Here is a 57,671-nt window from a genome sequence, read left to right on the forward strand (position 1 = left end):
CTGTGGAAGGAGGCACGACGCGCCGGGCACCTGCGTCTGCTCCCTTCCCACCCTTGCACCGTCAGCGAACGAGGAGCCGCATAGCGCGCTCTCCGTTTCATCACTGTGGAAGGAGGCACGACGCGCCGGGCACCTGCGTCTGCTCCCTTCCCACCCTTGCACCGTCAGCGAACGAGGAGCCGCATAGCGCGCTCTCCGTTTCATCGCTGTGGAAGGAGGCACGACGCGCCGGGCACCTGCGTCTGCTCCCTTCCCACCCTTTTCATCGTTAGCGAACGAGGACTGCATGTCACGCTCTCCGTTTCATCGCTGTGGAAGGAGGCACGACGCGCCGGGCACCTGCGTCCTGGCCCGACTGCGCCCGCTCTCTTCCCACCGTGAGCGAACGGGAGCCGCGTGGCGCGCACTGCATACTGCTATTGGATGGACCCGAACGTATCACATTGGCAGTACCTGCCATCATTTGCTATAATACGGCGCGATTGATTATACAGACCGGGCAGTACAAAGCTGCCGGTGTTTCACCTACACTCAACAGGAACGGCTATGGCCCGCAAAATCGGGATTGATCTCGGCACAGCTAACGTGCTGGTCTATGTCAAAGGCAAAGGTATTGTGCTGTCTGAACCATCGGCAGTAGCGCTCAGCACACGCGATGGTCGCGTGCGCGCAGTTGGCGCTGAAGCGATGGCGATGTTGGGGCGTGAACCGGAGAGTATCGAAGTGGTGCGTCCGATGCGCAATGGCGTTATCGCTGACTACGTAGTCACCGAAGAGATGTTACGTCACTTCATCGGTCGCGCTGCCGGACGATTTCGCTTTTCACGACCTGAAGTGATGATCTGCATTCCCGCCGGCGTCACCAGCGTCGAGATGCGAGCGGTACGCTATGCCGCACTCGAGGCAGGCGCCGGGAAGGCATACCTGATCCGCGAGCCGCTTGCTGCCGCGATTGGCGCTAATATCCCGATTGCGCAACCGTCAGGGAACCTGGTCATCGATATTGGTGGCGGCACTACTGAGGTTGCAGTTATCTCGCTGAACGATATTGTAGTCAGTACATCAGTGCGGGTAGGTGGTAATCGGTTTGATGAGGCGATTGCTTCTTACATCAAGCGGAAATATAACCTGGTCATCGGTGAACGCACTGCTGAAGCGGTGAAAATTGAGATCGGCGCGGCGCTACCACTTGATAAGCCGCTCGTAACCCAGGTGCGTGGACGCGATCAGGTGACTGGCCTGCCACGAACTATTCAGGTTGATAGTAACGAGATTACCGAAGCGATTCAAGAGCCGCTCGAAGCAATCATCAATGCGGTGCGAGCAGTGCTGGTTGAGACTCCGCCTGAACTCAGCTCAGATATTATCGACAAAGGTATGGTGATGACGGGCGGAGGTTCGATGCTGCGCCGGATCAACGATCTGCTGACCGAAGTGACAGGGGTGCCTTGTTACATTGCCGATCAGCCTGCTTCGTGCGTGGCAATTGGCACCGGGTTGGCATTGGAAAATCTTGACCTATTGTACGATAGTCTCAGCGGACTGGATTTAACCTGATCGAGACAGTCCGACAAAGACCGGCGGGGCGCAGTGGGCTGTGCCCCGCCAATCCATTCACCACTTACAAACACCGTTTACGGGTGTAAAATCTCTTGAGCAATATCGATTGGATGTTGATCGCCGTACAGCAGATTGTGGCGCATCTGAGCCATCTCGATCAGATGCCCCTGCTCGTGCGTAACCACCCAATTCCCCTGATGCAACAATGGCACCGGGCCATAGATTTCGTGATTACCAATCCGTTGCCATGCTGCTGGCGTCAGGCCACGCAACAAACTCAACGTCTGCTGGCGACTGGTGACATACTGATCGAGCAGCTCGTCAATCGGCACAGTGCGATATTTCACTGCTGAACGCAGAGTAGGCGGGTGAGCGGATGACAGTTTGGGCTGATTCGTTTCCAGAATCATCCAGGCCCGCTCGCGAAAGACAATATCCATATCGGTGAGATGCCCGATCAGGTCTTTGAAGGCTGGAAATCCGTTCACCGGCATCGCCAGTTGCTCTTCGCTAAGACCGGCTACCAGCGCCTGTACCGTTTTTGGCCCCTGTTCGAGTCGGCGAACGATGGCGTGCTGCCCGAGAATACCCATGCCATCGACAATACGAAATTCGAGAAAGCCTTCGCGAACAGTGCCACATTCGGGACAGAAGGGTGGTGGCTCGCCCTCCATCAAGCGACCGCAGGTACTGCACACAAACAGGTCACCCAACTCGGTGTAGGTGAGATCGCGGCCCGCAGCTAGCGCGCGCGCTGCCCGTTCGAGCAATTCGCGCTGAAAGGCGCTGGTACCGGTGACGGGGCCAGAGACAGTGGCTTCTGGTTCAAGTCCGGCCAGCGCCCGATTGATGTTGGTAAACGTCTGTGATACTTCACCCAATCGACGCAAGGCCTGTTCGGCTCTCACTCGTTTGACCGCCGCCGACGCTTCAAACAAACGGGCGATGTTAAAGAAACGTTCGCGGCGCGCTTGCTTGGCCCAAACCGCATACGCAGTCTGACCTACACTCATACTCACCAGCAGGCGGCGATCCTCTGCGTCGTTGGTTGTCATACCTTCTGCTCCGATCCGTATCAGGTTTTAATATTACCACCGGTCGAAATTGTAACGCGCAATTGACCAATCTGCGCTGATTAACAGCGACATATACACACCGACTTTCAGTCCTGTCGGATGATCACGTATGTGGGGTACGATGTTGCACCAGTTCAACCAGCACTCCCTGACCACCGGCTTTGGGGTGGACAAAAGCGACCAGCGTATCGTGAATACCGGGGCGAGGTTCACGATCGATCAAGGGGATGCCACGCTCTTGCAACGTGGCGAGCGCGGCATTAATATCATCAACCCGGTAGGCAATGTGGTGCATGCCCGGCCCTTTTTCCCGCAGAAAACGGGCAAAACTGGCCTGATCACTGGTAGGAGCAATCAGCTCGATAAGCACATCGCCAAACCGGGCAACACCAATGGCTGCGTGGCGCTCTGGCAACTCAATCCGCTCCCATTCGGTCACGTCATACGCTGCGCGATAAAAATCGATTGCCGCCTCAAGATCGGAAACAACTAGCCCGATATGATCAACCGCAGTAAACATCGCTCTCTCCTTGATACATTCACCGGCACACCGATGAATGTAGCATATCATAGCACAGAGGAATAACAAGATAATTGACAGCTACGCGGGGTTGACTACAATGAACGGCAATGATACACGAAGCTGACGACCCCACAACAGACATGCTGAGCATGGTAGCCGCAGCTTCCCGTCTTTTGCACGAGGAACAGCCGCTGGTGCAGCGCATTCATCGGCTCTTTGGCCTGTTACGGCTTGCCACTCGCTACCGCGATGGACGCCTGACCTGCTGGTTGCAATCAGCGCGTCCAGGCGCAACCCGTCAGCAGATCTACTCCCCTGAGTCGTGGGCATATCCCTGGGATGACCGTCTCACTCGATCAGTTGCTCTGGGCGGCAAAACGATAACAAAAACTATTGCATTGGGCAGTCAGCAACCTGCGGAAGGATTACCGATTATCTCGGCGGGGTATCTGGGCGCGCCGATCTTCTGGGGTGGCCGGTTGTGGGGCATTCTGGAATTACGGAGCGACGATCAGGGCCGATTTACGAGTCGGATTATCGAGTTGATCGATTCGCTTAAAGCGCAGCTTGCGGCAGCAATCGCTCAGGAAGGCTCGCGAGGGGCGCAGTTGCCCGCGCCACGCTTCGCCAGCGAAACACCGCCGGGTTTGACACTGTCGCCCTCGTTGCGCCAAAAGATTATTGCCCTGAATGAACAGCTTGATCTCACAATTGACTTACATGAATTGTTAGGGATTATCTTGCGGCGCGCGTTGGAAGGAAGCGGCGCTGAAGCTGGCGCAATCGCGCTGGTCGATCACGAACAACGCGAGCTGGTGTTGCAGTTGTACGAAGGCTACGAAGCCGAACGAGCAAACGCGGCGCTGACCGGCATGCCACGTCAACGCTGGCACTGGGACACCGGCCTGGCCGGACAGGCGGTACGCATGCGCCGTCCACTGCTGGTGCGCGATGCCGGTCGCGAGCCTGGACTACCCAACAGTCTACCGTTTCGAGCTGAACTGGCAGCCCCAATTATCGTTCATGATCGGGCGCTGGCAGTTTTGATCCTCCATAGCCGTCGAGCCAACACCTTTAGCGAACAGGTACTGGCGTTCATCGATGCTCTCCGTGAACGAGTCGCGCGACCGTTAGCCCGCGCGACATCATATCAGTCAGCTTATGAAACCTCATATCATCTGGGTCAGGTGTTTAGTAGCCTGCCAATCGGATTGGCGCTGCTCGATCTGAATGGGCGCGTCATTCGGGCCAACCCAACATGGCATCAGGTATGGCGACTACCGGATCGACTTCAACGACCTTCCTTTTACGTTGGGATTGATCTGGTCGAACATTTGCTGACACGGCTGGCCGATCCGTTTCGTCTCAGCGAGTTTTGCGATCTTGGCCAGCGCACCCCCGATCAGGTCTTTGAAACGAGTCTCCAGCTTCGCCAGCCCTACCAGGAATTACACATTCTCTCAGTGCCGACGCGCGACAGCCAGCAGCAATTGACCGGACGCCTGTGGGTAGTGAGCGATCGCACTCGTGAGCGCGAGTCTGAACGGCTCAAGGATGAGTTTATCGGGATCGTGTCGCACGAATTGCGCACACCACTGACCTCAATTCTTGGCTACACCGAGATTTTGTTAAACCGCCGGGATCTTGATGAAGCAAGCCAAAACGAGTTTTTGACCACGGTCTCAAAAGAAGCCGAACGCCTGGAGAAGCTGGTAAAAGATCTCCTCGACGTGTCGCGATTGGAAGCGGGGGTCGTGAAACTCAATCGCTGGGCTGTTGGGTTATGGCAGATCATCGAAGAGCTGACCATGCAATTGCACACCCAACTCGTGCAGCACAAGTTGCTGATCAACGTGGATCCGGCACTGCCACCCGTTTTTGCCGATCGCGATAAGGTCAAGCAGATTATCTTCAATCTGCTCAGTAATGCGATCAAGTACAGTCCGGAGAAAACCGAGATCCAGTTAACGATCCGTTGCGTCGAAGCGACCGATCTGCCTCCCGGCCATCCGGTAGGCCAGTGGATGCTGATCACCGTGCGCGACCAGGGGATCGGGATTGCGCCGGAAGATCAGGCCAGGCTCTTCGAGCGCTTCCAGCGGGTTGACAACAGTAACACGCGCCAGAAGAGTGGTGTTGGGCTGGGATTGTACATTACCAGGCTGCTGGTGGAATTGCACGGCGGTCGGATTTGGGTGCAGAGCGAAGTTGGGAAAGGAAGCAGTTTTTCGTTTACGTTACCGCTATGGACAGCGCTGCGCAATGAGCTGGGAACTGATGAGAATGCCGATGGCGGGTAGCAAAGCAGACGAAAGCGCAGACAGCGGATGACAAGCGTGTGGGCGGGTGAACGATATGACCCGCCCATATGCCCATCACCACCTGATCGGTTCACCGGCAATTACGCCGACTTCTCGACATACCCCTGCAACAGCTCAACCAGCAAACGAACACCGATACCGGTTGCTCCTCGCGATTGATAGGCGCGAGTCGGCTTATCAACCCAGGCCGTACCGGCAATATCCAGATGTGCCCAGGGGTAATCACCGACAAAAGCGGCCAGGAAACCGGCAGCCGTAATTGCGCCGCCGTAACGCCCGCCGGTATTCTTGAGATCGGCAATGTCGCTCTTCATCGCATCGCGATATTCATCCCAGAGCGGCAGTTGCCAGACTCGTTCAGCGGTTGCTTCGCCGGCAGCAATCAGGCGATTGGCCAGTTCCTGATTGTTTCCCATCAGGCCGATGGCGTGCGGGCCAAGCGCAACCATAATGGCGCCGGTCAACGTTGCCAGATCGACAATCGCCGCCGGTTGGTAGCGCTGAGCATAGAAGAGACCGTCAGCCAGCACGATCCGGCCTTCGGCGTCGGTATTGAGCACCTCAATCGTCTTGCCGCTGAGCGTGCGCACAATATCGCCGGGACGATAAGCTGTACCGCTGGGCATATTCTCGGCAGCGCACACGATCCCAACCACGTGGAGAGGCAATTGCAACTCAGCCACTGCCTGCATTGTGCCCAGCACAGCCGCTGCGCCGCTCATATCCATCTTCATATCGTCCATCCGCTCAGCCGGCTTGATACTGATTCCACCAGTATCGAAGGTAATACCCTTGCCGACCAGACAGATGGTAGGGCCTTGCCCAGCAGTGCCGTATTCCATCACGATAAAGCGCGGCTCATTGGCTGATCCCTGACCGACGGCCAGAATACCGCCAAACCCTTGCTCGATGAGCTGCGGTTTGTCGAGCACCGTCACCTTGAGACCGAGGCGCTCGCCCAATTCGAGCGCGGTTTGGCCGAGAAAAGCCGGTGTAACCTCATTGCCGGGGCCATTAGCCAGATCGCGCGCAAAGGTAGCAGCGCGAGCAATCACCTGACCGCGACGCGCGCTGACAACCGCCGCTTCAGCATCGGAGCCGGCCTGCAAAATTGCGCGTGGCGTCGGCGTCTCTTCCCGATCACTCTTGTAGCGCGTATAACGATAAGCGCCCAGTTCACTCCCCTCGGCAAACGCCTGGCCAAAGACTGCCGGCGTAAGCGGTAGATTGCCGTTGTAGCCAATGTGATATGTTGCTACTTTCAATTCTTGCGCGCGCTGGACAGCCAGGGCCGCCGCCTGACGCACCGTGTCGGCTGTGATGCTCGACCGCTTGCCCATGCCGAGTAACAGCAATCGACGCATCGGCAACACACCGCGCGGGTAGAGCAGCGTTTGCTGTTTGAAGCGACCGGTAGCATCGCCGGCTTCACACAGTTCGACCACTGACGGTGGCAATGCCTCATCTTCGGCGTATAGCATGACAGCCAGATCCGACGCAACGGTCAGGAGTTCACCGCTCTGGACTTCGCATTCCATGGCAACCTCGAATAGATGACTTGTCATTAGTTCCAGGATATTCATTGTACGAGGGTAACGGCAACCCGTCAACTGGCTTCGATATCAAAGGCGGATTCGAGCCTATGGTACAATAAGCGGCGAGAAATGCAGTGCAGGGGGCAAATATGATACCCATCATTCAACTCGGCCTCGGCGGAGTTGGTCGCGCGCTAGCGCGCCAGATTCTGGCAGCCGCGCCTGCGATCCGCCGACGGTACGGGATAGATCTGCGGTATGTAGCGCTGGTTGATAGTCGCGGGGCACTTGCCGGCGATCCGTCGCTAAGCGATGAGCAGGTGCGCCAGGCACTCGCCGTGAAAGAGGCTGGCAGTGGGATCGATAGCATCAACGGGGCAATTACCGAACGACACTGGATTGAACTCCTCCCGGCAGCTATGTCCATTGTGGTCGATGTGACAGCCTCTGGCGGTCATGCAGCGCCGTTGGCCGCCGCCGTTTCGGCTGGTCACCGGGTCGTGTTAGCCAACAAACGACCATTGTGCGAAGGGTATGACCTCTTTGCAGCGCTAACCGAACGTGGCGCAACACGCTACGAGGCGACTGTAGGCGCCGGGTTGCCGGTAATCGGCGTTTTGCAAAGTATGCTCGATAGCGGCGATGAGGCGCTATGCATCGAGGCGGCGTTAAGTGGAACACTTGGTTTTCTGATGAGCGAGCTGGAGGCGGGGCGCAGTTTCGCCGATGCGGTGCGCACTGCGCATCGCCTGGGATATACCGAACCTGACCCCCGCGATGATTTGAGCGGCGTCGATGTGGCGCGCAAGGCGCTGATTCTTGCCCGCACTTGCGGCATTCAGCTACCGGCAGACGCCGTGACTGCCGAGTCACTCTTCCCGGCGCATCTGGAAACGGTGAGCGTTGCCGAATTTCTTGATCGCCTGGATGAAGCAGAAGAGGCGATTATGCAACGCCTGGTTGCGGCGCGCGCCGCCAATCAGAGATTGCGCTATGTCGCCCGCATTACTGCCGAGCGGGTAGAAGTCGGTCTCAATGCAGTGCCCGCCGATCATCCGCTGGCCGGTCTGCGCGGGCCGGATAATCTGATCAGCTTTACCACCCGCCGATACTATGACCGACCGCTTGTCGTGCGCGGGCCAGGAGCGGGAGTCGAAGTGACGGCAGCCGGCGTCTTGAGCGATATTATTGCCACAGCGCGCGAATTATGACACCACCTGCATCTGTATCAACCAGCCAGCCTGCTCGCGATCCGGCGCCGATTGCGCGCGATCTGCCGCCGATCGATCTCCATCGCCACCTCGATGGCAATGTGCGGTTGACCACCATTCTCGAACTGGCCCGCGCTTACGGCATTCGCCTGCCGGCAGATAACGTTGAAGAACTGCGCCCGCATGCGCAGATACAGGATGTTGTCGCTTCGGTGATGGATTTTATCGCTCGCTTTGCGCTGCTCAAGCTCGTCTGCGTAGCCGAAGATGCCGTCGCCCGCATTGCGGAAGAGAACGTTGAAGATACTGCGCGCGAAGGCATTGATTATATTGAGTTGCGCTGCTCACCGGCATGTATGGGTGAACGGTACGGTCTCGATCCTACCAGAGTACTGGCGGCAGTATGTCGTGGTGTGAAAGCCGGAATGGCTCGCTATCCGGTGCAGGTGCAGATTATCGGCATTATGTCACGCCATCTCGGTGAAGAGAGTTACTGGCGTGAACTCGAAGCCGCCATTGCGTTGATGGGGGAAGGCGTCATCGGGATCGATCTGGCCGGTGATGAAGCCAATTTTCCGGGTACGCGCTTTGTCAGGCATTTTGCCCGCGCTCGCGCCGCCGGTCTGCGCATTACCGTCTATGCTGGCGAAGCCGCCGGTGCATGGAGTGTCCGCCAGGCAATTGAAGAGTTGGGAGCCGAACGAATCGGGCACGGCGCGCGCGCCAGCGAAGACCCGGCGGTTATGCGTCTGATCGCCGAACGCGGTATCACTCTCGAGGTCTGCCCGACGAGTAACGTGCAAACGCAGACTGTGCCAGACTATGCCCGGCACCCGCCCCCTCAGTTGCTCCGCGCCGGCCAGCGCGTCACACTCAACAGTGACGACCCTGGCATTAGTGCCATCGATCTGCCGCATGAATACCGTGTGGCTCGCAACCGGCTCGGCCTGACTACCGATGAGCTGCGCACCATTCAGGCTAATGCGCTCGCCGCTGCTTTTATTGACGACGTAACACGGGCTAGATTGCTGGCGATTGCCCAAAAGCGTGCCACTTGAGTTTTATGACGCGGCGTGTTACACTATGACGCACAGCGGCATATTTTTCACCCCCCGCCAGATAAAGGAGTCTTGCAATGAGGCACGAACACTCCCCGGAAGGGTTACCCCATTATGACCTGTACATCGACGGCGACTGGCAACCGGCGAGCAATGGTCAAACTTTTACCGTTTACGATCCGGCCAACGGTCAGCCACTGGCAAGTTGCGCTAGCGCGACTCACGCCGATGTTGATCGGGCGATTGCTGCTGCCCGCGCCGCTTTCGATCACGGGCCGTGGCCGCATACCAACCCGGCGCGGCGGGCTGAGATTTTGCATGCGATTGCCGATGCGCTAGAGGCGCGTAATTTTGAGCTGGCCGAGATCGAAGCGCGAGACGCCGGCGTGCCGTTGCGCAAAACGACGTACAACGATATTACTCTCGGCATTGAAATTCTGCGCGGTTGCGCTGAAATGGCGCGCAAACATCCTTACGAGCCGCTGCCGTGGAACGATCTACCCTCAGTCTCGTGGAACTTTGTCTGGCGCGAACCGATTGGCGTCTGCGCGCAAATTATTCCCTGGAACTACGCCTTCTGTATGGCCGCCTGGAAACTTGGCCCGGCGCTTGCAACCGGGAACACAGTCGTCTTTAAACCATCGTCACTGGCGCCGCTCAGCACGCTGGCCATTTTCCAAACCATTCATGAACTGAATCTGCTGCCCAAAGGCGTCATCAACCTCGTGCTCGGCCCCGGCGGAGAGGTTGGTGAGTATCTGGTGGCGCATCCCGCGGTCGATAAAGTAGCCTTCACCGGTAGCACCGAAGTGGGACGCAAAATCATGGCGCTGGCTGCGCCGCATATCAAGCGGGTAACGCTGGAATTGGGTGGCAAGAACGCGATGCTGGTCTTGCCCGACGCCGATCTCGATCTCGTGGTTGATGGCGTCTTGTGGGGCGCATTTTACCATTCGGGGCAATTGTGCGAAGCCGGTTCGCGTTTGCTCGTGCCGCGCCAGTTGCACGATACGCTGGTCAGCCGCCTGGTCGAACGAGTGCGCGGGATGAAGATCGGCGATCCGATGGATCTCGAAACCGACATCGGCCCGCTCATCAGTGAACGACAACGCGAGAAGGTTGAACGCTACATTGCGATTGGTCGTGAAGAGGGGGCTACCGTGGCCATCGGCGGCGGCAGACCATTGGGTGAAGCTTTTGCCCGTGGTCATTATGTCGAACCAACGATCTTCATCGGTGTGCGACCAGAGATGCAGATTGCCCGCGAAGAGATCTTCGGGCCAGTGCTGGCAGTCATGGCCTACGATGAGGTCGGTGAAGCGATCCGAATTGCCAATGACAGCATCTACGGTCTCGCCGCTTCGGTCTGGTCGCGCGATCTGCAACAGGCGCTTGCGGTAGCCCAACGCATCCGCGCCGGCACCGTCTGGATCAACGAGCATCACGTCCTCAACCCACGCGCGCCGTTTGGCGGTTACCGCCAGAGTGGTTTCGGTCGTGAAATGGGGCGTTACGGTCTTGATGAATATACTGAAGTCAAACATATTCACGTCGATTTGATGCAACGACGCCAGGGTCGGTTGTGGTGGGATACCCTGCTGCCCGAGTAGCGACACGGAGTCGGTATAACGGCGGAGACAACAACCTGACAATGACAACAGAAATTACGCTCAACCTGCAGCGTCATTACCTGACCATCGCTGAGGCCATGCGTACAATTATGTCGTTTGACGGCGAAGGGCGTCTGATTTTGGCCTTTCGCGACGGCACAAACTACACGCGCGGCCTCAGCGGTGAGGTATTGCTCAAATGTGTCGTTGGGCCTGGTCATAAGGAGCGACGACGACTCAGCGATGACGAACGACGCGCGCTGCTCACCGAATTGCTTGCCCATACGCGCCAGATGATCGAGCGGGTAGAAGCGACCGCAACACCGGCGGCGCATGATTGGTTTGAGCGGATCCGCCGCTGGGATGTGGCGCGGCTGGAAGCCGATCGAGAGCGGTTTCGGACTGTCTACAAACCGATCAGCATTTTGCCGCCGGATCAGTATCGAGCGCTCGTCTTGCAGGCCACCGAGGGATGTAGCTGGAACCGCTGCCACTTCTGCACCTTCTACCGCGACCGCCCATTTCGTATCCACTCACCGGCCTCGTTTCGCGAGCACATTCATCGGGTTAAAGCATTTGTCGGCGCTGGCCTCGCCTTGCGCAAGGCGATCTTTCTCGGCGATGCCAATGCACTGATCATTCCCCAACCGCGCCTGCGTGAGCTATTAAGTGTCGTCCATGACGAGTTTGCAATCGGCCCTGAGGCCGATTACAAAGGCATCTACGCCTTTCTCGACATCTTCGGCGCCGAACGCAAAACCCTGGATGAATACCGTGAACTGGCTGCCGCTGGCGTTCGCCGCATCTACCTGGGTCTGGAAAGCGGCGATGAAACGGTCTTCCGCTTGCTGAACAAACCCGGCTCGCCAGCGGAATCCATCGAAGCAGTGCGCGTCATCAAGACGGCGGGGATCGCAGTTGGCGTTATCCTGCTGGTTGGGGCCGGTGGTGATCGCTTCGCCGCCGCGCACGTCCAACACTCGTTAGCAGCCATTGCCGCTATGCATCTTGGCCCGGAAGACATTGTTTACCTCTCTCCCCTCATCATCACACCTGATAGTCCGTATCTTGCCCAGTTACAGGATGCCGGCAGTTCACCACTCTCGGCAACGGCCATCAATGACCAGCTCGATCAACTCAAACGCGGCGCGCGGGCAGTGGTTGGATCCGGCGCAAAAGTGGTCATCTACCATATCGAAGAGTTTGTGTATTAAGCAGTAGCACAGTAGATTGTAGCTACCGGCAGATGTTCATACTCTGTTTACGCTCTAATTCCTTCTTCAGAAGCATTGTTTGCGTCGATAAAACTGCCATAGTTCCGAACTCCCTGGTTAAACGTGTTCGAGCCTGGACAGGTAAAATCAGGGCGTAACTACCCTCTGCCATTCTTTCATCTATCGGCAAAACAATAACCTCGGCCTGGCAGATACTATCTCGTACCTGCTATGGCTTTACCTGTCTGCTATAATGAAGATGCGCGACGAGAAGCCTGTATCAAACCCAGATGATCGGTTAACCGATGTCTAATCACAGCTTGACTCCGCTCGATGCCAATCGCATCGCTCGCTACCTCGGCGCAGACCGGGCCGACGCCCTTATACGCGACCGTCTACGAGCGCATGAGCTGTACGCAGTCTGCGCCAATCTTGCCAGCACTCAGTACACCCTCGCTACCTATCTCCCACGCCGGTTGGTTGCGCGTCGTCTCACCACCACTGATGATCAACCCTGGATTGAATGGGTAGATGGTTCTCTTCTTTTCGCCGACGTAAGCGGGTCAACGGCTCTAGCCGAACGACTGAGCAGTCTTGGTCGGGAAGGCGCCGAGATCGTGACCGAAACGCTCAACACATATTTTGGCGCTCTCCTTCGGCGTATTCAGCAGGCAGGCGGCGACTTGATCAATTTTGGCGGCGATGCCTTGCTGGTTCTTTTCACCGACTCTGATCATGCTGGCACTGCAACGATTGTGGCGCGTGACCTGCTGCAAACACAAGCCGGTTTCGTTCGCAATGTGCCAGGTATTGGCTCGTTCCCGCTGACCATGCATATCGGCGTCGAGAGCGGACGAGTTGGGCTGGTCAGCGCCGGTCGTGAGGGATCGCTGCGCTATAGCGCGTTGGGCACATGCGTCGAGCGGGTGGCGCGAGCTGAAGAACTGGGCAGCGGCGGCGAGATTGTGGTTGGCCCGCATGCCTGGCAAGCGATCGCAGAGCGAGCGCAAGGCGAGGCGCTGGCCGATAGTTACGTAAAATTGATGACGATAACCGGTGATGCCACCATCAGCACACCGTCGCCTGAACTCAATCCACCACCACCAGGCCGGGAAACAGCACTCCACTTGATCTGGGCGCTCGAACGGCTCAGTCCATATCTACCACCGGCCCTGGTTGATCGGATTATCGCTGACCCGCAGCGTTCACAACTGGAAGCCGATCTGCGTCCGGTGTCTATCCTGTTTGCTCAGATCGAAGGACTGGCCACTTTGGCCGAGACATTACCGCCAGATACCACTGCCCTGATCATCGATGCGGTATGGCGCATCTGCTTTACTGCTATCGAGCAATATGGTGGTTATGTCAACAAAGTCGATCTCTCAACGAATGGCAACAAGATTCTGGCCATCTTCGGCGCGCCGATTGCTCAGGAAGACCATAGCGAACGAGCCGCTCGCGCCGCGCTCGAATTACAGCGTGCCTTTGCCACTCTGATTGCAACCAAACCAGCCGGTATCAATCTCGAACAGCTCCGTCTCCGGATCGGCTTGAACAGTGGGACTGTTTTCGCCGGCAATGTGGGCGATACTGAACGCAAAGAGTACACCGTGATGGGCGACGCGGTGAATGTGGCTGCCCGCGTAATGGCCCATAGCGACTGGAATGAAATTCGCTCCACCACGACTTTTGCGATCAGAGTCGGTACAATCATGACCTTTACCGATTCGCGTGTGGTGAGCGCGCGCGGGAAACGCGAACCGCTGGAACTCCTCAAGCTGGCAGGCGAGCGCAACACCCAACCAGCCACGTTCCATCACTCAATCATAGGTCGCCACCACGAACTGACCTGGTTGCAAGAGCGGCTGGCATTAGCGTTAGCCGGTCACGGTCGGGTCGTCAGGGTGAATGGCGAAGCCGGGATCGGCAAAACGCGCCTGGCTGCCGAACTGCTGGTTGCCGGCGTCCCGCGTACTACCCGCATCGTGACTGTGCGTTGCCTGTCGTACCAGCAGAGCACGCCGTATGCTCCCTGGAGTGATGCGATGCAGGCGTTGTGCAGTATTTCAGCCGATTCCGATCAGGCAACCCGCGCCGCTCGCCTGCGTCAGGCGCTGTCCGCTGCCGGCATTGATGATAACTGGACGCCGATTGTGGCCGATCTGGTGAAACTCGATGTTGATGATAATCCCATCACTCGCGCCCTTGATCCACAACAACGGCAAGAACGGCGTTTCGAGATCATTCGCGCCATTGTGCATGCAACCGCTGCCGCAGGCGGTCTCGTGCTTGTTTTCGACAATTTGCAGTGGGCCGATCGGATCTCACTCGACCTTTGGCGCTATCTGGCCGGATCAATTACCAGCGCGCCAATCTTCATGCTCGGCCTGCATCGCGACACATTGCAGTGGGATCAGAATCCGCTGGCCGATGGCGCGGAAATCCTGACCTTGAGCGAATTGCCGGCTGCCGATAGCGCTGCGCTCATTGCCGCCATTCCTGCCGGCGCGCAGCTCGATCCACAGGTGAAAGCGCAGATTATCGCCCGCGCCGCCGGTAATCCGCTTTTTATCGAAGAACTGGTGCGCGCGTTGCAGCAGTCCAACACTACTCCTGACGAGTTGCCCGACAGCTTGAGCGGATTGTTGCTGGCGCGGATTGATCAGCTTGATGAGCGCTCTCGCTCGCTACTGCGCATCGCTGCCGTCATTGGGCAGCGCTTTCCGTTGCCGGTATTGCAAGCGGTCTATGGCGAAGATATTGGGCGGTTGATCGATCAGATCAACCTGCTTGACGCTCAGGAACTCACCTTGCTGGAGCGTGAAATGCCTGAGCGAACGCACACCTTCCGCCATGCCCTCTTGCATGAGGTCACCTATCAGAGCATGCTCTTCGCTCGCCGGCGCGAATTGCACCGTCGTATCGGCGAATACCTCGAACAACGGTATGCCGGTGAACTGGCGCATGTGCAGCGCGTGATGAATGTCTCTCACCAGCATCAGCACATCCAGATTGGCCGTAACGGCCCGTTTATGACGCGCGCTGCCCGGGCCATCGCCGGTCCGATCTTCTTGCTGGCCCACCACTACCGGCTCAGCGATGCTCCCGAACGAGCGATCCAGTATCTCTTGCTGGCCGGACACCTGGCCCGCGACGAGTATGCTAACGAACAGGCGATGACCTATTATCGCTGGGCAATCGAGATTATTAAAGACCGGGCCGATGATCCACGCTTGTGGGAAGCAATGGAAGCGCTTGGCGATACCCAGGCCGCGTTGGGGCAATACGATGAAGCGCAGCAGACCTATCAACGATTACTGTTAGCAGGTGGCGAACAGCTTCCACCGGTTGTGCGGGCTGAAGTGTTGCGTTCGTGGGGCGACGCGCTCGAAAAACAGGGCCGCTATCAAGAAGCGCTTGAGCATTTACGTCACGCTGAGGCGATTGCCAGCGCCGCGATCAATCATACGCCCCCCTTGCTGCTGGCTGCAATTGCCGCCGATCTGGCGCAAACGCTTACCCGTCTCGCCGCCTTTGATGAAGCGCTGGCAATGTGTGAAGCAGGATTGGCCCGCATTCGCAACGATCAGCGCAGCATCGACGATGAACGAATTGCAGCGGAACTGCAACAGCAACTGGGTAAAATCTATGGCATGCGTGGGCGTTATGATCTGGCCCGTTATCATTTTTTGAATGCATTGAGCGCGCAGGAAGCGATTGATGACATTTACGGATGCGCTCGCACCCACAACAATCTTGGCTACCTTGCTCAATTGCAGAGCGATTATGCCGCCGCAGTCGAACACTATACCCAGGCTGAAGAGTTGGCGCGCAAAGTGAGCGCCAAATACATCCTGTCGAGCGCTTTACTGAATGCAGCCTACGCTCATTATCGGTTAGCGCACTATGATCTGGCTGAAACGGCGTGTTACGATGCCCTGAAGCTGTTTGAAGAGATGGGTGATCGGCTCGGCGTTGCGCAGGCCGATGACACATTGGGCATTATCGCGTATGCGCGGGGAGAGTATGATCGCGCGCTCCAGATCTATCAACAAGCGCTGACGATCTACGCTGAACAGCAGAATACCTATCAATATGGAAATACGCTGGCACTGGCAGCGCTGGCAGCGACGGCCAATAATGACCCGATTAAAGCGCTCGACTTCGCCACCGAAGCGCGCCAGATTGGCGAGCGCATTGACGTGCCACAACTGACGGTAGAAGCGCTCTGCGCGGCTGCTGAAGCCCTGCTGGTGCTGGCTCGTCAGACAAACGCAGCCGATCAGCAATTCGATCTGCTGCGTGATGCCGCTGAAAAGGCAGCTCAAGCTGCCGAACTGGCCAGCCAAATTGGCAGTCGGTTTGATCAAGCGGTTGCCTTACGGTTAAGCGGTGAAATTGCCGCCGAGCAAGACAAGCCGTTCAGCGACTACTTCATTAGAGCGTTAGACATCTTCGCCACAATTAATTGCCGCTTTGAACACGCCTGCGCCGCGGCCCGATTCAGTCAGGCGCTGCATCGCCGAAACCTTCCCGAAGCTACTGCGTATCTAGAGTATGCCAGGAAAGAACTGGCTGCTATTGGCGCCAGCGGTGAACTTCACCGATTATCCAACTACTCGCAGGAGGTGTAACATGTCGCAGTCTGCCATTGAACAGATTATTGGTCGGGCCGTGGTAGATGCCGAGTTTCGCGCCCAACTGATCGCCGACGCTCGCGCCGCTTGCGCCGGCTACGATCTGACCGAAGAAGAATTGGAAGCCTTAGAGAAACTGGATGCCGAGAGCTTGCAGGCTTTTGCCGGCACTCTCGATCCACGTCTCTCGAAGAGCGCCGGTCGCGGTTTCATTTAGTATGTTCCACCTGAACGATTGGAGCGAGGCATTCCATGGCAGAGCGGAGCGCCGAACGTCCTGAATTCCATTTCGTGCCGCGAGCGCTCCGCGATATTTTCCTGCCGCGCCGTATGCCGCGCGAAGTGCGCGCTATCGTTGAACAATGGCTCGCTGCTGAACCCTTGACCCAATTGCTGCCAGTTGCGTTTGAGCTTCCCCTGGGGATTGATCTTGACCCGGTGGCACTATTAAGCGATCCGCGTCATCTGGCAATCATCGGACCCATCGGCAGTGGACGCAGCCTGGCGCTTGCCCAAATTGCTCGCCGGTGGCTGGACAGTTCGCCCGGCATTCCTCTGGTACGGCTGGTGCTCAGTGAAATTGACTCACTGAGCCTGACACCGCGCGCTATTACTGCGCGCGCACTGGCGCGGCTCAACCTGGCGCCCAATCCGCTTGAACACAATCTGCCATGCCTGCTCCTGGTCGATGATTGGGAAGCGTTGCCACTTGCGCGCCGCGCCATCTGGCAACGTTTTCTGACCCAATTGACCGAGCGCTGGCCACAAGCGCGTGTCGTATTGACGCTGCCACCGGGTGAGTTATGGCCAGAATTTCGCCATTACGCCCTTGCGCCACTGTCAGCCGAACGATTGGCTGCCTGGATCACGAGCCTGTTTCCGCATAGTAATCCTGGTGATATTCTGGCCTTGTTTGAACGCGATCCGCTGGTGTTGCTGCGCGAACGTCCGGCTGAGATACTGATGCTGGCGCTTACCCAACCGCTGAGTGGATGGCCGGTTTCGCGCGCAGCCCTCTACGAGCGCATGGCTGCTTTTATCTCCCCGATCCTGGCTACGGCCAGTGATCAAGCTCACTGGCGCGTTGGCCACGCCGCGTATTATCAGTATCGCCAGGCAATCCAACTCGCCGGTCAGTCGGATCCCGACCCATCGATCATCCGACGGGCCGATCCACAATGGCGCGCGCTCTGCGTACCACTGGCCTTTGGCGCTGCGCCCGATCCGCGTCCACTGATGATTGGGCTGACTAATGCTCATCTCAGCATGCCGGAACGGTTGTTACTCCTGGCTCGCGCTCTGCGCGAACGGCCTCGTCTCGATCCGGCGCTTAGTCGGCCAATCATCGATGAAATCTGTCAGTACGGTGGCGATCCCTTGACAATGCTGGTGCCGGTCTTGCCGATTATCTTAATCGACATTGGCCGCGCCCAACCGGCTCAGCTCGACGCTTTACTAGAGCGGATTATCGATCGGCTTGCGCCAACTGCCGGAACGATCCTGCTTACCACACTGCTTGATGCCGGTGACGCTCCGCCATCGCTCCGCTGGCAGGCAATTGAGCTGCTCTGTCGTCGTCGGATCTTACCACCACCCTTGCCGGAATATGCCGATCTGATCAGCCAGGCTGGTCGCTGCCTGCTGGCCATCAGTCAGCCTGACACGCTCGATCAGTTAGCCAACCCCGCCCTCCATCTCGGCTTGCGTCTACTACTCAGCGGCGCTGCTGGCGAAGAACGGCAGCATCGTATTGCCCGCCATCTCCTCGACCGGCACTCTCTGCCGGCCAATGTTCGCGCGCTCGCGCCAGCGGCGTTGCCTGCTACCGAACTTGGACGGGCGGCGAGCGATCCGATGGCTGAAGTGCGGCAGGCAGCCCGCAGTGTCTGGCTTCGCACCGGTAATATTCAACAACTCGCCCGTTTCATCATTCAACCCAACCATCCCTGGCAAGCGCGTGACGAAGCCCTTGCCGACCTGGCCTCCACGCCCGCTGGACATACCATCCTGGCCAGCTTTGCGCTAAGCAACCGTTTGTCACTCGATCTGCGCCTGCGCGCCATTAACTGGCTGAGTCGGTTGCAACATAGCGCCAACATCCTCAAACGCTTGCTCACTTCCACCAGCGAACCGACTGTCATCCGCGCAATGGCGGCGCGTGGATTGGCGCACCATCACAACGCTGTGATCATCCTCCGCCCATTTCTGCAACCACACCATCCACCTCTGCTGCGACGGGTCGTTGCGCAAACGCTTGGCGTAATTGCCTGCTCGCATCACGCGACCGCACAAGCGGCGCGCGCAGCTCTGCTAAATCGGCTTCATCAGCCCGAACTTGACGCCACGCTCTCTGTTTACACCGTTACAGCGCTCGGACAGTGTGGCGGACGACAGGCGCTGTCTATGCTGGGACGCTTGCTCGCGCCTGTGCACGGGGTGCAGCTTCTGGAGATGTGGATTAAAGCTCTACCAGCGCTGATCAAACCAGAAGATCAATGGCTGGCGCAGGCGAATGAACCGACCATCCGCGCGCTCCTGGCCGATCTGATTGTCACAACTGATACGATTGACGGCATAGCTGCCGCGCCGCTTGATCGTCCTTCTGCCCTGATTGCCCGCCATGTCTTGCGCGTGAGCCGCGCCGTTGTGCGCGCCATCTGTACGCTCAGTCATCGCTACCCTTCACTAGCGCCTGCGATTATGGCCCTGCTTGAGATTGCCCTGCGCGATGATAGCGCGCCAAGACCATTGGCGGACATGTTGAATGCCTTGCCCCACTGCGATCTGGCAGCCATCGCGCGCAGCGCTGTGACAGATCCGCCGCTGCGTGTCGCAGCGTTACAGGCACTTGCCGCGCAACCGGAAAGTTGTCAGCAGTTGATCCGACTTGCCGAGGATGGCGATGACAACCTGGCCCGTGCAGCGCTGGAGATCCTGACGCCGCCATTCACCCCAACCGTCAAAGAGGCGTTATTGCGCCTGGCCAATTCGACCCGCAATGAAGCAGTGCGCCTGGCCGCACTGCACGCATTGGGACGGAGCGCCGACCCCGCCATTACGCCGGCGCTCATGAGCATCGCTACCAATGAACAGGAAACGCTGCTCATGCGCTCCGCTGCGCTCGATGCTGCTGTTGATGTGCCGTCGCAACTGCTCATCGAGTGGATGACCACCCAACCTGAACCGATGCGCAGCGCAATACTGCGCGCGCTCAGCCGGAGCGATCAACCGTTGCCAATCCATCTGCTTCATCGCCTGGCTTTCGACGCCGAACGCGCCTGCGCCCTGGCTGCTGTGCAAGCGCTTGCCGGGCATGGTGAAGCAGCGAACCCGATTCTCAGTCGTATCGTCCACAGTCATCCCGATCTGACTGCGCGGCTTGCCGCTGCCAATGCTCTTCGCCAGCACGCCACCCCTGGCGTCATCACTGTCTGCACCGAAGCCCTGCTTGCGCCGTACCCGGCGCTGCAAACCCAAGCCTTCACTCTACTTGCCAACATCGATCCCTGTCACTCTGCCCTCCGGCAGGCTCTCATCGATCCGCAGGCGCCGACTATCTTGCGGTTGCTTGCCCTGAAACATCTCAGCGCTATCAACCCATCTGATCCGCACATCCGAACGATAGCCGGCGATCCAACCGCTGCCGAACAATTGCGCTGCCAGGCTATTGCTGCGCTGGCGCGGCAAACCGATCCTGAAGTGACTGATTTTCTGCGCCAACTGGCAATAGCAGATGAGATGTCGCCGAGGGTTCGTCATGCGGCAATCATGGCGCTTGAACACCATTGGGCCGATCTGAACAACACCGCGGCGCTAACTGCAATTACCGAATTGGCTACTTCGTCGATCCCGGAAGTGGCACTGTGGGCAGGCACGGTATTGCTCGATCGGCTTGGGTCTATCGAGTCAACCGAAGGGTAGATAACGTACCGTAAAGCGACAACGACACAGAGATGCCTTGTGGTACCATTGCGGTACCTGAGTCTCTGTAGTGAAGGAGCAGCCTGATGAGCCACGCTGATTTCATCACCACCAGCCGCGGCTTGCGCCGCAACAGTCCGCCAATGCGTCTGTTTGAAAAAGCGAAGCAGTTTGGGATCTGGAATCCGTCCTCAATCGATCTCAGCCGTGACCGACAAGACTGGGAACAATTGCGCGCCGACGAGCGCGATCTTCTCTTGCGTTTAACTGCGCTTTTCCAGGCCGGCGAAGAGGCGGTCACGCTCGATCTGTTGCCACTGATCGGCGCTGTCGCCCGCGAGGGACGCCTGGAAGAGGAGTTGTATCTCACCACGTTTCTGTTCGAAGAGGCCAAACATACCGATTTCTTTGCCCGCTTCATTAGTGAAGTAGCCCGCGTCGAACCCGATCTGAGCCGGTATCACACGCCAAGCTACCGGGCGCTCATTTACGAAGCGCTGCCGACGGCAATGCATCGCCTTGAACAGGAACCCTCGCCGTTTAACCTGGCTGAAGCTTCGCTGACCTACAACATGATTGTTGAGGGTGTTCTGGCCGAGACCGGTTATCACGGTTACTTTACTATTCTCGACACTCACAATTTGATGCCCGGTGTGCGTGAAGGGATTCGCCTGCTCAAACAAGACGAGTCGCGTCATATTGCTTACGGCATTTACCTGCTTTCGCGATTGATCGCCACCGATGCCCGTATCTGGGATCACATCGTTGAGCGGATGAATGAGCTGGTTTTGCACGCGATGGGAGTAATCGACGAAATCTTCGCCAGTTACGCCGAAATGCCGTTCGGCTTGCAGATCGAGACATTCAGCACCTTTGCCCTCAACCAGTTTCAGCGCCGCCTGAACCGGTTAGAGATGGCTTGCCGCCAGAGCATCGCCGAGATTGAGGGTCTGGCAACCGATGACGAGGAACTGGCATGAGCGCGTTTACCCGGCGAGTCGTGTTTCTAACCGGCGCTGGCGGCGGTTTGGGACGCGAGTTTGCCCGCCAGTTACTGGCGGCTGGAGCTGACCTCGTATTGAGCAGCCACAATCCGCAACGTCTTGCCGCCGCCGCCGAGTATGCCGCCCATAAACTACCGAACAAGCCGGTAGGTCGCATTCGCGCACTCTTGCCGGCAGATTTGAGCGATCCGACCAGTTGTGATCGGCTGGCCCAACAGGTAGCGCAGGTTGCCCCAGACCTTGACCTGATCATTCACAATGCCGGCATCGGGCTGTATGGCCCACTCGATGCGATTCCAGCCGAAGCAGCCGACCGCCTGCTTCGGATCAACCTGCACGCGCCGATTCGGTTAACTGCGGCCTTGCTGCCGATCATCCACCATCGCCCAAAGGCTCAGATCGTCTTTATCTCGTCGATTCTTGGTCGAGCCGCGCTGCCCAACATCAGCATCTACAGCGCAACGAAATTCGGTCTGCGCGGTTTTGCCGGTGGCCTCACCGCTGATGGCTACTGTGTCAGCACCGTCTACCCCTTCTTTACTCAAACCGACATTCTCGATTCGCCCCAGTATGGCGATGGACCGGCGCGGCGAGTACCAGGGTGGCTTCTCGATCAACCATCCGCAGTTGTGCGAGCAAGTCTTGCCGGTATCGCTGCTCGCCGTCGCCACATTTTCCCCAGTTGGAAGGCCCGTCTCTATGCCGTTGTTGCCGCTGTGGCACCCGATATTCTGCCACCGTTTAGCCGTTTGATTTAATTGTGAACAGCGAGCCCGGGTTTATCGTACAGAGATCGGGGATGGCTGTGGTACACTAAGGGATATGTTCAACAGCATTGTTGCGCTCTGACACAACGGCGTTAACATTATCAGGATCGAGTGTATGACCGAACTTGCCGCAGAACTTACCCGCCTCACCTGCGATCTGATCCGGTTTGAAACGATTGCCAGCCGGCCCGATCAGTTGCAGGCCGCGATTGATTATGTCGCCGATTATCTGGCAGATATTCCATCAATCTTTGTAGAAAAGAGCAGCGCCGAAGGAAAACCGGCGCTGGTAGTAACGCTTCATCCAACCCGCTCGCCCCGCCTTATGCTGAATGGTCACCTGGATGTCGTGGTCGGTCAACCGCACCAGTTTGTGCCAGAAGTGCGCGATGGTCGGATTTACGGTCGCGGCAGCCAGGATATGAAGGGCAGTATTGCGGTCATGATGCGGCTGATCCGCGATCTGGCCTCGCTTCCACATCCACCGGATGTCGGTTTTCAGTTCGTGACTGATGAAGAGATTGGCGGTCGCCACGGTACCGGTCGGTTGCGCGATGAAGGATGGCAGTGTAGCTTCATGCTCTGCCTCGAACCAACCGACCTCGGTATTATGTTCGAGCATAAAGGTGGTATGTGGGCGCAACTGCGCATTCCTGGCCGCGCCGCTCACGGTTCGCGTCCCTGGGAAGGCGACAATCCGGTCTACCGGCTGATGCAGGGCATCCAGGCTATGACCGAACGCTATCCTCCCCCTATCGGCCCGCAAGACTGGCGCACTTCTGTCACGCCAACCGAGATTCACGTAGGAGCCGGATCGCGGAATCAAGTGCCAGCCGAGGCGTTTGTTACGTTCGATATTCGCTGGACAGCCGATACTACGCCTGAGGCGATTCAAACCGATTTAGCCGCTGCCTTTCCCACTGCCGAGTTTGTCAACGTGCTGGCCAGCGCCGGTCTCAACACCGATCCCGAACATCACGAGGTCGAACGCATCGCCAGTCTGATCGAGCGCTATACCGGCCAGACTCCCCGTTTTTATCGCGAACACTTCGCTACCGACGCTCGCTACTATTCCCATCTCGGCGTTCCGGCAATCTGTCTCGGTCCGGTAGGAGCCGGCCTGCACTCGGCGGAAGAATGGGTGGAAATTGACAGTCTGGTCACACTGTACCGGCTTATTACCGACTATTGCACAGCCTTTTAGCAGTATTTTTATGCTTTACCTGTTACAAACCCTTCCTGGCCTGGCGCCGCTCACATGGCGCGAGGTAGAACAAAAGATTCAATTCGAATCAAACCGACCTGCGCCGCGTCAAATCGGCATGCGCGGCGTGCCTGCGCGCAATGATGTCATCATTTGCGACCATCAAGGTTCTCCCCGCCCTTTGCTTGCCCTCCGCACCATCGAAGATGTCTTCGTCGTTGCCAGCCGCGGGTTCAACATTGCCCCTGATGAGCGCGGCTTGCGCCAGATCTATGCCGCCACCCGAAATGAAGCGACGGTCAAGCCGGCCCTGGAAGTCTGGCAGCGACTGAACGCAGGGAAGCGGAGCGGAACCTTTCGCGTGGTTGCCCGTATGGTCGGCAAACACAACTTTCATCGTCATGAGCTAGGACGCGCCGTTACCGATGCCATTCGTGACGGCTGGCCAGGTCGCTGGCAGGCGGTCAAGGAAGAGGCCGATCTTGAAGTGTGGGCTACCTTGTTCGAGCGCGAGTTGATCGTTGCTATTCGTCTGTCTGACTCATCGCTGCGTATGCGTGGCAAGATTGCCCACCTGCCGGCTTCACTACGTCCGGCGCTCGCCGCGGCAATGGTTATGCTAACGCAGCCAGCAGAAGATGACATCTTTCTCGATCCAATGGCCGGTGTTGGCACGTTGCTCCTCGAACGCGCTGCCGCCGGGCCATTTACCGCGCTCTACGGCGGCGACATCAGCCCGGCGGCAGTCACTGCAATGCAGGCCAATTTACGCGGCATTCGCGGCCAGATTGAAGTGCGCCGCTGGAATGCGGAAAAGTTGCCATTGCCCGACGCCAGCGTTACCAAAGTTGCCGTCAATCTGCCATTCGGTACGCAGATCGGTGAAGGCGAAGACCTCAACGAACTCTACCGCGATGTGCTGCGCCAGATTGCCAGAGTTCTGAAACCAGGCGGACGCCTGGTAACACTGGTTGCCGATCAACAATTGCTTGATCGCGCGCGCGCCCAGGCTGCGCCGGTCTTGCGCGCCACGGCCCGCCATCGGGTGCTGGTGCTCGGTCACCGCGCAACCATCTGCGAACACATTCGCGTTCCCGGCCCGGTTCCGCCACCACAACCACCGACTCCACCAGAAGACGATGATTGGGAGTAGTGTATGCCACGCCAGTTTCGTTCGCTGATCAGCGCGCTGATTGTTCTGCTGGTGTTCTGGTTGATCTGGTCACGGCTCCATATTGTGATCTGGGTGCAGATGCCCTGGTGGGGATTGCTCCTGCTGGCGGTTGGCATCTATCTGGTGATTGACTACGGCATCGATCAGGTTTTTGGGCGACGACGGTAGTGAGCGACCCGAATCGGACGCCGCTACCGCGTCAATCCCAGCTCTGCCATGACTGCCTCTTCGCGCGCGCGCATATCAGCCTCATCAACAGGGCCACGCTCGTGATCGTACCCCAACAGGTGGAGCACGCCGTGTACGGTCAGATAAGCCAGCTCGCGGGCCGGGCTGTGCCCATATTCCATCGCCTGCGCAACGACCCGCTGATACGAGATCGCAATATCGCCGAGGTAACGCGGCTGATCAGGCGCAGTTACAAATGGCCCTCGATCGCCATCATCGGCGAATGAGAGCACATCGGTCGGCGCATCAACCCCACGAAAGTCGCGGTTGAGCCGGTGGAGTTCCTCGTCGGTGGTAATTCGGATGCCAATCTCACAGCCAACTGGCACTTGCTCGGCAGCCAGAACTGCACGGGCCGCGCGTTCGACTAATCCGACATCAGCTTCAAGACCTTCATCAATCAGAACTTCAATCACGTAGCTCATAGCAATCACTGACCTGTGTGGGTGAGAACGAAAAGAGACGCAGCAATGCTAGATAACCATTCATAGCTGCGTCTCTCTGTCTGCCATTGGCATTGCCGACTACGGCGAGGTTGACGTGTCAGGCGCGTGTTGCAGTGCCTGTTGAGCCAGCAATAACACATCGCGCTCCCGCTCGAAGGAGACGCGGCGCAAGGCCTCTTCGAGCGGGAACCAGCGCGCATCATCGACTTCACCGGCCTGGGGACGAACTTCCCCGCGCTGGTAGCGCAATAGAAAGAGATCAACGTATTTGTGTACTCTGGCTGTGCCTGAGCGAAACCAGTATTCGATCGTCGCCAGATGACGCTCAACAACCCCTTCCAGTCCGGTCTCTTCGGCAACCTCTCGCACTGCCGCCGCCTCAGCAGTTTCGCCGCGGTTGACGTGCCCTTTAGGCAGCCCCCAACGCTCACCGCGATCGGTGGCAATCAATGCGACCTCGATCTGCGCGGCGACAATACGATAAATAACACCGCCAGCCGAATAGGCTGTGCGATGTGAGACTGAACGGCGTGAAGTCATGGATCCCCGATCAGGCACGCTTGAGCACTCGACCGGCGCGCATATCCCAGTAACGATCGATCGAGTACTGAATCCGCTCACGAGCAACATCCGCCGACTCCCAGCCGACCGGCTCGACTCGAGAGCCTTCCAGATCTTTGTACACGGTAAAGAAGTGCTCTACTTCGCGCAGGTAGTGCGCCGGCAGCGCAGTGTAGTTGTGGTAGTCGGCGAAGAAGGGATCGTACTGCAACACCGCCAGCACTTTGTCGTCCGGCTCACCTTTATCGAGCATGCGGAAGAGTCCTAACGGGCGCGCCTCGACGATGCAGCCGGGGAACGTTGGCAGGTTAGTCATCACCAGCACATCGAGCGGATCGCCGTCATCATAGTAGGTTTGCGGCATAAAACCGTAATCGCCCGGATACTGCACCGCCGAGTAGAGTACCCGGTCGAGACGGAACGCGCCGATCCGTTTGTCAAACTCATACTTGTTGCGCGATCCCTTGGGAATTTCAACTACAACATGAATGACATTCGGAACGTCTGGACCCGGCTCCAGATCGTGCCACAAGTTCTGCATTGGTAGCCTCACTCGATAGCCAACATAACTCCATTACCTGAAGATTATAACACGTAACCGCCGGCCTGTTCGTTACGCAGCACGGCATGCCCAAAGCGTTTATCCTGCAAAGAGTCCGTTACCGGGCGTAGTCCGCCTTCGAATCACGACAGCATCGATTAACGCGCTGCTATTGCCAGCGCAATACCGGTTGCCCGATACAACGGCCATTCAGCTTGTGGCGCGCAACTGACGATAATTGCGCCGTCGCCGATCCGGGCAACTCCGGCAATGGCACTACCGTTGGCCGCCTGACCAGTAAAGGTTATCAAACGGCTACCATCAGGGAGCCGATACGGTGCCTCTGCCTGGGTTACTGTCACCCAATCGGCTACAAGCTGCGGCCACGTCGTTTCATCAACCGCTGCCGGATCGATCACCGCGCGTCGCCCAACCAATCGGCCATTACCAACGGCCACCAGCTCATCAACCTGCGTCGCCGGTAACACCTCCCAATCAGCGGGAAACATCACTGCTCCCGTTTCCATCTGCGCTGTCGCCCAACCGGCTGGCGCCCAAATCAACGGACTGGCGTAATCGACCAGCGTAGTCAGACGACGTTGTGGCTCTCCCTGCGGCGATAACTGCCAGATTTCGCCAGCGGTCGTTTCGGCATAGAGGGGCGCATTTCGATCGGCGTCTGGATTCCATGCTGATGGCACTATTACCGCCAGCGCATTGCCATCGGGTGACCACGCCGCAGCAGTGACACGCGGAATCCGAGCCGTCAACTGACCGCGCAACGTCAGATCACCACCCGGCAACATTTCCCGTCGCTCGCCTTGCAAAGCTATGATACTCAGCGACCAGACATCATATCCGGTAAAGCCACGCGCATCACTGAAATTGTATTCAACTGACGCCAACGTCTGGCCATCAGGCGCAAAAGCCGGCGGACGATGCCAGCCGGCGCCGGCCAGAGCTGGCACGCCGCCCCCTTCACTGCTGCCGGCGATCATGGTCAGGTTGATGTCAACCAGCGCCTGATAGCCCAAAAATCGCTGATAAGCAACCTGGCGCGCATCGGGAGACCAGGTCGGCCCATACACCAGATAACCTTGCCGGGGCGAACCATCGGCAGTCGCGAAGTTCCAGGCATTCGCGCCGGCGCGATTGATCAGGCGGATTGCATTGGTTTGACCGGGAAAGGGCAAGAAATCGGGTTGCATTGCCGGCGATGTGGTATATGCGAGGCGACGGCCATCAGGCGCGAAAACCGGGTCACAACCGGGACCAATTTCACGTTCGCTAGCAGTCGGCAGATCCACGATGTAAACTGTCGCTGTGGCGCACCAGCGACTCCAGCGTTCCCAATCAAGCGGCAAAGTCGGCGGATCATCCGCCGCGGCAAAGGCCAGCGATAAGCCATCGGGCGCCCAGCTCATGCCATAGACGGCGCGACCACTCACCAGCGTTCGAGTCTCGCCATCATCACGACTGATAATGCTCACTGCCTGGCCGTAAGCGACGGCAATTTGCCGACCGGCAGCATCAACCGCCACATCGCGCGCCTCGGCAGCCAGCACCCGCTCGCGGCCATTGGCCGGATCGAGCGCAATCAGCGCCCCGTTTCGCGTGAAGAGCACCTCAGCCGGATAAGACGGCGCAACAATAGACGGCTGCGCCACCTGGGTGGGCGAGGCTGGCGGCGTGGTCGGAGAGGCCGGCAGTGCGGTTGGAGAAGCTGCCGGCGCGGTCGGAGAGGCCGGCGGCGTAGCTGGCGTCAATGTTGGCACAGCCGTCGGTAACGTAATGGTAGCCGTCGCTGTTATATTTGGCGATGCGAGCGGCGCCGACGGCGTTTCTGCCGGCAGGTCAGACACCGCGCCGCATCCGACAAGGATGGCCAGACAGAATATCCAGAGACGCTGCAACATCACGATCACGTCCTTCCTGTGAAAGAGAAGTCCCTTGTTATCATGATGAACGTGATCAACCGTTTGTTCCGCGCAACGCAACGATACGGCAATTGAACGAAATGCAGTCAGCTCAAGGCAAAGAATGCGCCAACTACGCGCCGCATCGTTGCGTTATTGCGATGATTGTTATTGCTGGGTCAACGTTGCCACATCGACGAGAATCTCGATCTGGCCGGCACTTTCCGCAGTGCTCCGCAACTCGGCTACCCATGGCAAGAAGGTAGCGTTGAACGCCTCCTGACCGGCAGGGGTATCGAGCAAATTCCGATCATCGAACGACCGCACTTCTGGCCCCTCAAGCACCTCAATGATATGCCAGCCGTAATCGGTTTGTACCAACCGTAGCTCGCCGGGCTGCATGCTAAAGATTGCTTCCTCAAACGGTTCAACATACACACCGCGCGGCGCCCAACCTAGATCGCCGCCTTGCGCCGCCGACCCTGGATCGTCCGAACGCGCCCGTGCCAGCGCAGCGAAATCGCCGCCATTTTGCAACTCAGTCAGAATCGCTTCGGCTGTTTCCTTGCGGCTCTCAGCTTCATCGGGTGTAGCCGCCACCAGGATATGGCGCGCGCGCACCTGTTCGGCAGTGGTGTGCTTCAGCAGCATCTGCTCAATCAGTTGATCGCGGCCCAACAACCGGCGTAGCTCCGCTTCATCGGCAATCTTGTTGCTTTGCAAAAAGGCGACAAATTGCGTCTCATCACCACCGGCCTGCGCCAGGCGCAACTGCTCAACCTGACCATCGATCAGCGTTTCATCAATAGTCGCTCCTGATTGCAATGCTGCCTGAATCACCAGCTCGACATCGATCATCTGATCGAGCAGGGCCTGCGGATCGGCGCCGGGCAAATAAAAACGATCAAAATCTTGCCGCAAGATATATCCATTACCGACGCGAGCAATGGCGCCTTCTGGCGCCGATGATTCCCCTGGCGTCGTCGGCGCACTGCTTGTAGGCACACCGGCAACTGTCGGCCCAGTCGGCGCGCCGCATGCCGCCAGCATCAGACCGGCCACCAACACGACCCACACCGCGCGATAAAACCCCCATATTCGACTCACATCAAAGCTCCTCTCCAAACCAGACAGACGCATATTTTGCAATATGGTCATCCTACCACACATTGCGATACTATGCGGAGCAGGCATCATCACCTTCATTATGGCGCGCCGATAGCAAATCCCTCGTGTGCGCCAGTAAAAATGATTGTGAGCCGCAGCTACTGTTTTGGTATGCTTCGATACGCCGGAACAATCCCAGCATGTAGATGCAGACATCCCTGCTGACCACCCGAATTGCCCTCTTTTCAGCCAGGGCAGGCAAGAGAGTGAGACGCAGACCGCGCCTGCGTGACCGGGCTTGCCGTCGATCCGCTCGCATATTCAATATGGCACGGTGAGCACACGTAGCGCGAGCGCAAGACATTGAGAACGTATAGCGAACTACGCTACGTTGCCTCCGCTTTCCCTCGCCATTGGTCAGCAACCAAACCACTATGCCAAAGTATGGTAAGATGGCGCGCTAGTGAAGGATTCATTGACGTCGTTGTGCCGGTCAACACCCGCCTTTTTGTGACAGGCAATCAATGTGGAGGAACAAACTATGGGCCTGATGGAAGGCAAGAAGGGCCTGATTCTCGGTGTTGCCAATGATCGTTCCATCGCCTGGGGCATTGCGCAGGCATTACACCGCGAAGGGGCAACAATTGGTTTCACGTACCTCGGCGAAGCGCTCGAACGGCGCGTGCGTCCGCTCGCCGAAAGTCTCAACGCGCCACTCATCGAGCCATGCGATGTGTCCAGGGATGAAGATATTGCCGCTTTGATGGAACGAGCGCGTGAGACATTCGGACAGATCGACTTCCTCGTTCACGCTATCGCCTTCGCCAACAAAGAAGAACTGAGCGGCACTATTCTCAATACAACCCGCGAAGGTTTTCGCATCGCGCTTGAAATTAGCGCCTATTCGCTGATCGCGCTGGTCAAAGCTGCCGAACCACTCTTCGCGCCCAATGCCAGTGTGCTGACGCTGACATATCACGGCGCGCGCCAGGTGATCGGAAGCTATAACGTAATGGGTGTTGCAAAAGCTGCGCTCGAAGCCAGTGTCCGCTATCTGGCTGCCGGTCTCGGTCCGCGCGGGATCCGCGTCAACGCCATTAGCGCCGGCCCCATTCGCACGCTGGCTGCCAGCGGCATCTCTAACTTTCGCAGCCTGCACAAGCACTTTGCTGAATATGCGCCGCTGCGCCGCAATGTGACGATTGAAGATGTGGGCAACGCCGCTCTTTATCTCTGTTCGCCACTATCAGCAGGCGTTACCGGCGAGATTCACTACGTCGATGCCGGCTTTAACGCGATTGTGCCCGGTAGCAGTGAAGAGTAGCGGATTAGAAGGCTGTGTGCTACAATGGGCCAACAACCTGCATACTCGTGCGGAGGAGAGAATGGTAGAGGTTGCAGTTGTCTCAACCAATGACGCGACCGCCAATCGACTGGCGGCCCTCGTACCGGCCAATGACTTCCGCGTAACAACTTGCCCACCCGATGAGCTGCCAGCTCCACTGCCGGCACTGTTTATCGTGGCAATGCCTGCGCTTGCTTCGCCGGAAGAGCAGTTGATCGAGCGTCTCCGCGCTGATGAGACGACAGCCAATCTGCCGATTGTGATAGTCAGCGACCTGCCGATGAATGAGTTACAATCGGTGCCCTACGCCAGTGATTGGACGATTGCCATCGTGCCTGAACCGGTCGAGTCAACTGTGCTGGTAGATACGATCAATTTTTTGCTCGGTCGGGGATGACGAAATGAGCGGGGAAGAACGGTAGTCCGTTCTTCCCCGTCTTTATTGACCAACCTCCCACTTCAATGGCTGTATCTGCCTTTAGCCCCCTAACGCCACCAGCGACCGCTCGACCAGCGCAAAAACAGGTGCCGGGATCAAGCCGATACCAATTGTGCCAACCGCCGCAATCACGATATCGGCGGTCAGGCCACGATTCAGCGCAGGCTCCGGCTCGCCCTCTGGCTCGGTCATAAACATCCGGATAATCACGCGCAGATAGAAGAAGGCTGCGATTGCGCTGGTCAAGACACCTACCAGCGCCAACCAGGGCAGACCGCCTTCCCAGGCGGCGGTCAACGCATAGAATTTGGCCATAAATCCAGCCGTTGGCGGCACCCCGGCCAGCGAGAACATAAAGATGGCCATGGCCACGGCTAGCATCGGCTGACGTTGATACAATCCGGCAAAATCATCCAGGCGCCAGGCATTTTCGCCCTCATGCTCGAGCGCAATCAGCACGGCAAACGCGCCCAGATTGCTTAAGGCATAGACCAGTATATAGAAGATAAAGGCTTCTGGCCCGCGTTGTTCACCGGCTACCATCACGCCCAGCATCACATAGCCGGCATGACCGATGCTCGAATAGGCCAGCATGCGCTTGACGTTCGTTTGCGCCACCGCACCCAGATTGCCGACCACCATTGTTAACGCCGTCAAGCCGGCCAACACCGGCAGCCAGTACTCATTAAGCGTTGGCAGCCCCTCAAAGAGCAGGCGTACCAGCGCAGCCAGCGCCCCTCCCTTAGTGCCAACACTCATGAACGCAGCAACCGGCGTCGGCGATCCCTCGTAGACATCCGGTGTCCACATATGGAAGGGAGCCAGCGCCACTTTAAAGGCGAAGGCGATCAACACCATTGCCGCTCCACCCAGCAATAGGGTGAGGTTGAGATCACCCAATACACGACCGGCAGCATACGCGCCGATCTCGCTCAAGCGCGTCGAACCGGTTGCGCCAAAGATGAGAGCAATACCATAGACGAAAAATCCGGCGGCAAATGCGCCCAGCACCAGGTATTTCATCGCCGCCTCTTCCGAGGTCAGGCGAGGATACGCAAAACCGGTCAAGATGTAGAGCGTGATCGAGAGCGTCTCAATACCCAAAAAGAGCACTATCAGATCGGCGCCCTGCGCCAGCAAGATCATGCCGCTGACCGCAAACATGATCAGGGGGTAGTATTCACCTTGCTCGATCCCCTGATTGGGTAGATATTCCAGCGACATGGCAATACTGAGTGCGCCAATCAGTAAGAAGACCCACGTCAGCGTCAGCGCAAAGGGATCAAGGCGCACCATGCCGCCAAATGTCGTGCCGGTCACTCCCCACAAGGGCAAGCCAACCAGGCCAGCGACGACCAGCCCGGCAATTGCAAGATAGCCGGTCAGTTTCTTGCGACCGTCGGGAATGAAGAAGACATCAACCAGCAATAAGACTGTTGCCCATGTCACCACTACCAACAGTGGCGCTATCAAACTCAGATCCACCGGCGGGATCGCCAATGACTCCATCTTCTCTCCTCCTCGCCTGTGCCGGTGATATTCTGCAACTATTGGCACAGAGCGTCTCGTTGCCTCACCGCATGCTGGCCACCCGGCGCCAGGATCGGCCTAACTGCCGGCTGCTTGCGCGATCAAATCAGCGACCAATGCTGCGACGCTATGTTGCATTCCGGCGAAGAAAAACGCCGGATAGACCCCGATTACCACGATTGGAATGCTCAGCAGCGCAAAAGCGGTTAGTTCGCGCCGGTTGAGATCGGGCAGAGTGGCATTTGCCGGTTGCGAGACATCACCCATAAACACCGACCGAAACAGCTTGAGCAGATACGCCGCTGCCAGCACAACTCCGCCAACGGCGAAGGCAACGTAGATCCAGCCCAGCAGCGGCGAGCGAAATGCGCCGGTGATGATGGTAAACTCGCCAACAAATCCGTTAAGCCCCGGCAAACCTGCCGACGAGAGCGCCACCAGCAGGCTGAAGGCGGCAAATACCGGCATCACCTTCCACAAACCGCCGTACTCGGCCAGTTCTCGTGTGTGTCGCCGCTCGTAGAGCACCCCTACCATCAAGAAGAGCGCGCTGGTGCTAAGCCCGTGATTAACCATCTGGAGCAGAGCGCCGCTAATGCCTTCCGCATTGAGCGCAAAGATACCCAGCACGACAAAACCCATATGACTGACCGACGAATAGGCGACCAGCTTTTTCATATCAGACTGGGCAAAAGCCACCGCCGCGCCGTAGATAATCCCAATCACCGCCAGCACTGCCAGCGCCGGCGCAGCCCACTGCGACGCTGCCGGGAAGAGGGTGAGATTGTAGCGGATCATGCCGTAGCCACCCAGCTTGAGCAAGACGCCAGCCAGCACCACCGATCCAGCCGTTGGCGCTTCAACGTGGGCATCGGGCAACCAGGTATGAAATGGCCAGAGGGGAACTTTGACCGCGAAGGCCAGAAAAAAGGCGCCAAACAATAATCGCTCGGTCGTGGTATCGAGCGTTAACCTACCGGCGCGCAGATCGCTGACAAATTGGCTGAAGCTAAAGGTGCCGCGAAAACCCGGTTCAACCGCAGCAATCGCGTCACGATGCAGAATGTGCAACGCAATCAGCGCCAGCAACATTAAGACTGAGCCGGCAAAGGTGTACAGAAAAAACTTGCGCGCCGCGTAAATGCGATTCTGGCTTCCCCAAATACCGATCAAAAAGGTCATTGGAATGAGCGTAAACTCCCAGAAGAGATAGAACAGCAAGAGATCCTGAGCCACAAAGACGCCAATCATGGCTGTCTGCAAGATCAGCAGCAGAATCTGGAAGTTACGCACATCTTTGTGGACCGAATCCCAGGTTGACAGCGTAACGATCGGCCCGAGAAACGTGGTCAACATCACCAGCCAGAGACTAATCCCATCAATGCCCAGACTATATGTTGCCCCCACAATCGGCAGCCACGGCACTTCTTCAACGAACTGCATTACCGGTGGCGCGCCCACCACTGCCATCTGCATCGGATTGGTCTCAAAGCGCAGCGGCAGGAGTAGCGAGAGCAGGAACGTCGCGATCATCGTTGCCAGCGACACCTGGCGAGCCAGCCCGGCATTCGCGCGTGGAACGAATAAGAGCGCCAGCGCTCCGGCTGCCGGCAGCCAGAGGATGAGCGAGAGGAGCGGAAAGCCTAGCTGATTCATAACCCTCCCTCTTGGTGTGGCGCACCGGCAATCTGCGCGCCGACCGCCACCCCGGCCATCGCGTACCGGGCACAGGAATACACTACCGGTCTCAGACCATTTATCTGATCCCGTTCACCCTGCGCCTAGCGGGCAAACCAGAGCATTACCCCAAGCACAAGCAAAACGCCAACCGTGAAGACGAGCGCGTAGGTGCGCACGTAGCCGGTTTGCAACGCGCGCACACCATTGGCCAACCCGCCAAAGAATCGGCCAATGCCCATAACCAGGCCATCAACTCCTTGCGGATCGAAGACACGAGCCAGAAAGTTGGCCAGTTGCTCAAAACCGGCAACTACCGTGCGCTGGTAGAGTCGATCAAGATACCAGGCCTCTTCCATGCCCTCCCAGATGTCACCACTGTAGCGATAGGCCGGGTCTTTCCCGCCGATCTTGATTCTGGCTGCATTGGTGGTATAAACCCACCAGCCCAGATACCCGGTTCCCACGGCCCCTATCGTAGCTATCAACGCCAGCCAGATGTTAAACTCGCCGGCTTTCTCGTGCAGAACCGGTTCGAGCCAATCGGTCAGCCAGTGCAGCACCGGCAGATTAATCACACCGCCGATTACCGCACCCACAGCCAGCACGATCAGCGGCACTGTCATAATCGCAGGGCTTTCGTGCGGATGGTAACCCGGATCGCGTTGCGTGCCGAAGAAGACTAACGCCACCTGCCGACCCATATAAAAGGCGGTCAACAGCGAGGTCAAGAAGAGGATGATGAAGATCGGGGTATGGCCGTGACTGATCGCGTGCGCCAGGATCTCATCTTTGCTCCAGAAGCCGGCTAACGGCACAATTCCGGCCAGCGCCAGCGCGCCGATGACATAGGTACGGAACGTTATCGGCATCGCGTCCTTCAACCCACCCATCCGCCGCATATCCTGCGTATCGTGGGTGCCGTGGATGACCGAACCGGCAGCGAGGAAGAGCAGCGCCTTGAAGATACCGTGGGTCAGGAGATGAAAGATGGCTGCTACATATGCACCCATCCCGCAAGCAGCCACCATAAAGCCCAACTGTGACACGGTACTGTAAGCCAGCACCCGTTTAATATCCCACTGCGCCATGGCCGCCGTGCCGGCCAGCAGCGCCGTCACGGCGCCGATCCAGGCCACCCAGCCCTGCGTCGTAAACGAAGCGGTAAAGAGCGCCTCAGTGCGCGCCATTAAATAGACGCCACCAGTCACCATTGTTGCAGCGTGGATGAGCGCCGAAACGGGAGTAGGGCCAGCCATTGCGTCAGGCAGCCAGACGAAAAGGGGAAACTGCGCGCTCTTGCCGGTAGCGCCGATAAGCAAGAGAAATGAGATCGCCGTGCTGACAAAGATCGGCTGCCAGTCAGGGCCAATCCGCAAACCGGCAATATCGCTCACCCGCTCGAGAAAACCAATCTGACCACCCTCGCCGTCACCGTAAAAATTCAACGTGCCGAAATAGGTAAAGACTGCCAGCATCGCCAGGATGAAGGCCGCATCGCCGATTCGATTGACGATAAACGCCTTGACCGCCGCCTCGCCAGCCGACTTACGCTCAAACCAAAACCCGATCAAGAGGAACGAACAGAGACCGACACCCTCCCAACCGAGGAAGAGCAGCAGGAGGTTGTTCGCCATCACGAGGAAAAGCATCATGGTGACGAACAGATTGAGGTAGGCGAAATAGCGCACCACCCGCGGATCACCGTGCATGTAGCCAATTGAGTAGATATGGATCAACGCGCCGACACCAGTGATCAACAGGGCCATTACCGCAGTGAGCGGATCGAACATAATCGCAAATGGTACCCGGAAGCTGCCGGTATTGATCCACTCCCAGGCGGTGCTCACGATCCGTCGCTCTTCTGGTGGCATGCCGGCCAGCATTGCCACCGCGATCAGGGTAACCACAAATGCCGCCACCACCACGCCGCTTGCCACCAGACCGGCTTCGCGTTCGCGGCGAATGACAAAAACGTTTAAGAGAAAGCCAATAAATGGGAGCAGCGGAATCAACCAGATCAACAGTTCCATAGCCGGCTAGCCCTTCAATGTGCTGACTTCATCGACATCGGCTGTGCGCTTGGTGCGGAAGATGGCAACCAGCAATGCCAGCCCAACCGCAACCTCAGCAGCGGCTACCGTGATCACGAAGAAGACGAGCACCTGCGCTTCAACCCCTAACTGTTCGCGAGCAAACGCCACCAGCGCCAGATTCGCCGCATTGAGCATCAACTCAACCGACATGAAGACTACGATTGCATTCCGGCGCAATAATACACCAAGCACACCAATGGTAAACAGGATCGCGCTGAGCAAGATATAGTACGACGTGGGCACCATCAAATTTTCCTCCCCCGCTGACTCAACACGACCACCCCGATCACCGCAATCAGCAGAATGAAGCCGGTGATTTCAAAGGGCAACAGGTAATCGGTAAAGAGTAGTTCTCCCAACGAGCGTGGATCGCTAAATTTGATCAATTCCTCGCCATCTGGCGGTGGAGTCGTGGCGCTGCCCAATCCTACCACAACTGAGACAATCAGCAGGGCCAGTCCTAACAACAACGCTAGCGGTTGCTGCCACGCGATCCGATCCGGCGCATCTTCAACCTTCTCGGCCCCCAACAACATCACCACAAACAAGAAGAGTACCATGATCGCGCCAGCGTACACCGTCAACTGGATGGCAAACAGAAACGGGGCGCGCAGCAACAAAAACAACACCGCAATCGCGCCAAAGTTGAGTAGCAAAAAGAGCGCGCTATGCACTGCATTGCGCGAAATCAGCATTGCCACTGCTCCGGCGATGGCAACTGCCGCCGTGATGAGAAACAAGATTAATTCCATACACCGTGCTCCGCTTACGTCAGGCGTGAAGACGCAAAAGCGCCAAACCATCCGTGATGTTGCAGCGCGCAACCGCCGCCTGGCGCCCGATCATAACAGTGTCAGAACCCTTCTGCGCCCGATCACAAATCAATCTTTGCCGGTGGACTTGGTTGCCGGTTAATCTGTTGCAAAATCGGCGGTGGATCGCCATGACCCTTATCCGGCGGCACCAGCAGCATCTCTTTGGTATAGATCGACGCGCGTCGGTCGTAGAAACTCAATTCGTACTGATGCTCGAGCACAATCGCGTTGGTCGGACAGGCATCTTCGCAGTAGCCACAGAAGATGCAACGCAGCATATTGATCTCGTAGACAGCAGCATACCGCTCACCCGGCGAGTGGGGATTTGCCGGATCATTTTCTGCCGGCACGACCAGAATCGCATCGGCAGGACACGCTGCGGCGCAGAGCGCGCAACCGATGCAGCGCTCCTGGCCGTTTGCAAACCGCTTTAGCTCATGCCGACCGCGAAAACGCTCGCGCACCGGTCGCTTCACTTCGGGATACTGCACTGTCACCGGTCGCTTGAACATGTAGCGGAGCGTTGTGCCTAACCCTTTGACCAGTTCTTTGAGCATGCTTCACTATCCTTTCAGCAGGCGCTTACCAGCGCCCAGGCTGGTTTCTTACTGCAAAGTAACCCAGATATGTTACCCCTGCGATGACGGTAATTGAATATCATTGACGAATGTAACATTGTCAACCGGCTTCGGCACGCGGTTAATGCCGATAGCAATCGCGAGCGTCAATGCGCCTAAGCCGAACAAGATCCACGAATGAACGACGCGATCGGGAATGAGCACGATCACGACGGTCGTGTACACCAGATTAAGCAGGCCTAGCGGCAAGAGCCACTTCCAGCCCAAATCCATCAGCCGATCGTAGCGCAGACGTGGCCACGAGGCGCGCACCCAGACTGAAATGAACAGGAAGATGGTAACCTTGAGCAGGAACGCGCCGAGTGAGACGATGCCGAAGACGATACTACCCACAACCGGACCGGCCAGCGCAGTCACTTCCCGCCCAAGAATGTCAAGGCCGGGGAAATGCCAGCCGCCAAAGAAGAAGATCACTGCCAGCGCCGAGATAGCAATCAGTTTGATATATTCGGCCATAAAGAAGAGGGCAAACTTCATTGAACCGTATTCGGTGTTGTAACCGCCGGTCAATTCCTGCTCGGCTTCTACCAGATCGAATGGCGCCCGCACCACTTCTGCTGTTGCCGCGATCATGTAGATCACGAAACCGAGCAATTGAGGGATGATGCCCCACAACCAGCCTCGTTGCTGACTGACGATCTCATGCATCGAAAAGGTACCATACGTCATTACGACGCTGAGTATTGCGCATCCTAACGCCAGTTCATACGAGATCAGTTGCGCCGATGAACGGATACCACCCAGCATCGAGTATTTATTATTCGAGGCCCAACCGGCCAGCGTAATACCGTAGACGCCGATACTCGTTACCGCCAATACGTAAAGAATACCGATATTGAGATCGGTAATCTGCAAAATATTCCACAGATTGCTCCGATCCGGATCATAACAGGCCTGATAATCCCAGTTCAGATTAAGGCAGCCAAACGGGATCACTGCCCAGATGATCAGGGCCGGAATGACCGCCAGCGCCGGCGCCAGCAGATAGACCGGTTTATCGGCCAGCGCTGGCACGATGTCTTCCTTAAAAAAGAGCTTGACTGCATCAGCCGCCGGCTGCAAAAATCCACCCGGCCCGGCCCGGTTGGGACCAACCCGGTTCTGGAGCCGGGCCAGTAACCGCCGCTCAAACAGGGTGAGATATGCGAAGGCAGTCGTTACCGCCAGCGTGATGACAAAGCACTGAATGACGATAATCAGAATGGTGAGCCAATCCATAATTGCTCCCTTAACGCTACCCCATCACCACCTTCGCCAGACTTACCCGCGTGCGCGGCCCCGTCTCAATTGCTGCCGCCTCAACATCGGCCAGCCCTGCCGGCAATAAGACCATCCCTGCCGGTAGATCGGCCAGCACCCGCGCGGGCAGCACCAGTTCACCACTCGCCGAGGTCAACCGCACTCGATCTCCGCTGTGGATGTTTAGTTTGGCTGCATCATCGTTGCTGAGGGCAACACAACCTGCCGGTACCAGACTTTGCAATTTTGAACCGCGCAGATGGCGCTGATCGGCATACGCCAGCACCTGTTCGAGCAACAGCAAAGGCCGATCATCGGCAAAGCCGGTCGTAGCGCCGGTGAAGGCAAGATGCAGCGCAGCTTTGGCGGCCAGCGCCGGCAAAACGAGACCAACGCCCTCGCTGTTGGTATAGCTGGTGCCATCGTAGTAGATCGCGTCATCGAATTGACGCCCCCAATTGCCACCGCTGCCAGTTGCAGCTAACGCAGCGTAAGTGATACCGGCATACCCCGGCACGGTTTTGGCAATCTCGTCAGCCACATCACCTGCTACGATATAATCCCACGCTTCTGCCTTCACCGGGATCGGGCCATGGCGACCACCGCCAATCGGCACCATCGCCAATGCGTGAGCAACAGCAGTAACAATCTGCCAGTCTGGTCGCGCTTCACCTACCGGCGCGCAAGCCTGTCGCGAGCGTTGCACCCGGCGTTCGGCATTAGTGTATGTGCCTTCGCGTTCGGCGACGCTGGTGGCCGGCAAGACCACATCGGCCAGTTCAGCGCTGGCAGTAAGGAAGAGGTCTTGCACTACCACGAATTCAGCCGCTTCTAACGCGGCCCGCGCTGCCGGCACACTGGCAGCCGGATCGACGCCAGCCAGCCAGATCGCGCGCACCTGACCTGACTGTGCCGCCGACCAGATGCCATTGGCGTCGAGACCGCGCTGTTTGCGCAGGGCATAGCCCGGCCCGGCATCGGGACGCACTCCCATCTCGATCGCGCCGCGACTATTGCCACCGGGCAACAGGGCAATGATACCGTTGTTAGCCTTTCCGGCCTTCCCGCTGAGCAGCATCAACGCGGCCAGCAGCTCAGTTAGCGCCGACCCGGCGCTACGCGCTTCCCACCCGTAAACGATCAGGCTCTGCTCAGCAGACAGAAACTCTCGGGCCAGTTGAATGAGCGTTGATTCCGTCAGGTCACAGGCGGCGGCCAGATCGGTCAGCTTTGCCTGACTCAGCGCTCGTCGCATTTCATTCCAGCCCGGCACCTGCTCAAGCAACGCCGTCTTTGCGCCAGATTCAATCGCCGCTTTCAGCAGACCCTGCGCAAAAGCCAGTTCACCCTCAGGCCGGTATCGCACTACCTGCGTTGCAGAGCGATCCAGTTTGGTTGGTCGCAAGCCGGCAACCACCAGTTTACCGCCACGTTGCGCAATCCCACGCAAACGCAGCATGTACAATGGCGCCTCTTCTTCGGGATCGGCGCCGACTACGAACACTACCGTACCGGCACCCAGCTTGCTCAGATCGGTATCAGGGCCGGGAGCGAGCAGACCACCAATCACATCTGCCGACAGCGCTGACGGCCCGCCAATACCGGTATCGATATTCTCGCTACCCAACTCGCGAAGCAGCTTCTGAAAGAGGTAGAGATCTTCGTTGCTCAAATGCGCCCCGGCCAGACCAGCCAATGCCTGACCACCGTGGCGCGCCCGAATAATCGTCAACTGATCGGCCACCACCTCCAATGCCTCATCCCAGCTCACGGGAATCAGCGTACCGTTGCGCCGCACCAGAGGTGTCGTAAGCCGTTCAGGCGCTTCGATAAAGCGATGACCGTAGCGACCCTTGTCGCAAATCCAGATGTCATTGACCGCTGCATTCTCTCGCGGCATCACGCGCATCAGCCGGTCGTGGCGCATATCGAAGGTGAGATTGCACCCAACCGGGCACAGCGTGCAGACCACCGGCTTGCTCTGCAACTCCCATACGCGAGCCTTAAACCGGAAATCGCTGCTGGTCAACGCACCAACCGGACAAATATCGGTCGTATTGCCGGAAAACTTACTGGCAAAGGGAGGATCCGATTTCGAGATAATCATCCAGTTCCGACCACGATGATCGAAACCGAGCACCGGATCATCGGCAATCTCATCCTGGAAACGCACACACCGACCGCACAAAATGCAGCGTTCGCGATCGAGATAGATCAGATCGCCCAGCTTAACCGGCTTCTCAAAATGCACCTTGTCGTTGTAATCGAAACGTGAAACCGCCGGCCCCCAACCCATAGTCAGATTTTGCAACGGGCATTCGCCACCCTTATCGCACACCGGGCAATCGAGCGGATGCGAGGTGAGGAGAAATTCCAGAATACCGCGCTGAGCAAACTTCACCTGCTCGGTCGTCGTCTTGACCACCATCCCCGGACTGACCGGCGTCGTGCAGGCGGTTTGCAGCTTGGGCATCATAGCAATCACCGGCTGACCGTTGGCGTCAAGCACCGGTTGTCGGGTCGCCGGATCGACCTTCGGCGTGCCAACTTCAACCAGACACATCCGGCACATGCCGACCGGTTTGAGGCGCGGATGGTAACAAAAAACCGGGATCGCGATGCCTGCCTGTCGCGCGGCATCAACGATATTAGTACCGGCAGGCACCGTGACCTGCACGCCATCGATGGTAAGTGTCACATCAGACATTGCACGTTACCCTTTATGCTAACAACGGGTAATGGCGGATCTGCTGCGCTTCCGCTCGGGTTACCGATGCGTGAAGCGATGCCAGGCTTGTTCGGCGGCCAAGACCGTTGTTCAAACCGATTTTCGCCCAGTCGTTTCTTGCGCGCGACAATCGCCGCCCCTGCGCCTTCAGCCTCTGGTTGCGGCCCCCTTAATGATGTGCCACCAGTGGAATGTGGTGACCGTTACTCTTGCCAGAGCGTTTCACCAGCGCCTCAAACTCGCTCGGGAAGAGTTGGAGCGCGCTCTTAATCGGCATCACTGCGCTTTCACCCAACAGGCAGAAACAGTTACCGGCCATCTGGCGATAGATGCTGTGCAGGGTGTCAATATCGGCAGCAGTGGCATGGCCATCTTCGACCATGCGATGGAGCGTGCGAACCAACCAGTGGGTTCCCTCGCGGCAGGGTGTACACTTGCCACAACTCTCGTGCTTAAAGAACTCGTCCATTTTGTAGGCGAGGTGGGGCGCCGAGACGGTATCATTGAGCACGATCACTGCTCCAGAACCGAGCATCGAGCCGGCGGCAGCAATGCTTTCGTAGTCGAGCGGCACGTCAAGATGGTCAGCGGTAAGCCATGGCGCTGACGCGCCACCGGGAATGATAATCTTCACCGGACGACCACCCTTCATGCCGCCACCGTATTCAGGCGACTCGATCAACTCACGCAACGGCACGCCAAAGGGCAGTTCGTAGTTCCCGGGTCGATTCACATGACCGCTGAGCGAAAAGCACTTCGTACCCGGACTCTTTTCGGTGCCGTGCGAACGGTACCATGCCACACCCTTTTCAACGATTCGCGGCACATTAGCCAGCGTTTCGACATTGTTGATAATAGTCGGCTTCCCGTACAGACCGGCCACTGCCGGGAAAGGCGGCTTCAGGCGAGGCTGACCGATTTTGCCTTCCAGCGACTCCATCAACGCCGTCTCTTCGCCGCAGATATAGGCGCCGGCGCCACGGTGGATATAGATGTCAAGATCGAAGCCGGTACCGAGAATATTCTTACCTAAGAAACCGGCGGCATACGCCTGCGCAATGGCCTGTTCGAGCGCGCGCGCTGCGGCGGCAAACTCGCCCCGCATATAGATATAGGCCGTGTTCGCTTCAATCGCATACGCCGACAACGCCACGCCTTCAATCAATTGATGGGGATTCCGGTCAATAATCTGATGGTTATTAAATGTGCCCGGCTCAGACTCATCGCAATTGCAAAGGAGGTAACGCGGGTAAACCCCTTTGGGCAGAAAACCCCACTTGATCCCGGTTGGAAAACCGGCGCCGCCGCGTCCACGCAACCCGGAATCCTTAACCATCTGTACAATATCAGCCGGCGTCTTCTCGGTCAAAGCGTAGCGATAGGCTTCCCAGCCGCCGTGGCGGCGGTACACTTCAAAATCAGCAATATCGGGAATGTCGAGTTCCCGCATCACAATATGTTCACTCAGACCCATCGCACTCAACTTTCTAGCGCACCAACTGGCAACCAGTGCGACATCATAACGGCGAGGCTTTGCGCGTATCGGCCCGATCGAGACCGGCATCGGCTTCTGGCACCACGGAAGGCGGTGGCGATGATACCGGCGCTGGCGGCTCGATCACAAACTCTCGTGGCCGGTATGGCGCAAACCGTTCGATCTGAACCAGCCGGCCATCGCGGGTAAACTCATAATCTTCGGCAAACCGACCGCTCACACCTCGCTTGCGCGCTTCGGCGGCACGCGCGCGCAGGTCGTTGAGCAATGTTTGCACTCGATCGGGGGTCACATCGTAGACGTAATCAAGATTGGCCTGCAACACTGGGGCGCGGTCGCATGCGGCCAGACACTTCACCCGCTGGAGGGTAAACATACCGTCAGGGGTGGTCTCATCTTCGCTGATACCAAGCGTCTGCTTTAGCGCCGCAATCAGCTCTTCGGCGCCGCAGTAGCAGCAGGGCACATCATCGCACACCTGCAACACCCAGGTTCCAACCGGACGGTTATAAAAGAGGGTATAAAATCCGACCACCTCGTAGACATCGGTCGGCGGTAATTCCAGAATTGTCGCCACTTCGCGGATAGCCTCGTCAGTAAGATAGCCGTAGGTATCCTGGGCGAGGTACAGCAACGGCAACACTGCGCTCCGTTTGCTGGCATATCGGGCCACAATGGTTTCGATCTCAGCCCGATGGGTTTCGAGTAGTTTCACAGTCTCCTCCACGCTAGCGATCCACCTCACCCAATACCGGATCGAGGCTCGCAATCAGCGCCACCAGATCGGCGACCAGACGACCTTTTGCCATGTGGGCCAGACTCTGCAAATTGATAAACGACGGCGCCCGGAAGTGAACGCGCCAGGGTTTGGGACTACCGTCGCTCACAACATAGCAGCCGAGAATGCCGCGAGGTGACTCGATACTGACATAGGCATCGCCGCGCGGTGGCTTAAACCCCTCAGTCCACAACTTAAAGTGGTGAATGAGCGACTCCATACTCTCGGTAATCTCGCGCTTAGGCGGGGGAGCCACCTTGCGATTCGGCGTTACCACCGGTCCCGGCCCCAACTCGCGCAAGCGCTCAGCCGCTTGCTGGGCAATCTTCACACTCTGGCGCATCTCGGCAATGCGCACCCGATAGCGGTCGTAAATATCGCCATTCTTGCCGATCGGGATCTCAAACGAATACGTTTCGTAACCACTGTACGGCATCGCCTTGCGCACATCGTAAGCCACACCGGTCGCGCGCAGATTCGCGCCGGTGAGACCGAGCGCAATTGCGGCCTGGGCATCAATCACGCCAACACCGACGGTACGCTCGAGCCAGAGCGGATTTGCAGTCAACAAATCCTCGTATTCATCAATGCGCGACGGCATAATTGCCAGGAACTGCTCGACGGTTGGGAGAAAATCAGCCGGCAGATCGTAAGCCAGCCCGCCGATGCGGAAATAACTGGTCATCATGCGAGCGCCGGAGACCAGTTCAAAGATATCGAGGATCTGTTCACGCTCGCGGAAGGCGTAGAGGAAGACACTCATTGCCGCCAGATCGAGCGCGTGCGTGCCCAACCAGACGAGATGTGACGAGATCCGCTGCAATTCGGTGAGCAAGACGCGGGCAATCTGCGCCCGTTCTGGAATTTCAACCTCAAGCAGTTTCTCAACCGCCAGCGCATAGCAGAGGTTATTCGAGAGTGGCGCCAGATAATCCATTCGGTCGGTAAGCACTACCGCCTTCTGATAGGTCTTGCTCTCCATCGTCTTCTCGATGCCGGTATGCAGATAACCGACATCGGGCGCAAGATTGACGACCACCTCACCATCAAGCTCAAGCACCAGCCGCAACACACCGTGCGTACTCGGATGGTGCGGCCCCATATTCAGCACCATCGTCTCGGTACGACCCGAGATCGCCGGCTCGATAATCTGCTGAGGGGTCGGCACAGTAATCGGTTCAGTCATACGCGACTACTCCCTTGCGAATGGCTTGCGCGCATAGATGCGTTCCTGATTAAATGTGAACGCAACCTCTTCGTCACCGAGCGGATGATCCTTCCGTAACGGATGGCCGACCCAATCATCAGGCAGCAGAATCCGGGTAAGCGAGGGATGGCCGGCAAACTTAATCCCAAGCAGGTCAAACGTCTCGCGTTCCTGATAGTTGGCCGTCGGAAAGAGCGGCGTGAGTGACGGCACGGTTGGATCGGGTTCGTCACAGCCAACTTTCAGACACACGCGGTGGCGATGGCGCAAACTGGTAAGATGGGCAACCACCTCGAAGCGCGGCTTGCGCCCCAGATAATCGACCCCGCACAGATTTTCGAGGAAAACATATGCCAGCTCGGGATCATCGCGCAAGAACTGAGCGGCGGCCAGATAGCCAGCCGGTGTTAGCGTCACGCTCAGATCGCCACGAAACTCGCTGACTGCGCGGATCTCGCGCCCAACTGTATCACGCAAGGCGGCAAGCACCGTCTGATTATCCATACTACTTCACCTGCACAAGCGGCTGATCGAGCCGAATCGGCGCTTCCTTCTTACCACTGATCTTTTCGCGCATAACCTTCTGATGCAACATCATGATGCCATCGATGAGCGCCTCGGGGCGGGGTGGGCAGCCGGCGACGTAGACATCCACCGGCACCACCTCATCAACCCCCTGCACAATCGCATAGTTATTGAAAATACCGCCGCAAGCAGCGCAATCACCCATTGCGATCACCCACTTTGGCTCAGGCATCTGATCGTAGAGGCGACGCACGACCGGAGCCATCTTGCGCGACACTCGTCCGGCCACAATCATCAGATCGGCCTGGCGAGGCGAAGCGCGGTTCAACTCCATGCCAAACCGCGACAGATCGTAATTACTGGCCTGCGCTCCCATCATTTCGATTGCGCAACATGCCAGACCAAAGAGCAACGGCCACATCGCATTGGTGCGTCCCCAATTCACCACCGTCTCAAGGGTGGTGGTGACAATACCGAGATTACCGGCCTTCTCTTCTATTCCCATCGCAGCGCACCTTTCTTCCATTCATACACAAAGCCGACGAGCAGCACCAGGAAGAAGACACCCATCACCGCGAGGCCGGCAGGGCCGAGCTGGCGAAAGACCAGCGCAAAGGGGTAGAAAAAGACGACTTCAATGTCGAAGACGATAAACAGCATTGCAACGACGTAGAACTTCACCGGTATACGGCGGATCGCCTGCCCGACCGGATCCATACCCGACTCGTAAGGCGCCAGTTTGCGTGGCGTGCTGCGGCGCGGGCCAAGCAAGGCCGAGAGGGTGATGACGAAGACGGCGATGAAAACTGCTATAAGAAAGAGGATTAGCACCGGAATGTATGCGTCGAGCATAGGCGGCCTCACAGCATGCTATCGCGGTACCCGCTCATGCGGGCAGAGGTGTCAAAGGAATTATACCTGTCTTCAGACTTGTGTCAATCAGCACGATCTAAGGGAAATATCATTGCAATCTATAGAGACAGAGCTGTGCAATGACGCAGCCTCGCTGACTGACCGGCAATATTTGTGATAGAGGCAACGATTTTTCATACTTTGCCCATCAATTTCGTGCAGGAGATGAGCAGATGTTGGGCAATCCTCCTGAACTATCCGACTCAAACGCAAGTAGTCAAAGCGGCAATTGTCGGCTATAATACAGGCCGCAATCTATTGTAAGGTGTGTAAGGAGTCACGACTATGACACCGACCCCAGCGGGCGATGCCATTCAAATTGTAAACGGGCGCTTGCACGTACCAGACCATCCGGTTATTCCCTTCGTCGAAGGCGATGGCACTGGCCGCGACATCTGGCGCGCCAGCGTGCGCGTCTTCGATGCCGCAGTTGCGCTGGCCTACGGCGGCAAGCGAAAGATCGAGTGGCTCGAGGTGTTGGCTGGCGAAAAGGCCTTCCAGCAGACCGGCAACTGGTTGCCGGATGAAACTATCGAGATCTTCCAGAAGTATCTGGTTGGGATCAAAGGGCCACTTACCACGCCGGTCGGCGGTGGTATTCGTTCGCTAAACGTTGCCCTGCGCAAGCACCTCGACCTCTACGTCTGCCAGCGCCCGGTGCGTCACTTTGCCGGCGTTCCTTCACCGGTCAAGCATCCGGAAAAGGTCGATATGGTGATCTTCCGCGAGAATACGGAAGATGTCTACACGGGGATCGAATACCGTGGCGGCAGCGCGGAAGCAGCCAGGATCATCGAGTTTTTGCAACGCGAATTCCCCAAAGACTTTGAGAAGATCCGCTTCGGCACTCCGGAAAAGACCGATGAGTTCCGGCGCATGATCGGCGAAATGCCGGAAGGCAAGATCGAAGTTGGGATTGGCATCAAACCGATCAGCCGGATCGGTACTGAGCGGATTATGGCCGCAGCCATCCAGTACGCGATTAACTATAAGCGCAAGAGCATCACGCTGATGCATAAGGGGAACATTCAGAAGTTTACCGAGGGCGCATTCCGCGACTGGGCTTACGAATATGCCGAACGCGCGTTTGGCGATTACGTCTACACCTGGGCGCAATGGGAACGCACCAAAGCGGCGCGCGGCGAAGCGGCGGCCAACGCCGAACAGCGCGAGGCGCTGGCCAGCGGCAAGATTTTGGTGAAAGACACTATTGCCGACATTATTTTCCAGCAGGTACTGACGCGGCCTGACGAATTTGACGTGATTGTCGCGCCGAATCTCAACGGTGACTACCTCTCTGATGCGCTGGCCGCGCAAGTGGGTGGCATCGGTATTGCCCCCGGTGGCAATATCAACTACGTGACCGGTCACGCTATTTTTGAAGCGACCCATGGCACTGCGCCGAAGTATGCCGACCTCGACAAGGTGAATCCTGGTTCGGTCATCCTGTCAGGCGAGATGATGCTGCGCTACATGGGCTGGACGGAAGCTGCCGATCTGATCATCGCTGGCCTCGAGCGCACTATCGCCGATAAAACAGTGACGTATGACTTTGCCCGCCTGATGGAGGGCGCGCGCGAGGTGAAGACCTCGGAGTTTGCCAGCCTGATTATCGCCAATATGGAGAAGATCGCTGCCGGCGATGTGCCCCACCTGGCCGAAACCTTCGGCCCAGAGATCTTGCGGCGGGCTGACGGCAAGGTCTATCCGCACAACAGTGTCGGCGCGGTGATGACCCGCGCAGTCGTGGCCGTCCCGGCTGAGGCTTCGCTGCGCGAGACAGCTATCTATATGCGCGGTCGCAATATTCACTCGGTGATCGTCAAGCCTGATGCCAGCGGCGAGTGGGGTATCATGACGATGCGTGATGTGCTGAAGAAGGTGGTGCGCGAAGGTCGAGCGGTTGATGGCTTGACGGTAGGTGACCTGACGACGCGACCGCTGTTGAGCGTCAGTCCAGAGACATCGATTGCCGAATGCGCAGCATTGATGGTTGAGCGCAATATCCGACGCCTCGCCGTAGTAGAAAACGGCGAACCGATTGGGATTATCTCTGAAACTGACATCTTCAGCCACGTAGCTGAGTAAGTGCGCTGAAACGGCAAAGGTCATGTCTGGCGGGGAAGGCAACTCTCATTATTGCCTTCCCCGCCAGTTCATATGCCGCTCAGATGAACTGCATTAGAACCGCAGCCAGATGACAGTTACACATCAGCGAATGCAGCGCCAATGGCGGCAATCCCTTGCTCAATCCGCTCACTGCTTTGAAAACTGAAAGCAAGGCGGATCGCATCATCACCATGGCCTGGTTCGGCAAAGCAGGCGGTACCCGGCAGGAACTCGGCGCCACGGGCGCGAGCCGCATTGAGTAGGGTTCCGGCGCTCACCCCTTCTGGAAGCCTTACCCAGATGAAGAAACCTCCCGCCGGCATCACGAAACGCGCCTCGGCAGGGAAGTGGCGCCGAATAGCAGCGGCCATCACTTCGCACTTAGTCGCGTAGTGGCGGCGCAGCGCAGCAATGTGTTGTTCGAGCCGACCATCGGCGCTATAACGGGCAACAACCCGAGTGATGAAGGGGCCGGTCGTGCCTTCAGCCTTCACCATAAGCAGACGATCGATGATTTCGCGGCGGGCATGCACCCAGCCGATCCGCAAACCGGGGGCAAGGATCTTCGAGTACGTACCGACCCGGATTACCCAGCCTTCCTGATCGAGCGCGGCCAGTGAGGGGAGTGATTCGCCCGTGAAGCGTAGATCGAGATAGGCGTCGTCTTCCACAACCGGCGCCCCATATTCGGCAGCGAGCGCCACCAGTTGCCGACGACGCTCAAGCGTCAATGTTACACCAGTAGGATTGTGAAACGTGGGAATAGTGTAAATAAACTTTGGCCGCCGACCTTCAGCGGCCAGCGCGCGCAAGGTATCGGCCAGCGCCGTCACATCCATGCCGTACTCGTCAACCGGGATGGTCACCAGCCGAGCGCCGCTTTGGACGAAACGCCGCACCGCGCCGAGAAAGCTCGGCCCTTCGATAATCACCGTATCACCCGGATCAACGAAGATTTCCGGTAAGAGGGCAAGGATCTGGCCCGATCCGTACCCAACCAGCACCTGCTCAGGTTGAGCATCAACACCTTCGGCGCGCAGACGAGCGACAATTTGATCGGTCAAGCCGGGATACGACATGGCATAGTTAAGCGAGTCGGCAGCTTCGTAGGCCAGCACCTCGGCAGCGGCAGCCATCAGCTCGGCGCGAGGAAAGAGCGCCGGATCGGCGAGGCCGTAAGCCAGGCTGATCAGTGGGCGGGCCGGTTCGCCGGCGGCGCCAAAGAGCGGTGGAGTCACTTCGCGCACGCGCGCGGCAAACAGGGTTTCGAGGGTTGCAGTCATGCAGTCATACTCCTTAACATCAAAGATGCAACGGTGCGACGAGCTTTATATGGCGCACACGCGCCAGGGACTACCAGTGTAACTGGCACTAATACCCGGCTTGTTTGTCAACCACATTGATCATTGGTTCGTGGTTGAGAAATGCGCGCAAATTGGTGGCGAACATATCGAGCGTGCGCGAACGGATAAACGGCGAACTCCAGGAGATATGGGGCGTGACGAAGACATTGGGCAATTCCCAGAGCGGGCTATCAGGCGGCAACGGCTCGTGGGCAAAGACATCGAGACCGGCGCCAGCGATCCGATGCGCGCGAAGAGCTTCGATCAACGCATCTTCATCAACAATTTCGCCCCGAGCGATATTAATCAAGTAGGCCTCCGGCTTCATCAGCGCCAGTTCCGCTCTGCCAAACATGCCCCGCGTAAGCGGCGTAAGTGGCGCTGCAATGACCACAAAATCGGCCTGCGGAAGGAGCGACCTCCATTCCCCCTCACCAACCACCTGCTCGACCCCGGAAACCGGACGCGGATTGCGGCGCGAACCCCACACGCGCATGCCAAAAGCGCTGGCCCGCGCGGCGATAGCCTGCCCGATCTGGCCAAGGCCGATGATCAGCATAGTTGATCCGGCCAGCTCGCGCAACTGTAAATCTGGCTCGCGCCACTGATGCGCAGCCTGCATCCGGTGCAGGCGAGCGGCTTGCTTGACGTGACTGAGCGCGAACAGCATAACAAATTCGCTGATCGGAATGGCATGGACGCCGGCGGAATTGGTCACGATGATGTCACGCGCCACCACTTCAGGAATCAATGAGCCATCAACACCGGCACGGGGAATGTGGATCCAGCGCAATGCCGGCATTTGCCGCACCAGGCGAGCGAGCTGTTCAGCGGTAAAAAACCAGCGCAAGAGCACTTCGGCATCATCAATCGGCGCTTCCGGTTCGCCATTTTGATCGTACCAGACGAGAGTCGCCTGCGGCGCAACGGCATTGATGCGCGGTATGAGTTCGTCGCGTAGCAGACCGGGCAACACGAGCTTCATGAAAACTCCTTCAACCTGAAAGCTGTTGTGGATCCGAAATGTATTGTACCCAAGGTGTAGAATTACTTGATCGGTCAAGAGAATGGTTTTCGGCGCAGGCGCCGATGAGATGAATGGCAGACGAAACGTAGTGATAACTGGCAAACCAGGCCCTGGGAGCACTGCCAGAGCTAGAATGACAAGGGTACAACTTGCACAGAATCCAGAATCCGCCTATAGTGGTAGCATTCGCCGGGTAGCGAGTATCTCCCGGCTTGTGTTATGTTATTGCGTGAACAAATCAATTTAAGGAGCATATTGCAATGGCAGCGGGAACCACGTCAGATCTGCGCAATGGAATTGTCATTCGCTACAACAACGACCTTTACCAGGTGGTTGAATTTCAGCACGTTGCGCCGGGTAACTGGCGGGCATTCGTGCGCATGAAGCTGAAGAGCCTGACAACCGGTAAGGTGATTGAAGATCGGGTGCGGGCCGGAGCAGAAATCGACATTGTCCGCATCGAGCGCCGTCCGATGCAGTATCTCTACCGCGAGGGTGACAGCTTCATCTTTATGGATAACGATACCTTCGATCAGATTCCGGTTTCGGCGGAACTGGTGGGTGATGCGGTGCGGTTTATGAAAGAGAATGAGACGGTTGATCTGGTGTACGACGCGGAAAAAGATGTGATTATCGGCGTCGAGCTGCCCATCTTCGTTAATCTGAAGGTAGTCGAGACGACGATTGCCGTGCGAGGCGATACCGCTACCAATGTGACCAAACCGGCTACGCTGGAGACGGGGGCAGTGATTGAAGTGCCAGCGTTTATCAACGAAGGGGATGTATTGAAGATCGATACCCGCACCGGTGAGTATATTACCCGGGTGTGAAGTGGGTGAAATGGGGAGCGATCTGATACCGGTTACAGCCATTGGCAAGACGGTTAACCACTCCTCATCATACAACCGAGCGCGGTGGCGATGACCACCGCGCTCGGTGCGCTCAATTAGCGATTAGAAGTCGTCATCGGGCATCGGCGGCGTGTTGTTGTTCTTCTTGGGTTCAGGCGCTTCGACGATCAACGCCTCAGTGGTCAGGACCATACCGGCAACGCTGATCGCATTTTCAAGCGCAGTGCGCACCACTTTGGCCGGATCGATAATGCCAGCTTCCATCAGATCGACATAGGCGCCGGTCATCACGTCGTAGCCAAAGTGATTGTTGTTGCGCTTGCGCTGCTCGTTGCGCACATTCTCGACCACGACCGAGCCATCTTCGCCAGCATTGGCAGCGAGCTGGCGCAGCGGCTCTTCGAGCGCGCGACGCAGCATATTGAGCGCCATGCGCTCCTCTTCAAACTGGGTAGTCACATTGTCAAGCGCCGGGATTGCGTTAAGCAACGCAACGCCACCACCAGGGACGATACCCTCTTCCACCGCAGCGCGAGTCGCGTTGAGCGCGTCTTCCACGCGAGCCTTGCGCTCCTTCATCGCCGGCTCGGTCGGCGCGCCAACCTTGATGACTGCCACGCCACCGGACAGCTTCGCCACACGCTCTTGCAGCTTCTCGCGGTCGTAATCCGAGGTCGTGGTCTCGATCTGCTGCTTGAGCTGGGCGATGCGGGCCTGGATAGCCTGCTTGTCACCGTGACCTTCGACGATAACTGTGTTGTCCTTGTCGGCCTTCACGCGGCGGGCGCGGCCAAGGTCTTGCAGCGTCGCGCTTTCGAGCTTGCGACCGATCTCCTCAGAGATGACCGTACCACCGGTGAGGATGGCAATGTCTTGCAGCATCGCTTTGCGGCGGTCACCGAAGCCAGGCGCTTTCACTGCCAGCGCGTTGAGTGTCCCACGCAGCTTGTTGACGACCAGGGTCGCCAGCGCTTCACCATCTACATCTTCGGCAATCACGAGCAGGTCTTTCTTGCCGCTGCTGAGCACCGCCTCTAAGATGGGTAGCAGATCTTTGATCGAGCTGATCTTCTTGTCGGTAATCAGGATGTATGGCTCATCAAGCACTGCTTCCATCCGCGCCGAGTCGGTGATGAAGTAGGGCGAGATGTAGCCACGGTCGAACTGCATACCTTCGACCAGCTCGTGCTCGAGATGAGTGCTCTTGCCCTCTTCGACCGTTACGACACCATCACGGCCAATCTTGTCCATGACGGTTGCCAGCAGCTCACCAACTTCGGCATCCTGAGCCGAAATGGTGGCGACGTTGCGGATCTCGTCACGGGTCTTCAGCGTAATCGCCTGCTCCTTGATCCGGGCAACCAGCGCCTGACCACCCTTGTCGAGACCGCGCTTGAGCAGCATCGGGTTAGCGCCAGCGGCAACCAGCTTCAAACCTTCGTTGATGATCGCCTGAGCCAGTACCGTCGCTGTCGTGGTACCGTCACCGGCAACATCGTTCGTCTTGACAGCAGCCTGCTTGAGTAGTTGTACACCGAGGTTAGCAAAGGGGTCTTTGAGTTCAATCTCTTTGGCGACGCTCACGCCGTCGTGGGTAACCGTCGGGGCACCCCACTTCTTATCGAGCGCAACGTTGCGGCCACGGGGGCCGAGAGTTGTCTTGACGGCAAGAGCAAGTGTATCGATACCGTGTTTCAGCGCAGTACGGGCTTGCTGATCGAAGATCAGTTGCTTCGCCATATCGCTTACTCCTCAATGATACCCAGAATATCCTTCTCTTGCAGGATTAGATACTCTTCCTCATCAATCTTGAACTCAGTGCCGGCGTATTTGGCATAGAGCACGTGTTGACCGACTTTTACATTCATCGGAATGATCTTGCCATCATCAGCACGCCGACCTGGTCCTACCGCGATCACCTCGCCCTCCATGGGTCGCTCTTTGCTTGCGGTGTCGGGCAGAATAATGCCGCCTTTAGTCTTCTCTTCCCGCGGCTTTGGTTTGACAACAACGCGGTCGTGCAACGGTTTTACTTGCACAGGTAACCTCCTCTTCGCTCAAGGGGCGTCGTTTCAGCGACGCCCCCTATGCCATTCAACTGACGGCCTGACCGGCGTTGCCCGGCGTGGCCATGGGCTGGCGTTGCCGGTTAAGCAGAGCGAAAGCCAGACCGATCAGCGCGAGGATCAGGCCGATCCAGAAGGTTTGCGGTTGTGGCAAGGCAATCCCGAAGTAGCGATCCAGCGTGTAGGCGCCGGGTTCCCACAGCCCCATTACAGCGGCCAGCACGATCAGCACGAGCGAGTACTCGCTGCCGCCATTGCTGATCCACAGGCCACGCGACCAGTGGACAAGCGCAATCGCCGCAACCATCACTGCGATGATCGCTAGCGGGCCAATCGGATGGAAGAGGCCGAGGGCGAAGAGTAAACCGCCGCCAAATTCAGCCAGACCGGCCATGAAGGCCCAGAAGCGTGGCGCGCGCAGGCCCATACCTGCCAGCCAGTCAGCAGTCGCGCGCAGACCGTGACCGCCAAACCAGCCGAAGAGCTTCTGAGCGCCATGCCCCATCATGAGCAACCCGATAACCACTTGCAGGATCAGCAGGCCAAGATCGATCGTCATGGCGTACCACCTCCTTGATCGTCAACGCACATCAGCACGATGCGGCAGCGTCGCGCTGGTGTAGCGATTGATGTCTCAAACAGGCGTACACCTGTGTAGATAAAAAATTGATGTTAGATGGGCATCAGCGCAATGTTAGCAATATGTTAGAAGATGAAAGAGTTTGCGGCGCGATCTGTCTTCTGGTAAAACCGGGTAGTTCTGAAGCTCTTCCTGGCGTGCCTGCCGGCGAGCGTGGTGAAGGCAAGGGAATCCAGAAGGCACCACGTTCCAGATTACCGGCGCTATACCGACGATCCGGCGAGCGCGCGGCTACGGCGTGTTGCCCGGAGCCTGACGCGGCGGGATCGACTGTGGGCCGAGCTGGAGATCGCATAAGAATGGCGGCTGGTTATTGCCACTGTGATAGGGGTAGATCTGATCGCCGACGCGCAGCAGGATGCGCAAACCATCGATCAAGACCTGAATGTAGACCATTCCGGGGCGAGGGCAGCCGAGCGCGCCATCAGGCCAGGTCACTGCTTCAACCGAAGCGACTTCGATGGCGGCGAGATCAACCCCTAACCGTTGAGCTAAATCTTGCTTAGCCGCATCGATTTGCCGTTGCACAAAACCATCAAACGGAGGCGTGAGCGGTTGCGCATCAGGGCCAGGGGCAGGCATAACAGGCATAGGCGTCTCCTTGACAGGCGTAGTTACAGGCATTGCGACTGGGGACTGCGTTGACGGCGGGGGCGATGTTGGCGGCAATGTTGTCGTCGGCGCAGGAGGTGTCGGCGCAGGCGAAGGTGACGGCTGTGCGGTGGGTGTTGATACCGCGACCGGCGTACCCACCGGGTTGCGAGTAGCTGCGGGTGGTTGAGTCGCAATTGATGGATCGGATGCTGACGTTGGTTGAGATGAGATTGAGTCGGTGGCGCTCCCACAGGCAGAGAGGATATATGTTGCGATAAGGGCCAACAATATGAGGGCACGCATAGGAATTCCTTCGGGATGGAGAGTTAACCAGACGTTTGATCAAACAGACGGGTTAAGAGGGAAAATGGTTCCAAAGTGGTTGCGCAGGACAATGCCAGAGTCCGGTATCTGTTTTTATGTCAAATTATGACAGAAAGGAGCTGGACGCGGTTTCAGTCGCAGCAGACCCGTTATATAGTGGAACGAGTTGGCCTCTGCGCCACGTAGATCAGCGCAAGGCTGTAGAGTTATAGAGATGGCGATCAGTCTGGAACTTCGAAACAATAAATACCAAACGCGGCCAGCCGCAATTCTTCGCCCATGCCACGCCGTTCGCGGCTGAGCGGCGCAAGCCCGAGCAGATCGGCGCCAAGTGGTTGGGTGGCGAGAAACCGGCATGGCAGAGCGCCAAGATTGACCACACCAACGAGACTGCGTCCGTCGAGGACGCGACGAATCGCCAGCACATCACTCGCCGGAGTGATTGGCTGGCACTCAATCGAACCGTAGCGCAACACCGGTTCGCGCCGCCAAAGCATCAACAAACGCGGCAGGATTACCGGATCGGCAATCTCTTGACCATTCCAGATTGCCGGAGTAAGACCGCTAAAGATCATCACGGCCCAAAGCGCCTGAGCGAGACGCGAGCCACGCAATCCATCGGCCAATGGATTGCAGTCAGCGGTATCGTGCGCTTCAAGGAACGCAATGCGATAGCCGGATGGGTAGAGCGCGGCATAATCGGCCTGATAGGCATCCCATTCAACCGGCGTAATGCGGCGCATGGCCAGATGGATCAGCATGTGATGACTGGGATAGTCAAACCAACCGCCGGCAAACTGAGCCGAATTCGGCCCGGAGAGAGTAGATAGCAAGGTTAACTGTGGACGAGCCGATTGCACTTCGCGGAGAGCCTGCACTATGAGCGCTGTGCCAGCGCTAGCCCGCAACGATGGCCGGCGAAGCCAGGCTGTCGCGGCATGGTATGGCGACACGACACGCAGACCGTCAAGCGCAAATCGATCGACTTGATCGATGACCCACTGCTGCCAGTACAACCGCCAATCGCTGCGCGTCCAGTCAAGATGGTAGCCACCGGGAGGCAGCGCTACCCCGGGGTGACGCGCGGCTGCCGGCGCATCAGCAGGTATACCAATCACAAAAGCGCCAGCGTCATCGCGCGCGAACCATTCAGGATGTTCGTTGAGATAGCGTGAGTCAGAGACGCACCCCTGCATCGCGACATCGAGCAGCACGCGCATACCATGTGTATGGGCAGTATCGATCAGATGGCTGATAGTCGCCGCATCACCACAGGCTGGATCGATCCGTTCCAAATCACCGATTAAGTGGGGCCGATCACCAACGGTATGCCAGGGCAAGAGACAAAGGGTATCGACACCAAGCGCAGTCAGTTCCGCTAACCGGGCACACAACCCGTCAGCACCCTGATGCTGACGTAGATCGGCGATATAGATCACGGCGTCGCGTAACCAGGCCGCTGGTGGTTGCGGTAGTAGGGTCAATGCGCGATAAATCGCCAGCGCTGACGGCCAGGTCTGGCTCGTCAAGGCGAGTCGTTGCGTTCCTACAGCGATTCGCTGTTCGGCTCGCAGCCAACTGACGACTGCTACCTCGTGAGCCAGCGATACCGCATTGTGCTGACCCTGCACGTAGGGCAATGCCGCTTCCTCATCGCCGGTATACCAGCAAAGCAGCGT

Annotated in this window: 46 protein-coding genes and 2 pseudogenes (1 of these 48 running past the window's edge); 19 read left to right on the top strand and 29 right to left on the bottom strand. The window is 57.7% G+C overall.

Annotation, left to right across the window (positions count from 1 at the left end; translation table 11 throughout):
- The first annotated feature begins 546 nt into the window (after positions 1-546).
- Positions 547-1,557 carry a rod shape-determining protein gene (locus Q0650_RS13610; RefSeq protein WP_298819858.1) on the top strand — a complete coding sequence of 337 codons (1,011 nt, stop codon included), beginning with the start codon at positions 547-549 and terminating at the stop codon, positions 1,555-1,557.
- Positions 1,558-1,634: 77 nt separating this feature from the next.
- Here the strand turns inward: Q0650_RS13610 and Q0650_RS13615 are convergent, their stop codons facing one another.
- Both Q0650_RS13615 and mce read right to left on the bottom strand, forming a co-directional pair.
- Positions 1,635-2,615 carry a DinB family protein gene (locus Q0650_RS13615; RefSeq protein WP_298819860.1) on the bottom strand — a complete coding sequence of 327 codons (981 nt, stop codon included), beginning with the start codon at positions 2,613-2,615 and terminating at the stop codon, positions 1,635-1,637.
- 124 nt (positions 2,616-2,739) lie between these two features.
- The gene (gene mce / locus Q0650_RS13620; RefSeq protein WP_298819862.1) at positions 2,740-3,156 is read right to left on the bottom strand and encodes a methylmalonyl-CoA epimerase; all 417 of its coding nucleotides are present in this window, start codon (positions 3,154-3,156) and stop codon (positions 2,740-2,742) included.
- Positions 3,157-3,266: 110 nt separating this feature from the next.
- On the opposite strand from mce, the gene Q0650_RS13625 reads away from it, so the two are divergent.
- On the top strand, positions 3,267-5,459 hold the full coding sequence (locus Q0650_RS13625) for an ATP-binding protein (RefSeq protein ID WP_298819864.1): 2,193 nt from the start codon (positions 3,267-3,269) through the stop codon (positions 5,457-5,459).
- 101 nt (positions 5,460-5,560) lie between these two features.
- On the opposite strand, the gene Q0650_RS13630 is transcribed toward Q0650_RS13625, so the two are convergent.
- Positions 5,561-7,045 (bottom strand): leucyl aminopeptidase, encoded by a 1,485-nt coding sequence (locus Q0650_RS13630; protein ID WP_298819865.1) that lies wholly within the window; start codon positions 7,043-7,045, stop codon positions 5,561-5,563.
- 119 nt (positions 7,046-7,164) lie between these two features.
- Between Q0650_RS13630 and Q0650_RS13635 the strand changes: the two genes are divergently transcribed.
- The 12 genes from Q0650_RS13635 to Q0650_RS13690 all read left to right on the top strand — a co-directional run bounded on the left by Q0650_RS13635 (position 7,165) and on the right by Q0650_RS13690 (position 24,983).
- Positions 7,165-8,226 (top strand): homoserine dehydrogenase, encoded by a 1,062-nt coding sequence (locus Q0650_RS13635; RefSeq protein ID WP_298819866.1) that lies wholly within the window; start codon positions 7,165-7,167, stop codon positions 8,224-8,226.
- Positions 8,223-9,284, top strand: coding sequence for an adenosine deaminase (gene add, locus Q0650_RS13640; protein ID WP_298819867.1), 1,062 nt, complete (start codon positions 8,223-8,225; stop codon positions 9,282-9,284). The genes Q0650_RS13635 and add overlap by 4 nt, the downstream gene beginning before the upstream one ends.
- 77 nt (positions 9,285-9,361) lie before the next feature.
- Entirely contained in the window at positions 9,362-10,894 is a 1,533-nt protein-coding gene (locus tag Q0650_RS13645; protein WP_298819869.1) for an aldehyde dehydrogenase, read from the top strand.
- 41 nt (positions 10,895-10,935) lie between these two features.
- Positions 10,936-12,108 carry a radical SAM protein gene (locus tag Q0650_RS13650; RefSeq protein WP_298819871.1) on the top strand — a complete coding sequence of 391 codons (1,173 nt, stop codon included), beginning with the start codon at positions 10,936-10,938 and terminating at the stop codon, positions 12,106-12,108.
- A gap of 305 nt (positions 12,109-12,413) precedes the next feature.
- Positions 12,414-16,742, top strand: a complete 4,329-nt coding sequence (locus Q0650_RS13655; protein WP_298819873.1) for an adenylate/guanylate cyclase domain-containing protein — start codon at positions 12,414-12,416, stop codon at positions 16,740-16,742.
- A 1-nt stretch (position 16,743) separates the two neighbouring features.
- Positions 16,744-16,962 (top strand): Franean1_4349 family RiPP, encoded by a 219-nt coding sequence (locus tag Q0650_RS13660; RefSeq protein ID WP_298819875.1) that lies wholly within the window; start codon positions 16,744-16,746, stop codon positions 16,960-16,962.
- Positions 16,963-16,997: 35 nt separating this feature from the next.
- Positions 16,998-20,666: a HEAT repeat domain-containing protein gene (locus Q0650_RS13665; RefSeq protein ID WP_298819877.1), complete on the top strand. Its 3,669-nt coding sequence runs from the start codon at positions 16,998-17,000 to the stop codon at positions 20,664-20,666.
- 86 nt (positions 20,667-20,752) lie between these two features.
- Complete coding sequence (locus Q0650_RS13670; protein WP_298819879.1) at positions 20,753-21,646, top strand: R2-like ligand-binding oxidase; 894 nt, start codon at positions 20,753-20,755, stop codon at positions 21,644-21,646.
- Positions 21,643-22,428, top strand: coding sequence for an SDR family oxidoreductase (locus tag Q0650_RS13675; RefSeq protein ID WP_298819881.1), 786 nt, complete (start codon positions 21,643-21,645; stop codon positions 22,426-22,428). The genes Q0650_RS13670 and Q0650_RS13675 overlap by 4 nt, the downstream gene beginning before the upstream one ends.
- Positions 22,429-22,552: 124 nt before the next feature.
- Complete coding sequence (locus Q0650_RS13680) at positions 22,553-23,641, top strand: M20 family metallopeptidase (protein WP_298819882.1); 1,089 nt, start codon at positions 22,553-22,555, stop codon at positions 23,639-23,641.
- Positions 23,642-23,651: 10 nt separating this feature from the next.
- On the top strand, positions 23,652-24,794 hold the full coding sequence (locus Q0650_RS13685) for a THUMP domain-containing class I SAM-dependent methyltransferase (protein WP_298819885.1): 1,143 nt from the start codon (positions 23,652-23,654) through the stop codon (positions 24,792-24,794).
- A 3-nt stretch (positions 24,795-24,797) separates the two neighbouring features.
- On the top strand, positions 24,798-24,983 hold the full coding sequence (locus Q0650_RS13690; protein ID WP_298819886.1) for a hypothetical protein: 186 nt from the start codon (positions 24,798-24,800) through the stop codon (positions 24,981-24,983).
- 23 nt (positions 24,984-25,006) lie between these two features.
- Here the strand turns inward: Q0650_RS13690 and ybeY are convergent, their stop codons facing one another.
- The 5 genes from ybeY to Q0650_RS13715 all read right to left on the bottom strand — a co-directional run bounded on the left by ybeY (position 25,007) and on the right by Q0650_RS13715 (position 29,614).
- Positions 25,007-25,468 (bottom strand): rRNA maturation RNase YbeY, encoded by a 462-nt coding sequence (gene ybeY / locus Q0650_RS13695; protein WP_298819888.1) that lies wholly within the window; start codon positions 25,466-25,468, stop codon positions 25,007-25,009.
- Between the two features lie 99 nt (positions 25,469-25,567).
- A complete protein-coding gene (locus tag Q0650_RS13700; protein ID WP_298819890.1) occupies positions 25,568-26,029 on the bottom strand; it encodes an NUDIX hydrolase in 462 nt (153 codons plus the stop codon).
- A 10-nt stretch (positions 26,030-26,039) separates the two neighbouring features.
- A complete protein-coding gene (locus Q0650_RS13705; protein WP_012259161.1) occupies positions 26,040-26,591 on the bottom strand; it encodes an inorganic diphosphatase in 552 nt (183 codons plus the stop codon).
- 158 nt (positions 26,592-26,749) lie between these two features.
- The gene (locus Q0650_RS13710; protein WP_298820023.1) at positions 26,750-28,507 is read right to left on the bottom strand and encodes a hypothetical protein; all 1,758 of its coding nucleotides are present in this window, start codon (positions 28,505-28,507) and stop codon (positions 26,750-26,752) included.
- Positions 28,508-28,675: 168 nt separating this feature from the next.
- Positions 28,676-29,614: a peptidylprolyl isomerase gene (locus tag Q0650_RS13715; RefSeq protein WP_298819893.1), complete on the bottom strand. Its 939-nt coding sequence runs from the start codon at positions 29,612-29,614 to the stop codon at positions 28,676-28,678.
- A 541-nt stretch (positions 29,615-30,155) separates the two neighbouring features.
- Here Q0650_RS13715 and Q0650_RS13720 point away from each other — a divergent pair.
- Together Q0650_RS13720 and Q0650_RS13725 are read left to right on the top strand one after the other, a co-directional pair.
- Entirely contained in the window at positions 30,156-30,938 is a 783-nt protein-coding gene (locus tag Q0650_RS13720) for an enoyl-ACP reductase (protein ID WP_298819895.1), read from the top strand.
- Between the two features lie 61 nt (positions 30,939-30,999).
- Positions 31,000-31,356 (top strand): hypothetical protein, encoded by a 357-nt coding sequence (locus tag Q0650_RS13725; RefSeq protein ID WP_298819897.1) that lies wholly within the window; start codon positions 31,000-31,002, stop codon positions 31,354-31,356.
- Between the two features lie 81 nt (positions 31,357-31,437).
- Here the strand turns inward: Q0650_RS13725 and Q0650_RS13730 are convergent, their stop codons facing one another.
- The 14 genes from Q0650_RS13730 to Q0650_RS13795 all read right to left on the bottom strand — a co-directional run bounded on the left by Q0650_RS13730 (position 31,438) and on the right by Q0650_RS13795 (position 46,978).
- Positions 31,438-32,907, bottom strand: a complete 1,470-nt coding sequence (locus tag Q0650_RS13730) for an NADH-quinone oxidoreductase subunit N (RefSeq protein ID WP_298819899.1) — start codon at positions 32,905-32,907, stop codon at positions 31,438-31,440.
- A gap of 99 nt (positions 32,908-33,006) precedes the next feature.
- Positions 33,007-34,584, bottom strand: a complete 1,578-nt coding sequence (locus tag Q0650_RS13735) for a NuoM family protein (protein WP_298819901.1) — start codon at positions 34,582-34,584, stop codon at positions 33,007-33,009.
- 125 nt (positions 34,585-34,709) lie between these two features.
- Positions 34,710-36,638 carry an NADH-quinone oxidoreductase subunit L gene (gene nuoL / locus Q0650_RS13740; protein WP_298819903.1) on the bottom strand — a complete coding sequence of 643 codons (1,929 nt, stop codon included), beginning with the start codon at positions 36,636-36,638 and terminating at the stop codon, positions 34,710-34,712.
- Between the two features lie 6 nt (positions 36,639-36,644).
- Complete coding sequence (gene nuoK, locus Q0650_RS13745; protein WP_298819905.1) at positions 36,645-36,947, bottom strand: NADH-quinone oxidoreductase subunit NuoK; 303 nt, start codon at positions 36,945-36,947, stop codon at positions 36,645-36,647.
- Complete coding sequence (locus Q0650_RS13750; protein WP_298819908.1) at positions 36,947-37,453, bottom strand: NADH-quinone oxidoreductase subunit J; 507 nt, start codon at positions 37,451-37,453, stop codon at positions 36,947-36,949. Before Q0650_RS13750 ends, nuoK begins: the two co-directional genes overlap by 1 nt.
- Before the next feature lie 122 nt (positions 37,454-37,575).
- Entirely contained in the window at positions 37,576-38,073 is a 498-nt protein-coding gene (nuoI, locus tag Q0650_RS13755) for an NADH-quinone oxidoreductase subunit NuoI (protein WP_298819910.1), read from the bottom strand.
- A gap of 72 nt (positions 38,074-38,145) precedes the next feature.
- Entirely contained in the window at positions 38,146-39,372 is a 1,227-nt protein-coding gene (nuoH, locus tag Q0650_RS13760) for an NADH-quinone oxidoreductase subunit NuoH (RefSeq protein WP_298819912.1), read from the bottom strand.
- A 16-nt stretch (positions 39,373-39,388) separates the two neighbouring features.
- Positions 39,389-42,100, bottom strand: coding sequence for an NADH-quinone oxidoreductase subunit NuoG (nuoG, locus tag Q0650_RS13765; protein ID WP_298819913.1), 2,712 nt, complete (start codon positions 42,098-42,100; stop codon positions 39,389-39,391).
- A gap of 190 nt (positions 42,101-42,290) precedes the next feature.
- A complete protein-coding gene (gene nuoF / locus Q0650_RS13770) occupies positions 42,291-43,595 on the bottom strand; it encodes an NADH-quinone oxidoreductase subunit NuoF (protein WP_298819915.1) in 1,305 nt (434 codons plus the stop codon).
- 43 nt (positions 43,596-43,638) lie between these two features.
- Positions 43,639-44,331, bottom strand: a complete 693-nt coding sequence (nuoE, locus tag Q0650_RS13775) for an NADH-quinone oxidoreductase subunit NuoE (protein WP_298819916.1) — start codon at positions 44,329-44,331, stop codon at positions 43,639-43,641.
- A 13-nt stretch (positions 44,332-44,344) separates the two neighbouring features.
- Positions 44,345-45,580, bottom strand: a complete 1,236-nt coding sequence (gene nuoD, locus Q0650_RS13780) for an NADH dehydrogenase (quinone) subunit D (protein ID WP_298819918.1) — start codon at positions 45,578-45,580, stop codon at positions 44,345-44,347.
- Between the two features lie 6 nt (positions 45,581-45,586).
- Positions 45,587-46,105: an NADH-quinone oxidoreductase subunit C gene (locus Q0650_RS13785; protein ID WP_298819920.1), complete on the bottom strand. Its 519-nt coding sequence runs from the start codon at positions 46,103-46,105 to the stop codon at positions 45,587-45,589.
- A gap of 1 nt (position 46,106) precedes the next feature.
- Positions 46,107-46,631: an NADH-quinone oxidoreductase subunit B gene (locus tag Q0650_RS13790; protein ID WP_298819922.1), complete on the bottom strand. Its 525-nt coding sequence runs from the start codon at positions 46,629-46,631 to the stop codon at positions 46,107-46,109.
- Positions 46,622-46,978, bottom strand: a complete 357-nt coding sequence (locus tag Q0650_RS13795; protein ID WP_298819927.1) for an NADH-quinone oxidoreductase subunit A — start codon at positions 46,976-46,978, stop codon at positions 46,622-46,624. Before Q0650_RS13795 ends, Q0650_RS13790 begins: the two co-directional genes overlap by 10 nt.
- Positions 46,979-47,323: 345 nt before the next feature.
- Between Q0650_RS13795 and icd the strand changes: the two are divergent.
- Both icd and Q0650_RS18860 read left to right on the top strand, forming a co-directional pair.
- Positions 47,324-48,661: pseudogene (gene icd, locus Q0650_RS13800) on the top strand (NADP-dependent isocitrate dehydrogenase); the annotation flags it as partial.
- Positions 48,662-48,769: 108 nt separating this feature from the next.
- Positions 48,770-49,126 carry a cyclic nucleotide-binding/CBS domain-containing protein gene (locus Q0650_RS18860; RefSeq protein WP_367280821.1) on the top strand — a complete coding sequence of 119 codons (357 nt, stop codon included), beginning with the start codon at positions 48,770-48,772 and terminating at the stop codon, positions 49,124-49,126.
- 116 nt (positions 49,127-49,242) lie between these two features.
- Here the strand turns inward: Q0650_RS18860 and Q0650_RS13805 are convergent, their stop codons facing one another.
- Together Q0650_RS13805 and Q0650_RS13810 are read right to left on the bottom strand one after the other, a co-directional pair.
- Entirely contained in the window at positions 49,243-50,430 is a 1,188-nt protein-coding gene (locus Q0650_RS13805) for a PLP-dependent aminotransferase family protein (protein WP_298819931.1), read from the bottom strand.
- An 88-nt stretch (positions 50,431-50,518) separates the two neighbouring features.
- On the bottom strand, positions 50,519-51,475 hold the full coding sequence (locus tag Q0650_RS13810) for a D-2-hydroxyacid dehydrogenase (RefSeq protein WP_298819933.1): 957 nt from the start codon (positions 51,473-51,475) through the stop codon (positions 50,519-50,521).
- Between the two features lie 302 nt (positions 51,476-51,777).
- Here Q0650_RS13810 and efp point away from each other — a divergent pair, with 302 nt between their 5' ends.
- The gene (efp, locus tag Q0650_RS13815) at positions 51,778-52,347 is read left to right on the top strand and encodes an elongation factor P (RefSeq protein WP_298819935.1); all 570 of its coding nucleotides are present in this window, start codon (positions 51,778-51,780) and stop codon (positions 52,345-52,347) included.
- A gap of 123 nt (positions 52,348-52,470) precedes the next feature.
- On the opposite strand, the gene groL is transcribed toward efp, so the two are convergent.
- The 5 genes and pseudogenes from groL to Q0650_RS13840 form a co-directional block, all read right to left on the bottom strand.
- Positions 52,471-54,108, bottom strand: a complete 1,638-nt coding sequence (groL, locus tag Q0650_RS13820) for a chaperonin GroEL (RefSeq protein ID WP_298819937.1) — start codon at positions 54,106-54,108, stop codon at positions 52,471-52,473.
- A gap of 5 nt (positions 54,109-54,113) precedes the next feature.
- A complete protein-coding gene (gene groES / locus Q0650_RS13825) occupies positions 54,114-54,407 on the bottom strand; it encodes a co-chaperone GroES (RefSeq protein ID WP_298819938.1) in 294 nt (97 codons plus the stop codon).
- 202 nt (positions 54,408-54,609) lie between these two features.
- A pseudogene (locus Q0650_RS13830) lies at positions 54,610-54,993 on the bottom strand (DoxX family protein); the annotation flags it as partial.
- A 312-nt stretch (positions 54,994-55,305) separates the two neighbouring features.
- Positions 55,306-55,665: a hypothetical protein gene (locus Q0650_RS13835; RefSeq protein WP_298819941.1), complete on the bottom strand. Its 360-nt coding sequence runs from the start codon at positions 55,663-55,665 to the stop codon at positions 55,306-55,308.
- A 548-nt stretch (positions 55,666-56,213) separates the two neighbouring features.
- Positions 56,214-57,671: the 3' portion of an alpha-amylase family glycosyl hydrolase gene (locus tag Q0650_RS13840; RefSeq protein WP_298819943.1), read on the bottom strand. 603 nt of this gene lie beyond the right edge of the window; 1,458 of the gene's 2,061 nt are visible here — the last part of the coding sequence; its start codon lies off the right edge, out of view — the gene reads right to left on this strand; its stop codon occupies positions 56,214-56,216.

The organism is uncultured Chloroflexus sp., from assembly GCF_937129525.1.
GTDB lineage: Bacteria > Chloroflexota > Chloroflexia > Chloroflexales > Chloroflexaceae > Chloroflexus.

Bases quoted from the DNA above. Each gene is read 5' to 3' on its own strand.
- Q0650_RS13610 (WP_298819858.1), top strand. From the start codon at position 547: ATGGCCCGCAAAATCGGGATTGATCTCGGCACAGCTAACGTGCTGGTC.
- Q0650_RS13615 (WP_298819860.1), bottom strand. From the start codon at position 2,615: ATGACAACCAACGACGCAGAGGATCGCCGCCTGCTGGTGAGTATGAGT.
- mce (WP_298819862.1), bottom strand. From the start codon at position 3,156: ATGTTTACTGCGGTTGATCATATCGGGCTAGTTGTTTCCGATCTTGAG.
- Q0650_RS13625 (WP_298819864.1), top strand. From the start codon at position 3,267: ATGATACACGAAGCTGACGACCCCACAACAGACATGCTGAGCATGGTA.
- Q0650_RS13630 (WP_298819865.1), bottom strand. From the start codon at position 7,045: ATGACAAGTCATCTATTCGAGGTTGCCATGGAATGCGAAGTCCAGAGC.
- Q0650_RS13635 (WP_298819866.1), top strand. From the start codon at position 7,165: ATGATACCCATCATTCAACTCGGCCTCGGCGGAGTTGGTCGCGCGCTA.
- add (WP_298819867.1), top strand. From the start codon at position 8,223: ATGACACCACCTGCATCTGTATCAACCAGCCAGCCTGCTCGCGATCCG.
- Q0650_RS13645 (WP_298819869.1), top strand. From the start codon at position 9,362: ATGAGGCACGAACACTCCCCGGAAGGGTTACCCCATTATGACCTGTAC.
- Q0650_RS13650 (WP_298819871.1), top strand. From the start codon at position 10,936: ATGACAACAGAAATTACGCTCAACCTGCAGCGTCATTACCTGACCATC.
- Q0650_RS13655 (WP_298819873.1), top strand. From the start codon at position 12,414: ATGTCTAATCACAGCTTGACTCCGCTCGATGCCAATCGCATCGCTCGC.
- Q0650_RS13660 (WP_298819875.1), top strand. From the start codon at position 16,744: ATGTCGCAGTCTGCCATTGAACAGATTATTGGTCGGGCCGTGGTAGAT.
- Q0650_RS13665 (WP_298819877.1), top strand. From the start codon at position 16,998: ATGGCAGAGCGGAGCGCCGAACGTCCTGAATTCCATTTCGTGCCGCGA.
- Q0650_RS13670 (WP_298819879.1), top strand. From the start codon at position 20,753: ATGAGCCACGCTGATTTCATCACCACCAGCCGCGGCTTGCGCCGCAAC.
- Q0650_RS13675 (WP_298819881.1), top strand. From the start codon at position 21,643: ATGAGCGCGTTTACCCGGCGAGTCGTGTTTCTAACCGGCGCTGGCGGC.
- Q0650_RS13680 (WP_298819882.1), top strand. From the start codon at position 22,553: ATGACCGAACTTGCCGCAGAACTTACCCGCCTCACCTGCGATCTGATC.
- Q0650_RS13685 (WP_298819885.1), top strand. From the start codon at position 23,652: ATGCTTTACCTGTTACAAACCCTTCCTGGCCTGGCGCCGCTCACATGG.
- Q0650_RS13690 (WP_298819886.1), top strand. From the start codon at position 24,798: ATGCCACGCCAGTTTCGTTCGCTGATCAGCGCGCTGATTGTTCTGCTG.
- ybeY (WP_298819888.1), bottom strand. From the start codon at position 25,468: ATGAGCTACGTGATTGAAGTTCTGATTGATGAAGGTCTTGAAGCTGAT.
- Q0650_RS13700 (WP_298819890.1), bottom strand. From the start codon at position 26,029: ATGACTTCACGCCGTTCAGTCTCACATCGCACAGCCTATTCGGCTGGC.
- Q0650_RS13705 (WP_012259161.1), bottom strand. From the start codon at position 26,591: ATGCAGAACTTGTGGCACGATCTGGAGCCGGGTCCAGACGTTCCGAAT.
- Q0650_RS13710 (WP_298820023.1), bottom strand. From the start codon at position 28,507: ATGTTGCAGCGTCTCTGGATATTCTGTCTGGCCATCCTTGTCGGATGC.
- Q0650_RS13720 (WP_298819895.1), top strand. From the start codon at position 30,156: ATGGGCCTGATGGAAGGCAAGAAGGGCCTGATTCTCGGTGTTGCCAAT.
- Q0650_RS13725 (WP_298819897.1), top strand. From the start codon at position 31,000: ATGGTAGAGGTTGCAGTTGTCTCAACCAATGACGCGACCGCCAATCGA.
- Q0650_RS13730 (WP_298819899.1), bottom strand. From the start codon at position 32,907: ATGGAGTCATTGGCGATCCCGCCGGTGGATCTGAGTTTGATAGCGCCA.
- Q0650_RS13735 (WP_298819901.1), bottom strand. From the start codon at position 34,584: ATGAATCAGCTAGGCTTTCCGCTCCTCTCGCTCATCCTCTGGCTGCCG.
- nuoL (WP_298819903.1), bottom strand. From the start codon at position 36,638: ATGGAACTGTTGATCTGGTTGATTCCGCTGCTCCCATTTATTGGCTTT.
- nuoK (WP_298819905.1), bottom strand. From the start codon at position 36,947: ATGGTGCCCACGTCGTACTATATCTTGCTCAGCGCGATCCTGTTTACC.
- Q0650_RS13750 (WP_298819908.1), bottom strand. From the start codon at position 37,453: ATGGAATTAATCTTGTTTCTCATCACGGCGGCAGTTGCCATCGCCGGA.
- nuoI (WP_298819910.1), bottom strand. From the start codon at position 38,073: ATGCTCAAAGAACTGGTCAAAGGGTTAGGCACAACGCTCCGCTACATG.
- nuoH (WP_298819912.1), bottom strand. From the start codon at position 39,372: ATGGATTGGCTCACCATTCTGATTATCGTCATTCAGTGCTTTGTCATC.
- nuoG (WP_298819913.1), bottom strand. From the start codon at position 42,100: ATGTCTGATGTGACACTTACCATCGATGGCGTGCAGGTCACGGTGCCT.
- nuoF (WP_298819915.1), bottom strand. From the start codon at position 43,595: ATGGGTCTGAGTGAACATATTGTGATGCGGGAACTCGACATTCCCGAT.
- nuoD (WP_298819918.1), bottom strand. From the start codon at position 45,580: ATGACTGAACCGATTACTGTGCCGACCCCTCAGCAGATTATCGAGCCG.
- Q0650_RS13785 (WP_298819920.1), bottom strand. From the start codon at position 46,105: ATGGATAATCAGACGGTGCTTGCCGCCTTGCGTGATACAGTTGGGCGC.
- Q0650_RS13790 (WP_298819922.1), bottom strand. From the start codon at position 46,631: ATGGGAATAGAAGAGAAGGCCGGTAATCTCGGTATTGTCACCACCACC.
- Q0650_RS13795 (WP_298819927.1), bottom strand. From the start codon at position 46,978: ATGCTCGACGCATACATTCCGGTGCTAATCCTCTTTCTTATAGCAGTT.
- Q0650_RS18860 (WP_367280821.1), top strand. From the start codon at position 48,770: ATGACCCGCGCAGTCGTGGCCGTCCCGGCTGAGGCTTCGCTGCGCGAG.
- Q0650_RS13805 (WP_298819931.1), bottom strand. From the start codon at position 50,430: ATGACTGCAACCCTCGAAACCCTGTTTGCCGCGCGCGTGCGCGAAGTG.
- Q0650_RS13810 (WP_298819933.1), bottom strand. From the start codon at position 51,475: ATGAAGCTCGTGTTGCCCGGTCTGCTACGCGACGAACTCATACCGCGC.
- efp (WP_298819935.1), top strand. From the start codon at position 51,778: ATGGCAGCGGGAACCACGTCAGATCTGCGCAATGGAATTGTCATTCGC.
- groL (WP_298819937.1), bottom strand. From the start codon at position 54,108: ATGGCGAAGCAACTGATCTTCGATCAGCAAGCCCGTACTGCGCTGAAA.
- Q0650_RS13835 (WP_298819941.1), bottom strand. From the start codon at position 55,665: ATGCCTGTTATGCCTGCCCCTGGCCCTGATGCGCAACCGCTCACGCCT.